Source organism: Oculatella sp. FACHB-28, from assembly GCF_014696015.1.
In the GTDB taxonomy this organism is placed as follows: Bacteria; Cyanobacteriota; Cyanobacteriia; order Elainellales; family Elainellaceae; genus JAAUTN01.
In genome coordinates this window covers 1-57,671 of the sequence record NZ_JACJPJ010000085.1, presented here as the reverse complement: position 1 = coordinate 57,671, position 57,671 = coordinate 1, and the positions used below count along the sequence as shown (strand labels likewise).

At 48.7% G+C, this 57,671-nt stretch carries 48 protein-coding genes and 1 pseudogene (1 of these 49 running past the window's edge); 24 read left to right on the top strand and 25 right to left on the bottom strand.

The annotated features are described in order from the left end of the window. The 5 genes from H6F88_RS20695 to H6F88_RS20675 all read right to left on the bottom strand — a co-directional run. On the bottom strand, positions 1-810 hold the 5' portion of the coding sequence (locus H6F88_RS20695; RefSeq protein WP_190644617.1) for a MinD/ParA family protein. 57 nt of this gene lie to the left of the window's left edge; only the first 810 of its 867 coding nucleotides appear in the window; the start codon lies at positions 808-810; its stop codon lies off the left edge, out of view. A gap of 147 nt (positions 811-957) precedes the next feature. Further along, a complete protein-coding gene (locus tag H6F88_RS20690) occupies positions 958-2,142 on the bottom strand; it encodes a M23 family metallopeptidase (protein WP_190644616.1) in 1,185 nt (394 codons plus the stop codon). A gap of 17 nt (positions 2,143-2,159) precedes the next feature. Further along, a complete protein-coding gene (locus H6F88_RS20685; RefSeq protein ID WP_190644615.1) occupies positions 2,160-2,774 on the bottom strand; it encodes a LysE family transporter in 615 nt (204 codons plus the stop codon). A gap of 149 nt (positions 2,775-2,923) precedes the next feature. Next, on the bottom strand, positions 2,924-3,406 hold the full coding sequence (locus tag H6F88_RS34595; RefSeq protein WP_347277719.1) for an Lrp/AsnC family transcriptional regulator: 483 nt from the start codon (positions 3,404-3,406) through the stop codon (positions 2,924-2,926). 183 nt (positions 3,407-3,589) lie between these two features. After that, positions 3,590-4,282 carry a hypothetical protein gene (locus H6F88_RS20675; protein WP_190644614.1) on the bottom strand — a complete coding sequence of 231 codons (693 nt, stop codon included), beginning with the start codon at positions 4,280-4,282 and terminating at the stop codon, positions 3,590-3,592. Between the two features lie 227 nt (positions 4,283-4,509). Between H6F88_RS20675 and H6F88_RS20670 the strand changes: the two genes are divergently transcribed. The 3 genes from H6F88_RS20670 (at position 4,510) to H6F88_RS20660 (ending at position 7,812) form a co-directional block, all read left to right on the top strand. After that, the gene (locus H6F88_RS20670) at positions 4,510-5,682 is read left to right on the top strand and encodes a BMP family ABC transporter substrate-binding protein (protein ID WP_190644613.1); all 1,173 of its coding nucleotides are present in this window, start codon (positions 4,510-4,512) and stop codon (positions 5,680-5,682) included. 48 nt (positions 5,683-5,730) lie between these two features. Continuing rightward, the gene (locus H6F88_RS20665; RefSeq protein WP_190644612.1) at positions 5,731-6,813 is read left to right on the top strand and encodes an ABC transporter permease; all 1,083 of its coding nucleotides are present in this window, start codon (positions 5,731-5,733) and stop codon (positions 6,811-6,813) included. 72 nt (positions 6,814-6,885) lie between these two features. After that, positions 6,886-7,812 (top strand): ABC transporter permease, encoded by a 927-nt coding sequence (locus H6F88_RS20660; protein ID WP_190644611.1) that lies wholly within the window; start codon positions 6,886-6,888, stop codon positions 7,810-7,812. 220 nt (positions 7,813-8,032) lie between these two features. On the opposite strand, the gene H6F88_RS20655 is transcribed toward H6F88_RS20660, so the two are convergent. Then, positions 8,033-8,362, bottom strand: a complete 330-nt coding sequence (locus tag H6F88_RS20655) for a hypothetical protein (RefSeq protein WP_190644610.1) — start codon at positions 8,360-8,362, stop codon at positions 8,033-8,035. An 84-nt stretch (positions 8,363-8,446) separates the two neighbouring features. Here H6F88_RS20655 and H6F88_RS20650 point away from each other — a divergent pair, with 84 nt between their 5' ends. The 5 genes from H6F88_RS20650 to H6F88_RS20630 all read left to right on the top strand — a co-directional run bounded on the left by H6F88_RS20650 (position 8,447) and on the right by H6F88_RS20630 (position 13,075). Beyond that, positions 8,447-9,466 (top strand): formamidase, encoded by a 1,020-nt coding sequence (locus H6F88_RS20650; protein WP_190644609.1) that lies wholly within the window; start codon positions 8,447-8,449, stop codon positions 9,464-9,466. A gap of 111 nt (positions 9,467-9,577) precedes the next feature. Continuing rightward, entirely contained in the window at positions 9,578-10,264 is a 687-nt protein-coding gene (locus H6F88_RS20645) for an isochorismatase family cysteine hydrolase (RefSeq protein WP_190644608.1), read from the top strand. Positions 10,265-10,393: 129 nt separating this feature from the next. Next, positions 10,394-11,941 (top strand): ABC transporter ATP-binding protein, encoded by a 1,548-nt coding sequence (locus tag H6F88_RS20640; RefSeq protein WP_190644607.1) that lies wholly within the window; start codon positions 10,394-10,396, stop codon positions 11,939-11,941. A gap of 9 nt (positions 11,942-11,950) precedes the next feature. After that, positions 11,951-12,670: an isochorismatase family cysteine hydrolase gene (locus H6F88_RS20635; protein WP_190644606.1), complete on the top strand. Its 720-nt coding sequence runs from the start codon at positions 11,951-11,953 to the stop codon at positions 12,668-12,670. Positions 12,671-12,676: 6 nt separating this feature from the next. Further along, on the top strand, positions 12,677-13,075 hold the full coding sequence (locus tag H6F88_RS20630) for a glutamyl-tRNA amidotransferase (protein WP_190644605.1): 399 nt from the start codon (positions 12,677-12,679) through the stop codon (positions 13,073-13,075). A 63-nt stretch (positions 13,076-13,138) separates the two neighbouring features. Here the strand turns inward: H6F88_RS20630 and H6F88_RS20625 are convergent, their stop codons facing one another. Next, on the bottom strand, positions 13,139-13,918 hold the full coding sequence (locus tag H6F88_RS20625; RefSeq protein WP_190644604.1) for an exosortase-dependent surface protein XDP2: 780 nt from the start codon (positions 13,916-13,918) through the stop codon (positions 13,139-13,141). Between the two features lie 487 nt (positions 13,919-14,405). Here H6F88_RS20625 and H6F88_RS20620 point away from each other — a divergent pair, with 487 nt between their 5' ends. Continuing rightward, the gene (locus tag H6F88_RS20620; protein ID WP_190644603.1) at positions 14,406-15,017 is read left to right on the top strand and encodes a glutathione S-transferase N-terminal domain-containing protein; all 612 of its coding nucleotides are present in this window, start codon (positions 14,406-14,408) and stop codon (positions 15,015-15,017) included. A gap of 9 nt (positions 15,018-15,026) precedes the next feature. Here H6F88_RS20620 and H6F88_RS20615 read toward each other — a convergent pair whose 3' ends face one another. From H6F88_RS20615 to H6F88_RS20600, 4 genes are all read right to left on the bottom strand, one after another. After that, positions 15,027-16,001 carry a J domain-containing protein gene (locus tag H6F88_RS20615; RefSeq protein ID WP_190644602.1) on the bottom strand — a complete coding sequence of 325 codons (975 nt, stop codon included), beginning with the start codon at positions 15,999-16,001 and terminating at the stop codon, positions 15,027-15,029. Between the two features lie 177 nt (positions 16,002-16,178). Next, entirely contained in the window at positions 16,179-18,332 is a 2,154-nt protein-coding gene (dnaK, locus tag H6F88_RS20610; RefSeq protein ID WP_190644601.1) for a molecular chaperone DnaK, read from the bottom strand. 138 nt (positions 18,333-18,470) lie between these two features. After that, on the bottom strand, positions 18,471-19,487 hold the full coding sequence (locus H6F88_RS20605; protein WP_190644600.1) for a homogentisate phytyltransferase: 1,017 nt from the start codon (positions 19,485-19,487) through the stop codon (positions 18,471-18,473). 68 nt (positions 19,488-19,555) lie between these two features. Further along, positions 19,556-20,398: a methyltransferase domain-containing protein gene (locus tag H6F88_RS20600; RefSeq protein ID WP_190644660.1), complete on the bottom strand. Its 843-nt coding sequence runs from the start codon at positions 20,396-20,398 to the stop codon at positions 19,556-19,558. An 87-nt stretch (positions 20,399-20,485) separates the two neighbouring features. Between H6F88_RS20600 and H6F88_RS20595 the strand changes: the two genes are divergently transcribed. From H6F88_RS20595 to H6F88_RS20580, 4 genes are all read left to right on the top strand, one after another. After that, positions 20,486-21,820, top strand: a complete 1,335-nt coding sequence (locus H6F88_RS20595) for a TrkH family potassium uptake protein (protein ID WP_190644599.1) — start codon at positions 20,486-20,488, stop codon at positions 21,818-21,820. Positions 21,821-21,916: 96 nt separating this feature from the next. Then, on the top strand, positions 21,917-22,612 hold the full coding sequence (locus tag H6F88_RS20590) for an NAD-binding protein (protein WP_190644598.1): 696 nt from the start codon (positions 21,917-21,919) through the stop codon (positions 22,610-22,612). Between the two features lie 78 nt (positions 22,613-22,690). Beyond that, the gene (locus tag H6F88_RS20585; RefSeq protein WP_190644597.1) at positions 22,691-23,851 is read left to right on the top strand and encodes an anhydro-N-acetylmuramic acid kinase; all 1,161 of its coding nucleotides are present in this window, start codon (positions 22,691-22,693) and stop codon (positions 23,849-23,851) included. 85 nt (positions 23,852-23,936) lie between these two features. Next, positions 23,937-24,386: a hypothetical protein gene (locus H6F88_RS20580; protein ID WP_190644596.1), complete on the top strand. Its 450-nt coding sequence runs from the start codon at positions 23,937-23,939 to the stop codon at positions 24,384-24,386. A gap of 13 nt (positions 24,387-24,399) precedes the next feature. Here H6F88_RS20580 and H6F88_RS20575 read toward each other — a convergent pair whose 3' ends face one another. After that, a complete protein-coding gene (locus tag H6F88_RS20575) occupies positions 24,400-25,149 on the bottom strand; it encodes a hypothetical protein (protein WP_190644595.1) in 750 nt (249 codons plus the stop codon). 111 nt (positions 25,150-25,260) lie between these two features. Between H6F88_RS20575 and H6F88_RS20570 the strand changes: the two genes are divergently transcribed. The 3 genes from H6F88_RS20570 to H6F88_RS20560 all read left to right on the top strand — a co-directional run bounded on the left by H6F88_RS20570 (position 25,261) and on the right by H6F88_RS20560 (position 27,619). Next, entirely contained in the window at positions 25,261-25,461 is a 201-nt protein-coding gene (locus tag H6F88_RS20570) for a DUF4089 domain-containing protein (protein WP_190644594.1), read from the top strand. Next, positions 25,458-26,861 (top strand): AtzE family amidohydrolase, encoded by a 1,404-nt coding sequence (locus H6F88_RS20565; protein WP_190644593.1) that lies wholly within the window; start codon positions 25,458-25,460, stop codon positions 26,859-26,861. Before H6F88_RS20570 ends, H6F88_RS20565 begins: the two co-directional genes overlap by 4 nt. Before the next feature lie 488 nt (positions 26,862-27,349). Then, positions 27,350-27,619, top strand: a complete 270-nt coding sequence (locus H6F88_RS20560) for a GlsB/YeaQ/YmgE family stress response membrane protein (RefSeq protein ID WP_190644592.1) — start codon at positions 27,350-27,352, stop codon at positions 27,617-27,619. 182 nt (positions 27,620-27,801) lie between these two features. On the opposite strand, the gene H6F88_RS20555 is transcribed toward H6F88_RS20560, so the two are convergent. After that, the gene (locus H6F88_RS20555; protein ID WP_190644591.1) at positions 27,802-28,044 is read right to left on the bottom strand and encodes a hypothetical protein; all 243 of its coding nucleotides are present in this window, start codon (positions 28,042-28,044) and stop codon (positions 27,802-27,804) included. A 172-nt stretch (positions 28,045-28,216) separates the two neighbouring features. Here H6F88_RS20555 and H6F88_RS20550 point away from each other — a divergent pair, with 172 nt between their 5' ends. Together H6F88_RS20550 and H6F88_RS20545 are read left to right on the top strand one after the other, a co-directional pair. Beyond that, on the top strand, positions 28,217-28,612 hold the full coding sequence (locus H6F88_RS20550) for a RidA family protein (protein ID WP_190644590.1): 396 nt from the start codon (positions 28,217-28,219) through the stop codon (positions 28,610-28,612). Between the two features lie 5 nt (positions 28,613-28,617). Next, entirely contained in the window at positions 28,618-29,787 is a 1,170-nt protein-coding gene (locus H6F88_RS20545) for an FAD-binding oxidoreductase (RefSeq protein WP_190644589.1), read from the top strand. On the opposite strand, the gene H6F88_RS20540 is transcribed toward H6F88_RS20545, so the two are convergent. After that, positions 29,784-30,974, bottom strand: a complete 1,191-nt coding sequence (locus H6F88_RS20540) for a glycosyltransferase family 4 protein (RefSeq protein WP_190644588.1) — start codon at positions 30,972-30,974, stop codon at positions 29,784-29,786. The genes H6F88_RS20545 and H6F88_RS20540 overlap by 4 nt on opposite strands. Before the next feature lie 348 nt (positions 30,975-31,322). Here H6F88_RS20540 and H6F88_RS20535 point away from each other — a divergent pair, with 348 nt between their 5' ends. After that, positions 31,323-32,516, top strand: coding sequence for a histidine kinase (locus tag H6F88_RS20535; RefSeq protein ID WP_190644659.1), 1,194 nt, complete (start codon positions 31,323-31,325; stop codon positions 32,514-32,516). Between the two features lie 162 nt (positions 32,517-32,678). Next, positions 32,679-34,223, top strand: coding sequence for a DEAD/DEAH box helicase family protein (locus tag H6F88_RS20530; RefSeq protein ID WP_190644587.1), 1,545 nt, complete (start codon positions 32,679-32,681; stop codon positions 34,221-34,223). On the opposite strand, the gene H6F88_RS20525 is transcribed toward H6F88_RS20530, so the two are convergent. The 5 genes from H6F88_RS20525 to ebsA form a co-directional block, all read right to left on the bottom strand. Next, complete coding sequence (locus H6F88_RS20525) at positions 34,182-34,682, bottom strand: CGLD27 family protein (RefSeq protein WP_190644658.1); 501 nt, start codon at positions 34,680-34,682, stop codon at positions 34,182-34,184. The genes H6F88_RS20530 and H6F88_RS20525 overlap by 42 nt on opposite strands. Positions 34,683-34,785: 103 nt before the next feature. Further along, a complete protein-coding gene (gene rsfS, locus H6F88_RS20520) occupies positions 34,786-35,241 on the bottom strand; it encodes a ribosome silencing factor (protein WP_190644586.1) in 456 nt (151 codons plus the stop codon). Between the two features lie 276 nt (positions 35,242-35,517). After that, a complete protein-coding gene (gene yqeK / locus H6F88_RS20515) occupies positions 35,518-36,165 on the bottom strand; it encodes a bis(5'-nucleosyl)-tetraphosphatase (symmetrical) YqeK (protein WP_190644657.1) in 648 nt (215 codons plus the stop codon). A 164-nt stretch (positions 36,166-36,329) separates the two neighbouring features. Then, on the bottom strand, positions 36,330-37,439 hold the full coding sequence (locus H6F88_RS20510) for a DRTGG domain-containing protein (protein ID WP_190644585.1): 1,110 nt from the start codon (positions 37,437-37,439) through the stop codon (positions 36,330-36,332). A 242-nt stretch (positions 37,440-37,681) separates the two neighbouring features. After that, positions 37,682-38,056, bottom strand: coding sequence for a type IV pilus biogenesis protein EbsA (ebsA, locus tag H6F88_RS20505; RefSeq protein ID WP_190644584.1), 375 nt, complete (start codon positions 38,054-38,056; stop codon positions 37,682-37,684). 314 nt (positions 38,057-38,370) lie between these two features. Here ebsA and mscL point away from each other — a divergent pair, with 314 nt between their 5' ends. The 4 genes from mscL to H6F88_RS20485 all read left to right on the top strand — a co-directional run bounded on the left by mscL (position 38,371) and on the right by H6F88_RS20485 (position 41,325). After that, complete coding sequence (gene mscL / locus H6F88_RS20500) at positions 38,371-38,832, top strand: large conductance mechanosensitive channel protein MscL (RefSeq protein ID WP_190644583.1); 462 nt, start codon at positions 38,371-38,373, stop codon at positions 38,830-38,832. Between the two features lie 31 nt (positions 38,833-38,863). After that, positions 38,864-40,093 carry an NAD(P)/FAD-dependent oxidoreductase gene (locus tag H6F88_RS20495; RefSeq protein ID WP_190644582.1) on the top strand — a complete coding sequence of 410 codons (1,230 nt, stop codon included), beginning with the start codon at positions 38,864-38,866 and terminating at the stop codon, positions 40,091-40,093. A gap of 107 nt (positions 40,094-40,200) precedes the next feature. After that, on the top strand, positions 40,201-40,419 hold the full coding sequence (locus tag H6F88_RS20490) for a hypothetical protein (protein ID WP_190644581.1): 219 nt from the start codon (positions 40,201-40,203) through the stop codon (positions 40,417-40,419). A gap of 105 nt (positions 40,420-40,524) precedes the next feature. Continuing rightward, complete coding sequence (locus H6F88_RS20485) at positions 40,525-41,325, top strand: RMD1 family protein (RefSeq protein WP_190644580.1); 801 nt, start codon at positions 40,525-40,527, stop codon at positions 41,323-41,325. A 12-nt stretch (positions 41,326-41,337) separates the two neighbouring features. Here H6F88_RS20485 and H6F88_RS20480 read toward each other — a convergent pair whose 3' ends face one another. From H6F88_RS20480 to H6F88_RS20455, 6 genes and pseudogenes are all read right to left on the bottom strand, one after another. Further along, complete coding sequence (locus H6F88_RS20480) at positions 41,338-41,796, bottom strand: MgtC/SapB family protein (RefSeq protein WP_190644579.1); 459 nt, start codon at positions 41,794-41,796, stop codon at positions 41,338-41,340. 73 nt (positions 41,797-41,869) lie between these two features. After that, on the bottom strand, positions 41,870-42,478 hold the full coding sequence (locus tag H6F88_RS20475; protein WP_190644578.1) for a hypothetical protein: 609 nt from the start codon (positions 42,476-42,478) through the stop codon (positions 41,870-41,872). Between the two features lie 72 nt (positions 42,479-42,550). Further along, positions 42,551-42,895, bottom strand: coding sequence for a DUF1815 family protein (locus H6F88_RS20470; protein WP_190644577.1), 345 nt, complete (start codon positions 42,893-42,895; stop codon positions 42,551-42,553). 496 nt (positions 42,896-43,391) lie between these two features. Further along, positions 43,392-45,923 carry a right-handed parallel beta-helix repeat-containing protein gene (locus H6F88_RS20465; RefSeq protein ID WP_190644576.1) on the bottom strand — a complete coding sequence of 844 codons (2,532 nt, stop codon included), beginning with the start codon at positions 45,921-45,923 and terminating at the stop codon, positions 43,392-43,394. Between the two features lie 340 nt (positions 45,924-46,263). Then, complete coding sequence (locus H6F88_RS20460; RefSeq protein ID WP_190644575.1) at positions 46,264-57,294, bottom strand: Ig-like domain-containing protein; 11,031 nt, start codon at positions 57,292-57,294, stop codon at positions 46,264-46,266. A gap of 272 nt (positions 57,295-57,566) precedes the next feature. Beyond that, positions 57,567-57,671, bottom strand: a pseudogene (locus H6F88_RS20455) (IS1 family transposase); the annotation flags it as partial.

Below are 57,671 nucleotides of genomic sequence, written 5' to 3'. Positions count from 1 at the left end.
CCAGGCTTTTAGGAGATGTGCACGTTTGGTTTCGCCAATGTTGGTAATTTGTTGGGCGATCGCTCTGACATCTTTACTCAAGGAATGTTCGGGGTAGCGCAGACAAAAGATGTCGCTGCTGGCTAAAGTCAGCAACTCTTGGGAGAAGGGTAAAACGGCTGCGACGGGATGACCGTAGGTTCTTTCAAGCTGTTGCCTAACGTCTTGCTGGAGATACTTAGATGAAACCTGATTGGCAACCAACAGAATTTTGGGAACTCCTAACTTCTTAGCGACATCCAGCGTGAGCGCAACGTCCTGAAAGTTCCGCTGGTCTAAACACAGCACTAGCACCAGAATGTCCGAAAGGGCGATCGCCAGCAGCGTGTCTTCGCTCGATTCAGGATTTGTATCAATCAACAAATAGTCGAGCTTGAGACGGTGACTCAGTTCAAATAGTCCCTGGCTCAATGTACTGGTGTCGTAACCCTCTTGTAGCAGTTGGGCCATCTCGTTAATCTTGATGTTAGAAGGAGTGAGGTAAATGCCTCCTCCCATCACTGCTATTTCTCCGTGGTTAATCTTGAGGAGTGGACTGAGTGACTGGGTCGCCTCCTGAATTCCTACGTTGCTCCAGAGGTAGTAGTTGAGGGCATGATCAGTTTGATCTTCGTCAAGCCCAAATAAAGTGTGAATTCCAGAAGCCTGCACATCGATGTCGATGATGCCAACTCGCTGTCCGTGCTCTGCAATGCTAACGGCTAGATTAGCAGCCAGGTTAGATTTGCCTGTGCCATGACGGAGGGAGTGAACAGAGACAATTTTGGGCATTGCAGACCTTGAAAACTAGGCAAGCCACGGAGTCTTAAGCAGGAGCAACACAGGTCTAGGCTGTAGCTAAATTATTCCCCAGTCTAACGTGACAAATCAACGTATTTTGTGCAGTGTACTGCTTTGGTGATTTTGCAGATGAAATTTTTAGAGAAACCCTAGGGGATTGACGGGTTCGCCGTTTTGCCGGACTTCAAAGTGCAAATGAGGTCCGGTCGAAAATCCAGTGGAGCCAATAGCGGCGATCGCCTGTCCTTGCTGCACGGTTTGTCCTTCGCTGACGTAAAGTTCACTGGCGTGCCCGTAAAGCGTGGTTAAGTCGCCCCCGTGACTGATAACGACAGCATTGCCGTAGCCGCCGTACCAGCCTGAAAAAATCACCACGCCTGCATCAGCAGCTTGAATTGTGCTGCCGTGACTTGCGCCAAAGTCAATTCCAGCGTGAAAGCGACGATAGCCTAGGATGGGATGAACGCGCCAGCCAAAGTTGCTAGTCACAATGCCGATCGAGGGATAGGTGAATTGCCCCGTACCTCGAACCACTGGACCCGGGATTGAAAGGCGCTGCCGAATCAAAACGGCGATTGTAGCGGAGTCTCTTTCTAGCTGGGCTTCTGCTTCTTCTAGGGCATTGCGGTCTTGGCGCAGGCGAGCAATCAGGTCTTGTTGAATTTTTGACTGGGCTTCAAGTTGAGATTTTTGGGCAAGAAGCTGTTGGGTCAATAAGGCAATATCATTCTTTTGGCGCTCAATGGTGCGTTTGCGCTGATTCAGGTTGTCAAATTGAGCTTTTAAGTTAGCCAAAATTTGGCGATCGGCTTGATAAACCAGTTTGAGTTGACGGCGGCGATCGAGAAATTCGTTGAGATTATTACTTTGCAGCAAGACAGCCCAGCCCTGACCACCCTGCTGCCGCTGCAAGAAACGGAGTCGAGCGACAGTGCCAAGCTGTTTATCTTGGAAGCCTTTTTCGGCGATCGCCAATTCTGCCTGTAGTTTCTTCAGGTTCTCTGTTGCGGCTTTAATCTGTGCCTCATTCTGCTGAATCTGTGCGGCGGTAGTGCGAATGTTGTTTTGCAAACCGCCCAACCTCTCTTGGGCAGACTGTTCCAGATTTTGCAGGCGATCGCGCTCTCGCTGTAGATCGTCCCGCTCTTGCTCAATCTGCTGTCGCTGCTGCTGCAAATTTTCCACTGACCCAGACTGCGCTAACGGCAGGGCTGGCAGCGCATGAGTTAAGGAGGTTGAGCCAAGTGCCAGAAACAGACATAGCCCAAGCACTATTTTTAGAATGATTTGACGCAACTTGAGTTGACTCAGCAGTTTAACCATGTCCTGAAACTGTTAGCTTACCCTCTCAAGCTGAGGGCGATCGCACCAAAGGCCAGCAAAATTGCACCCGAAATTCTGTTTAACCACTGCAACCCATTTGAGTTAAACCGTCGTCGAAACAAACTAACTCCTCCACTCAGCAGCAACCACCATAGCGCCGATCCTAAAAACACCCCTAAAACCAAAACTCCAGCCGCTGCGTAGCTGCCGCCAGCGCTAGCCAGACCCAAACCTGCAAACACTGCTGCAAACGAAAGAATAGTAGCAGGATTGGTCAGCGTCAATACAACTGTTGAAGCATAGGCTGTGAAAAGACTGCGTGATTTGCTAGAAACAGTTGATTCAGCAGGCTTAGACACAATTGTCTTCACTCCCAAATAGCAAAGAAACAAACCACCAATCAGCCGAACCCAAAGCGCTTGTCCAACTAGCAGATCGGCTACAAACGTCAGACCAAATCCAGCAACACACCCATACATTGCATCCGCCGTTGCAGCCCCCAAACCTGACAAGAAGCCAGAGGCAATTCCCTCGGTTAAGGTGCGGCGTATGCATAGTACACCAATTGGCCCCACGGGTGCAGCGATGGAAAATCCAAGGATCAGTCCTCGCCCTAAAAATCCAATGTCCATGCTTTAAAGTCTCCTCGATAGATGCAATGTGCGATTTCTTCTAAGTTTTTTGTGGGATGGGCTTGCCCGCTTACATTGAGCAGCCATCTCGTTGCTCCATAGGGAACCCAGGTTTCAAGGACTTTACCTGTCCCTCACGTCGTTGATACCTACCCTTGAACCGTTTCTAAATCGGCTGGGAATTGGAGCGGCAAAACAGGAGTTTCCTTAGTTGTTGAAAGCACGATGGTGGTTCGAGTGCGCAAAATTCCGGGTAACCCTTTTAAGTTTTCGCTGACTAGTTGCTCCAAGCCTCGCGTGTTGCGGCATCGTACTTTGAGCAAGTAATCATCGTCACCCGTGACATGATGGCATTCCTGAATCTCCGCTAATTCCTGTACTCGCTGTAAGAAAGTAGCTCGATGTGGATGCTCCAGTGTTACTGCGATGAACGCAGTTAGCTCACAGTCGACGGATTCAGGGTCGATTAGGGCGGTATACCCCTTAATAATTTTGCGTTCCTCTAAGCGACGAACCCGTTCAGCAGTTGCAGGAGCAGAGAGTTCTAAAATTCCAGCTAACTCTGACCAGGTGATGCGCCCCTGATCCATTAGACTTCGCACTACCTTGTAATCTGTCGAATCTAGACTCACAAAGTTGTTTTTATTAGGTCTGTTAGATATTTATAATTATTTTATAAGGCTGAGTCAAGCGTATTGGTCAACAAACGGAACTCAGACATCTCTGTGTAGATGCCTGAAGAAGGTTAGGGAGGTTTGCTAGAGAGGCGTAAGGATTTGCTCTGTTATAGGGAAAATTGGGTTTGGTAGCGTTGGTTATTTTTTGGGATTGAAGGGAAGAGCGTCTGACCACGGCACTTTCTTGATCAGAAAAGTGGCAGGCAAGACATAGGAGCGATCGCTCCTTCCCTCACCCGATAGGTCAATCATCTTCACCACCAGTCGTAGCGAAAAGGTAATGTCTGCTTTGCGCTCCATAAAGTCAGCGTAGAGTTTCTTCATCTTGTCTGACTTCTTGCCAGCTTTCTCAATTCCGAATAGATCAATGATTGGAGAGGCTGTTTCCAAGCTGCCATCGATGTTCATCTTGAGAATATCTTCAGCCGTAAACTCTTCCTTTAAGGTTTTGCCAGGGGGCACAACGCTAGGGACTTGCTGCTCAGAAAGGTTGAAGCGCTTGTCAGGGGTGAGGCGGATGACTCGGCGCGATCGCCCCTCGTGATCGGTTAGGGAACTGTGGTCCCAATTCACCTCAAAAGATTGGTCAGTGGATTTGTTCTCCAGGGACATCGATAGCTTTTTGGGCTGTTCCTCAAATTTGTAGCGATCGTCAAATCTGAAATTGAGATTAATCAAATCCCTTAGCTCTTTCTCCTCCAAAGTCTGATCGAGTGTAGTGCGATCAAAGTGAAAGGTCGTCTGGTCATCCAACGTATTGATCGCCTGATAGAGCACATACACAACCGAGATGATGTAGACCGTCAGAATGAGCAAATCTAGTTCAGTCATGGCTTGGCAAAAAGAGCAAGTTAGGCAAACGTTGGACGAACAAAAGTGACGACTGAAAAACGAGGTTTCTTCAGTATCAGGGATTTGAGTACGTTTAAGCGTCTTCCCGATTTCTTCCCGATTTTCTCCCTAATTCTTCACGTCAGTGATGTAGCTTAGCACCCATCACCGATACGCACGTTTAAGCCTGTCGCTAGCATAGCCGTCCCTTTTCCAGAGAGGAAACCGTGAGTAATAGAAAGCTTCTACACCTATCTCGCCGCCAAGTCATTCGAGGCTTGCTTGCCACGACGGCTTTTGGCATTACTGCTCGTTTTGGCACTGGGTGCAGCTCAGCCGAGGGGGGTGGGGGTGCTACAGACCAAGTTACGATGGGCTTTATTTACGTTGGACCCAAAGATGACTACGGTTACAACCAGGCACACGCAGAAGGCGCAGCTGGGGTTGTAGAGAGTTTTGATTGGGTCAAGATCGTTGAAGAAGCCAGCGTTCCAGAAACCACTGCGGTTGAGGAATCGATGCGAAGCATGATCGATATTGACGGTGCAACTGTCCTCTTCCCCACATCTTTTGGCTACTTTGACCCTCACATTCTCAAGCTGGCAGAAGAATATCCCGACGTACAGTTCTTTCACTGTGGTGGACTTTACCAGGAAGGAACGCATCCGGTTAATGTAGCTAGCTACTTTGGCTACATCGACGAGGCACAGTACATTGCTGGAATCGTTGCTGCTCACACGTCCAAAACTGGAAAATTAGGATTTATCGGTGCAAAGCCAATCCCTCAAGTTCTCAGAAACATTAACAGCTTCACGCTGGGTGCCCGCAGTGTCAAACCCGAAGTGACGACGCAGGCTATTTTTACCGGAGATTGGGCCCTGCCAGTCAAGGAAGCAGAAGCTGCAAACAGCATGGCTGACCAGGGAATTGATGTGCTCACCTGCCACGTGGATAGCCCCAAAGTGGTGATGGAAACAGCAGAAAAGCGGGGCATTTTTTCCTCTGGTTATCACGCTGACCAAACGGCTCTAGCACCCAAGGGCTATCTCACGGGTGCTGAATGGGATTGGACGAGCGTTTATTCCAAGATCGCTGAAGACATTCACGCTGGCAAAAACTTGATGGATGGCAGCATTCCTCATATCCTCCGGGGCGGTTTGGCTGAGGGCTTCTGGAAGCTTTCAGAGTACGGTCCAGCAGTGAGTGAGCAGGCAAAGCAGGATGCTGAAGCCGCCAAAGCTGCCTTTATGGACGGCAGTATGGTGATTTACAACGGTGAGATTAAGGACAACACGGGCGCAGTTGTGGTTGAAGCGAGTCAATCGCTGAAGCAGCAAGACCCTGTGCTGGAGCAGATGAATTATCTAGTCGAAGGGGTGATTGGTAGCGTTGCTAGCTAATCGCCCCTTATCCTTCATCCCTCATCCCCTATCTCTCATTCTTTCACCATGGTCACTCATCGTAAAACCCTGGAATCTATCTGCATTCCGGTTGGCGCTTTAGCCTTTTCACTCGTCCTGTTTGGCGCATTTTGCGCGGCTGCGGGGGCAAATCCTTTTGGCGTATATGCCTCGATTTGGAAGGCAGCATTCGGCAGTTGGAGCACGTTTCAAAATACGCTGATTCGAGCTTCACCGCTGATGTTAAGTGCCTTGTGTACGGCGCTTCCTGCTCGGCTAGGGTTGGTGATTATTGGCAACGAGGGCGCATTAGTCGTGGGTGGCTTGGGTGCAGTTGCGGCTGGATTGGCACTGTCTACTGCCCCACCTACGGTTGTACAGATCGGTATGGCACTGGCAGGAATGGCAGCGGGCGGTTTGTGGATTGGTGCGGTCGGTGCATTGCGGCACTACCGCGCTGTGAATGAGACGATCAGCAGTTTGCTGATGAACTATATTGCGATCGCCCTGCTCAACCACTTAGTCGGTGGTCCCATGCGCGACCCCAGTTCGCTCAACAAGCCTTCCACCTATCCGATCGCCGAAATTAATATGTTGGGTTCTATTCCTGGCACTCGAATTCACTATGGACTGATTTATGGACTGATTGCCTGTGCGATCGCCTACTTCCTGATTCAGCGCACCACCTTTGGCTTTGCCGCTCGAACTGCGGGAGGAAACATTCGCGCCGCCCGCATCGCCGGACTACCCGTCGGCAAACTAACGATGGCAATTTGCTTCCTGGCAGGCTCCTGTGCAGGTTTGGCGGGCATGGTTGAAGTTGCAGCCGTTCATGGTCGCGCCAACGAATCGCTAAATGCTAACTACGGGTATGGCGGCATTCTGGTTGCCTTCATTGCTCGACATAATCCGCTAGCGGCGGCACTCGTGTCTATCATGCTAGGCGGCATTCTTGCGAGTGGTGGCATTTTGCAGCGATCGCACAACCTCCCAGACGCAACCGTTCTCGTCTTTCAAGGGCTTGTCTTCCTGGTCGTTCTATTTAGCGAATCGCTCTACGGCAAGTTTGCCATCTTCAAAGAGCCAATTGTAAAGGCCCCACCGACACCCGCAGTTACGGCGGTGGGGTGAGGAATTTGGGGGTTGTAGAGACGCGATTAATCGCGTCTCTACAACCCCCACACCTATAAGGAGATTCTACTAATGGCAACAGAAGCACTCGGTTGGTGGGGCGTACCATTGGCGATCGCCACTGGTATGATGCGCGGGGGAACGCCCTTCCTATTTGTCAGCTTGGGTGAATGTCTGACCGAAAAGAGCGGCAAAATCAACCTGGGTTTAGAAGGAACGTTGCTGATGGGTGCGATGAGCGCCTACGCCATTTCCTATCTCACCGGGTCGCCCTGGTTAGGCGTGATTGCCGCTGGACTCGCGGGCGTGGTATTCGGTTTAATTCACGGTTGGCTTTCTCAGCAGCCCAGGGTGAATGACGTTGCGGTGGGCATTGCCATGATCATTTTTGGCAGCGGCATCGCCTTTTTCTTGGGAAAGCCATTCATTCAGCCGTCTGCTCCACAACTAGCAACGATTAATTTAGGAGCCTGGAGCAGTTTGCCGCCTGTGCAGTCGGCATTACAGATTAGCCCCTTGTTTTTGTTGGGTGTGGCAATCGCCCCCCTAATGCACTGGTTCTTTCAATCAACTCGCTGGGGTTTGTTTATCCGGGCAGTGGGCGACAGCCCTGAAGCTGCTAGAGCAATGGGCGTTTCCATCTTCAAGGTGCGAATGCTCAGCGTCGTAGCAGGCAGCTTTTTAGCCGGAATTGGCGGAGCTTCCTTATCGCTCTACTATCCCGGGCTCTGGAGCGAACGGGTTTCTAGCGGTCAAGGCTTGATGGCTGTCGCTCTCGTAATTTTTGCTCACTGGAACCCGATTCAATGTCTCTGGGCTTCTCTCTTGTTTGGGGGTGCTCAGGCACTGGGACCGGCACTTCAGTCGGTCGGCATTGAGCAGGGCTATTACTTGTTCAACGCTGCCCCTTATGTGTTGACCTTGCTGATTATGATCATCACCTGTTCACCAAAACGCACGCTGTCCGGTGCGCCAGGTGCCTTGGGCACAGATACTTAGGAGGGACAAGGGAACGCAATGTGTAACTTTTTCTAGCCTCTTGTGGGATGGGCATCTTGCCCGTCCAAATCAATCAGGCAAGATGCCTGCTCCACAGGAAACCAAGGTTTCCAGGAATCTAGTTGCACATCGTGTAGGGCGATCGCACCTTATAAATGGTCTACAAAGTTCCGCTGTTTAAGCTCAAGGTTGCAGCATTTCAGGTCAAAGTCTCACCGTTCTAGTTCAAACCCCTACCATTCCTGTTTAGAACAGCATCGTTCTTGTTCAAAACAGCATCGTTCTTACTTAGAACAGCATTGTTTTTGTTTAGAACAGCATTATTCTCACTCAGAACAGCATTGTTCTTGTTTGAAGCGACATCGTTCCTGTTTAAGACTGCATCATTCTTGTTTAGAACAGCATCGCTCCAGTTCAGGACTCCATTCTCCGGGTTCAAACCCTCATTTGCCGAACTCAAACCCTCATCTCTAATCAACCTCGTTCCAAGACTCTGCCTTGGAATGTAAAACCAGAGGCTCTGCCTCCAGAAAACAAGTGGCAGAGCCACTTCAAATGCACTCCCAGATAGAACCTGGGAACAAGTAATGAACAAGTTTTACCTTTCATCTCTCATCCTTTATTCCTCATCCCTATGAATGGTCTTGGCGGCTTAAACAAATCTCCTAACGGCGTAGTTCTCGGCATGGTGCAACTGCAACTGCCAACGGTAGTTACGCCCGATGACCTGGCAGCGCAAACCGATCGCGTTTGCGACATGGTTGGCAAAGCTCGGCGCAATATGCCCACGATGGACTTGGTGGTGTTCCCAGAATATGCTCTGCACGGGCTATCAATGGACACCAATCCAGAGATTATGTGTCGGTTGGATGGTCCAGAAGTTGAGGCGTTCCAGACTGCCTGTCGGGACAACCGCATCTGGGGTTGCTTTTCCATCATGGAATACAACCCACACGGCAACCCCTACAACAGCGGCATCATTCTGGACGACAAAGGTGAATTGCGGCTCTACTATCGCAAGCTGCATCCCTGGGTACCTGTAGAACCCTGGGAGCCGGGAAATATCGGCATTCCAGTCTGTGAAGGTCCAAATGGCAGTGCGATCGCCCTAATCATCTGTCACGACGGCATGTTCCCCGAAATGGCACGAGAGTGTGCCTACAAAGGAGCCGAAATCATGATTCGCACGGCGGGTTACACCGCTCCAATTCGGCATTCTTGGCGCATTACCAATCAAGCAAACGCCTTTTGCAACCTGATGTACACCGCCTCGGTTTGCATGTGCGGCACTGACGGCACCTTTGACTCGATGGGCGAAGGCATGTTCGTCAACTTTGACGGCACTCCGCTAGTAATGGGTAGCCACCGTCCTGATGAGATTATTACTGCCGAGCTGCGTCCCGACTTAGTGCGTGAAGCCCGCAAGCATTGGTCAGTTGAGAATAACATCTACCAGTTTGGGCATCGCGGCTACACCGCCGTCAAAGGCGGAGCGCAAGACTGCCCCTATACCTATATGCAGGATTTGGTGAACGGCAACTACCGCCTCCCTTGGGAAGAACAAGTCGTTCACACAGACGGTACTTCCTGCGGTTTCCCGGCCCCAACCCGCACTTACCAGGGCGAAGAAGTTCCAGCCGACGTGTTGGGTTAGTCAGCCCTGTAGGTTGGGTTGAAGCATGAAACCCAACAAGCTCAAACTTTTGCAAACGTTGGGTTTCGCTTTGCTCCACCCAACCTACCCGGCTTTAGGAGGTTATGAATCATGGGTCTTTACGTCAACTCAGAACCCTACCTCTATCCTTACAACGGTGAGCTACGTCCAGGCAACACCGTGCTGCTGATCATCGACATGCAGACCGACTTTTGTGGCATCGGCGGCTATGTAGACAAGATGGGCTATGACCTTTCCCTCACCCGTGCCCCAATTGAACCAATCAAACGGCTACTAAGCGTGATGCGTAAAAAGGGATTTCACATCATGCATACCCGCGAAGGACATCGCCCTGATTTGTCAGATTTGCCTGAGAACAAACAGTGGCGATCGCGCCAAATTGGTGCAGGCATCGGCGATCCCGGACCCTGCGGCAAAATTCTCGTGCGTGGCGAATCGGGCTGGGAAATCATTCCTGAACTGGCTCCCCTTCCTGGCGAGACGATTATCGACAAACCCGGCAAAGGTTCCTTTTACGCTACCGATCTAGACCTGTTGCTTCAGCGCAAAGGCATTCAAAACATCATTCTGGCAGGCGTAACAACCGATGTTTGCGTCCATACCACCATGCGCGATGCCAACGATCGCGGCTACGAATGCCTGCTGCTCTCCGACTGCACCGGAGCTAGCGACTACGGCAACCACCTTGCTGCCCTAAAGATGGTGACCATGCAAGGCGGCGTGTTTGGTGCGATCGCCCCCTCCACTGCCCTAATCGAAGCCCTCCAAACCCTGTAGGGGCTTAGCATTCGGTAGGCATCCTTGCAACCCCAATTTAAACTCTGCCCGAATGCTAAGCCCTAATTCCCGGCTCAGTTCCACCGTTCGTGAAGCAGGCAACCCCATGCTGTTGAGGAAAACAAACCCATGACAACCGCGACCGAAAAACTTTCCACCGTTGAGATCGAAAAGCCGCCAGAGCTAGAAGTCGTCAGCATGACCAAACGCTTTGGCAGCCTGGTTGCTCTAGATAACGTCTCCCTGCATCTCAAACCGGGAACCTTTCACGCGCTGTTGGGCGAAAACGGAGCCGGTAAAAGCACCCTGGTCAAGTGCGTCATGGGATTTTACACACCCACATCGGGTGAAGTATTGATCAATCAGCAGAGTCGGGCGATCGCCAGCCCCCGCGATGCCCACAAATACGGAATTGGCATGGTCTACCAGCATTTCACCTCCGTCCCCGCCATGACGGTAGCTGAGAACCTGGTGCTGTCTCGCTTTGATAGCACGAACTTGATCAACTGGAAAGCTGAATACGAGCAGCTTAATGCCTTCATGAAAACGGCACCCTTTCAAGTGCCACTGGATGTTCCCATTGCTCAGCTTGCCGCCGGACAAAAGCAAAAACTAGAAATCCTCAAACAGCTCTATTTCAAGAGCAAAATTCTCATCCTCGACGAACCGACCTCCGTCTTGACTCCCGGTGAGGCAGACGAGGTACTGGGCTTGCTGCGCGAACAGGTGACTGCTGGAAAGCTCAGCGTCCTGATGATTTCCCACAAATTCCGGGAAGTGATGGCCTTTGTTGATGAAGTCACAATCTTGCGAAAAGGCAAATTTGCAGGACACGGCATGGTGCGTGACCTGACCGTCTCCGACATGTCTGAAATGATGATGGGTGATCGCCGCGAACCCACCCCCGTCGAGAAAACAGACCATCCCGATCCGGTTCCCGTTTTAGAAATCAAAGATATCTGTGCCAATAAAGACAACGGCTTAGAAGCAGTCTTAGGTGTTAACCTGACCGTTTACAGTGGCGAGATCGTTGGCATTGCAGGAATCTCAGGCAACGGACAGCGAGAACTGGTAGAAGTGCTAGCTGGACAGCGCTCCGCCACCAGCGGCGAAGTTTGGGTAAACGGCGAACCCTACAACGCCACTCGGCGGGAGATGTATAAACACAAAGTCTTTGCTCTGCCAGAAGAACCACTCCATAACGCCTGCGTGCCTCACATGAGCGTGGCAGAAAATATGGCACTACGAACCTTTGACCGTCCACCCCAAGCAAAAGGCTTTTTGCTCATCTTGAAAGCCATGCGCCAAGCCGCTCAAGGTTTAATCCAGCAGTTTTCGGTCAAAACCCCCTCACCTGAAACGCCCGTCGGCAATCTTTCAGGGGGAAATGTGCAGCGGACCGTTTTGGCAAGGGAATTGTCTGCTGATCACATCAAACTACTGATGGCTGCCAACCCCTGTTTTGGCTTAGATTTTGCCGCTGTCGAATTCATTCACGGTCAAATTGTTGCAGCCCGCAATCGAGGAGTCGCCGTCCTTCTGGTCAGCGAAGACCTGGACGAGTTGCTGAAGCTATCTGATCGCATTCTCGTAATCAGCGGCGGCAAGTTTGTCTATGAAAGTGCGATCGCCCAAGCTGACTTCGCCACCATCGGACGCAGTATGGCAGGACATTAGAGGAAACCTATGATCACCATTCCCGCTAAACCCTACGGTTACGAACTGCCTCTGACTGGCGTAGCACTGATCATCATTGACATGCAGCGAGATTTCCTGGAACCAGGCGGTTTCGGAGATGCTTTAGGAAATGATGTCAACCGATTGCAGGCGATCGTACCAACGCTAAAACAGTTACTTGAGGCATTTCGGCAGTATCGCTTACCCATCTTTCACACAATTGAGTGTCACCAGCATGACCTAGCAGACTGTCCGCCCGCCAAACTCAATCGGGGTAAAGCTGCGCTCAAAATTGGTGACCCCGGACCGATGGGACGAATCCTGATCAAAGGCGAACCTGGAAACGGCATCATTTCAGAACTGGCACCCGTCTTGGGAGAAACCATCATTTACAAGCCAGGAAAGGGCGCTTTCTACAACACCAACCTGGCTACCCATTTGCAAGAACGAGGCATCACTCATCTGTTGATTACCGGCGTAACTACCGAAGTCTGCGTTCAGACCACGATGCGAGAAGCCAACGATCGCGGCTATGAGTGCCTGCTAATAGAAGACTGCACCGAGAGCTACTTCCCTGAGTTCAAGCAAGCCACGCTAGAAATGGTTTGCGCTCAGGGCGGCATTGTTGGCTGGACTGCTCCCGCCGCTGCGGTCTTACAAGGACTAGCAGAAACGGGCTGGGATACTCCCAAGGCTGCTCTGGATTTAGTCAATACTCCGGTTGGTTAGGTGCAGATGAAGAAAATTTACCTGGCAGTCAACGGCACCCTGATGCGCGGACTGGAATTAAACCAAAACTTGCAAAAAGCGGACGCTGAATTTGTGCGAGAAACCATTACAGAACCCGCTTATCGGCTCTGGTCAATTGGCGATCGCCATCCCGCCATGATGAAAGTTGCTGAAGGAGGAGCAGCGATCGCTGTCGAAATCTGGGCAGTTCCTCCCGCAGGCGTTTGCCAGATTTTGCTACAAGAACCCCCCGGGCTTTGCATTGGCAAGGTTCGTTTGAACAATGGCGAAGTGGTTCTAGGTGTTCTTGGAGAAGCCTTTCTCTGCAAAGACCAACTTGAAATTACTCAATGGGGCGGCTGGCGTGCCTACACCACAAGCTGTAAGCCAAAACTCTTGAGATAGATAAAAAGGGGTGGGACAAAGTCCCACCCCCTTCTCAGGCACTTAACTTCTAGAAGAACCGAGTTAAGCAGGATTGCCTGCTTTGCGGCGGCGAGAGGTGGCGATCGCACCTGCCACCAAGCCCAAACCTGCTAAAGTAGCGGGTTCAGGAACAGAAGTAGCTGAACCTGCTACTTTCCAATCCGGACCGTTGTATGCAGCACCTCGGCTAGCTACACGGACTCCAAAGATTGGGCTGGCTACTCCCAGGTCTGCCAAACTGATGCCCAAAGAGCCAACTCGCTGAGTGCCGCTAATTTCCTTCGTATCGATGCCGTACCCAGCGTATTGCCATTGTCCCGAATAGGAAGTTAGCAGATTGCCAATCACCCTTCCGCTGGCATCAAGCGCCTGAATGTCTAGCTTACTGTTCATGCCTCTCTCCCAGAAGAACAAGTTGTCTACTGCGGAGGAGAAGAAAACATCAATGACCGAGCGTCCTGAATCTTCAGTATCGATAATGCTGTTCAGGTTCAGGTTGCCCAGAGCCGCGACTGCACTGTTGTTGTCAAGCCGCTCTTGCTGAGTGCCAATCGTTGCTTGATCTCCCATATCAGCGCTGGCAGCGCCAGTATTTCCGCCTGTCCATAGATCGTTGCTGATGATGTTAGCTCGATTAACCAGGGCAAAATCGTCAATCACGCTTCCATCGGTGAGTTTAACTGAGTTTAGAAGAATGTTGCCTTTGGGATTGTTGCCCGAAAAATTGTTCGTGAACGAAAAAGCTTGAGCTGGAGCATTAGAGAAGGCTAGAACGCTGCTCGCTATCAGCCCAGCACAAGTTGCAATGTATTTTAGTTTCATCGTTTTGCTTGTTTAGTACTTACGCAGTTAAAGCTTGAATTGCTTTAGATCCATCAATTTGGACTTGTAAATCTAAAGAAGGTCTAGCCAATTGATAGGGAATAACAACACAGAAAATGTTGCATGATTCAAGGTTATTGATGAAACATTGAAGCGGCAATGAGTAAAACACTAATTTCACTCAAATTTCTTAAAAGCTTTTCTGTCAGATGATTCCACGTAGAAGAGAAGGTATTCTGCGCGTAAAACGTGAGTACAATTCTGCAATAGAGAATAACTAATACCGTCAAATTACTAGCTTTTTCTTTTCTCTATTCCTATCTGAGGCAAATGTTTATGCCAAGAAGTTAGGCGACTCGTGTTATCACCTAATATTCCCCTGAAGTTTTCTCCTGATAGTTTTACTGACGTGAGGGTAAAACTTCTACAATGCAGCCTTAATCTATTCGCATTACAGTGGATTTATTGTTTCGTTAAACCTGACTTTATGATTGATTTGTACACATTCACTACTCCAAATGGACGCAAGGCTTCTGTAATGCTGGAAGAGGTTGGTTTACCTTACAGCGTTCATGTCATTGACATTCGTAAGAATGATCAATTCACGCCAGAGTACGTGACCATCAACCCGAATAGCAAGATTCCGGCAATCGTCGATCAAGATACGGGTATGAAGATCTTTGAGTCAGGTGCGATTTTGATTTACCTGGCAGAAAAGACGGGGAAGCTGATGCCGACTGAGCCAAAGAGCCGCTACGAGGTGCTGCAATGGCTGATGTTTCAAATGGGGGGTGTGGGTCCGATGTTCGGGCAACTCAACCACTTTCGTAAGTTTGCGCCAGAGCAAATTCCCTATGCGATCGCCCGCTACGAAAAAGAAACGCTGCGGATCTATGGTGTACTGGACAAGCAGCTTCAAGATCGCGAGTTCATCTGTGGTGACTATTCCATTGCCGATGTTGCAACCTATCCTTGGGTTGCAATCTACGAGTTTCAAGGCTTAACCCTTGATGATCACCCTAATCTAAAGCGATGGGTTGAGACGGTAGGTCAAAGACCCGCTGTGCAGCGCGGTATGGCAGTTCCGACGTTGACTTGAGCGCAATTGCTACAGAGATAGCCCGACGCGAGGGTTAAAGGTTTCAAGCTGGCGCAGCTTTTCGTAGAGATCTCGTTCCTGGGGGCTGACTTCCTTGGGAACGATGATCTGGATCTCAACGATTTGATCGCCGCGCCGTCCGTCAAGCGGATAGCCTTTGCCACTCAGCCGCAGTTTTTGCCCTGACCGCACGCCCGAGGGAATCATCATCTTCACTAAACCGTCTAGCGTGGGCACCTCGATCGCCCCACCTAAGACAGCTTCAACTGGGGTGACGGGAAGCTGGCAGAAGATGTCTGAGCCTTCTACCTTAAAGAAAGAGTGAGGCGCTACGTCAATTTTGAGATACAGGTCACCTCCAGATACACCCTGACCTTTGAGCCGGATGCGTTGCCCTGTGACCATTCCAGGCGGCATATTGACCTCTAGCGATCGCCCATCTTCCAAGCGAATTCGCTCTCTGCCGCCCTGATAGGCTTTGTCTAACGGTACGCTCAGGCGTGCTTCAGCATCTCGGCGACCAGGACGAGATGAGGTGACAGTATAAGCGGTTTTAGTGTTTCCTGGACGATAGGGATCGCGAGCCGTGGTGCTGCGGGTCGTTCCACCAGAAGCATCTGCACGGCGGTTGAGAAGCTGGTCTACGAAGCTATTAAAGTCAGGAAAATCGCTGAAATCGACTTCTTGGGTGGCAGTGCGATCGCCCCCCCGGTTGTTCCAGCTTTTTGAGCGGGGTGTATTGCCCTGAAAGCCTCCCTGCTTCCAGAAACGGCTGAACTGATCGTATTGCGCCCGTTTGCTGGTATCAGACAGGACTTCATAGGCTTCCCCTACGTCCTTAAACTTTTCCTCAGCAGCCTTATCCCCTGGATTTAAGTCTGGGTGATACTGCCGTGCGAGTCGGCGGTATACCTTTTTAATTTCTTCAACCGTTGCATCTCTGGGAACGCCCAGAATCTCATAGTAGTTCCGAAAGTTTTGCATAGGTGAATTGGCGATCGCTATGACGTTCCATAAAGGTTGAAAGAAGGGAGGGGGTAGATGGCAAACAGAAAACCTGCTGCAACGGTTTAATCGATTCAGCTTAGAGAATCAGGCTATATGAATTAGATAGGGTCACTAATCATACATCTTCTCTCAACTCCTGGCTGATCGCCACATCTACCAGCCATCATCATCATCCCAATCATCATCAACGGGGGCATTGTAACGACCACCGCCAGTGCCATACCCACTGTTGTCATAGGAGGGACGATTGTTGTCGGAGGGGCGACGGGGCGAGCGAGATGGCGCATCCCAATCGTCTTGATCCCAACTATCTCGGTTATAGGAATTATTGTCCCTACTATAAGAGTCACGAGCGTAGGGGTCACGAGCGTAAGGATCACGCGCATAGGGGTCGCGGGCGTAAGGATCACGGTCGTAGGGATCGCGATCCCGTTCGCCGGTAAAGGTGCGCTTGATGGAGCCGAAAAAGTCATCCTCCTCATCCAGCTCTTTGGCGTACTGATAAACTTCTCGCCGCAGTTCATACAGAGCGTCTTGCAGCTCAGCTTGAGCAATGTCGATACCCCGATCATCTTCTTGCGCTAGGCTTTCTCGCAATTCCTGGATCAGGTTTTCGATGCGACGGCGATGGTTGCTGGCGTACTGCATGCCAAAATCCAGGGCAACTTCGCGAAGCTGACGTTCTGCCTGAAAGGTGAGTGCTTCTGCTTTGGTCCGTTTTTCCACCCGCTCTCGTCTTTCTCGGTCGGAGGCAGAAAACCGCTCTGCTTCCTGAATCATCCGGTTGACTTCAGATTCACTCAGCGTGGAAGCGCCTTGAACGGTGATGCCTTGCTCTCGTCCAGTGGTTCTATCCAGGGCGGTCACTTGAAGGATGCCGTTTGCATCAATGTCGAAAGAGACTGAAATTTGCGGTACGCCTCGGGGAGCCGGAGGAATGCCCATCAGCTTAAAGCGTCCCAGGGATTTGTTGTCAGATGCCATTTCGCGCTCACCCTGGAGAACGTGAACTTCTACCAGGGTTTGATTGTTCTCAGCAGTGGAGAAAACATCCGAGCGACGAACCGGGATCGTGGTGTTGCGCGGAATCAGTTTTTTCATCACGCCGCCAATCGTTTCTAAACCCAACGACAGCGGAGTAACGTCTAGCAGCAGAATATCTCTCACTTCCTGGGTGAGAATACCTGCCTGGATTGCCGCACCAACAGCGACCACTTCGTCAGGATTGACGTTTTGGTTGGGTTCTTTATCGACGAGCGATCGCACCAACTGTTGCACCAGCGGAATGCGCGTAGATCCGCCCACCAATACCACTTCATCAATCTGTACTGGACTTAGCCCTGCATCAGTTAGAGCTTGCTTGACGGGCAGCCGCAAGCGGCTAATCAGATCACCACACAGCCCTTCAAACTGAGAGCGAGTCAAGCGGGTTTCTAAATGCTTTGGCCCATCTTCGGTAGCAGCGATAAAAGGCAAGTTAATGTCAGTGACACTGACCCCAGAAAGCTCAATTTTAGCTTTTTCGGCTGCTTCCATGAGCCGTTGCAGGGATTGGCGTTCCCGCCGCAGGTCAATTCCCTCAGTTTCTAAGAACTGTTCTGCTAACCAATCCACAATCTTTTTGTCGAAGTCATTGCCGCCTAGCTGAGTGTCGCCGCTAGTTGCCTTTACTTCAAATACGCCATCCCCAACTTCAAGGATGGAAACATCGAAGGTGCCACCGCCCAAATCGAATACCAGGATGGTTTGGCTCTCTTGGTTGTCCAAGCCGTAGGCCAGGGAGGCAGCAGTCGGCTCATTCAGGATGCGTTTTACATCGAGTCCGGCAATTCGCCCTGCATCTCGCGTTGCCTGTCGCTGAGAGTCATTGAAATAAGCTGGGACGGTGATTACTGCACCCGTGACCGGTTCACCTAGATAACGGCTGGCTTCTTCTGCCAGTTTTCGCAGCACCATTGCCGAAATTTCTTCGGGAGCAAATTCTTTTTGAAGGCGAGGGCACTTGATTTTGACGTTGCCATACTCGTCTTTGCGAATGGTGTAGGGAACTCGCCGGGATTCTGGAGTCAGTTCGGTGTACTTGCGTCCGATATAGCGCTTTACGCCATAGAAGGTGTTTTGTGGATTTAGCACGGTCTGCCTGCGGGCCATCTGACCGACTAGCCGTTCGCCCTCTTTGCTAAAGCCAACCACAGAGGGGGTAGTTCGCATTCCTTCTGCATTGGCTATGACAATAGGCTTGCCGCCCTCCATAACGGCTACAACTGAATTGGTTGTGCCTAAGTCAATGCCGACTACTTTACCCATGCGTTGGGACTCTCCTCTCGTGATCTACGTGATCTAGTTGTTGAAGCTGTTGAACTAGCGTGATGAAATTTTATACTTTGACACTAATATTTGCTTGTCAAATCCACTTCGATTCTATCTTGCTGGGATGGCTACCTTTCAAACTAGCAGGCAAGCGATCGGAAAGATGAAGTATTCCAGAAAAAACAGTTTCCAGATGAACTGGTAAAAAGCGGTGTAGGAGAGTGTGCCTGCTACATTTTTGCCCTGCTTGTCGTTCAAATCTACCTTGAAGCTTTGCCACCAGAGGGCAAACAACGTTAGGAGGTGTGTACCAATCAGGAATACAGCATTTGTGGAAGGCAGAAATGCACCTACCAGGATGATGGCTATATAAGAGACGGTTAGTACCCAGCGGGCCAGGTTGAACACGGTTTGCTGTCCTAGCCGCAGGGTGAAGGTCGAAATGTTGTAGAGGCGATCGCCTTCCAGATCAGGAATATCTTTGAAAATGGCGATCGCAAACGTAAACACCAGAATAAATAGCGTCAGTGCCCAAACCGACAGTGGAATTCCGTCAATTCCTTCAAACTGCTGGCTAAAGTGCAGAAACAGCCCTAGATTGACGATCGCCCCCCGTACTGTGAAGATGCACAGCGAAGCCCAGAACGGAAACCGCTTCAAACGAATGGGTGGGAGAGAATAAGCAGTTCCAATCGCCAGGCTTGACCATACCATTGCTGCTAGAAACCGACCTTGCCAGACTGACAACGCCAGCGCTGCCACTCCCGTAACTATCACAATCGCCCAGGCTTCCCGCCGAGAAAATTCCCCTGATGCCAACGGCAGGTGAGGTTTATTCACTCGATCAATCGCCACATCTTCAAGCTGGTTTAGCCCCACGATATAGATGTTGCCGCAGAGACAGGCGATCCAGGCAAACAGCAGGGGCAGGAGGCGATCGCCAATCGATGCACTTTCCGTTTGCCATTCCCCATTTCCAATTGCCCAACTGATGGCGTATAGCCCCAAAACACTGAGGCTAGTGCCAATAACTGTATGCGGACGGGAAAATTTCCAGAAGGCATAGAGCCAGGGGGCATGTTTTTGAACCAGGTTTGATTTTGCAGCACGATGGGAAGAAATGGAGGATTCTTGCGGAGAAATCTGGCTCATGGATGCCCAAGTGATATTCAGGCTTTATCTTAAGCAATTCGGGGATCGTTTCAAAGACCGAACCTAGCCTAGCGAGTGCCACAGAGCAAGCCAAACTTGATTAAGCCCTGCTGGTAGCCTCGCTGCATCAGTCCCAGTGAGAGCGCTGCCTGAATCGTTGTCCAACCTGAGAAAAGCAAGCCCAATAGGGCAGCAGGCGTAAGAGCAGAATCGATCACGATATCCCAAAATGGAGCTACAGCGGCAGACCAGTCTGCTGTACGGACGTTTTGAAAGTTGAGCTGGTGGGCGATCGCCTCATATTCTGGCAGCGAAATCACATGAGGCAGGCAATACACGCGGTAGATTTCTGCTAGATGCTTTTGCTCATCCTGGCTGAGTGGTGAATGAGGCGGCTGAGCCGGACGGTGGCACCAAGTCGCCATTAAAAATAGTCCGCCTGGCTTCAGTACTCGATAGCATTCCTGCAAAAACTTGGTCTTGTCGGGCATGTGTTCGCCGCTTTCCAGTGACCAGACTAGATCAAATGACTCGTCAGCAAAAGGCATATTCAGCGCATCGGCAACCTGAAAGCTGGCGTTGATGCCAGCAGCGGTGGCGCGTTCGGTGGCGCGATTTGCCTGGACGGGACTGAGCGTGATGCCAGTGGCGATCGCCCCAAACTTTTCAGCCAGGTACAGCGAACTGCCGCCAATGCCGCATCCCACATCTAGAATTTGCTCTGCCTCGCGAACTTCCCCCCATTTCAGCAATTCCTCAATCAGGTCAATTTGCGCTTGCCGTCGCTCTTTGCGTTCATTACCTGCCGCGCCATAATAGCCGTGATGCATGTGCTCACCCCAGATCTGCTCCCACAGACCCGAAGAAGCGTCATAAAATTGCTGGATTTGCTGTTGCAGAGTTGAAGTCATCAGTTGAGAGTAATCTTTATACAAGGGCATTCAACTATCTTGAATGAATTTGAACGAATTTAGCCTTTGTTAGTCATAAACTAGCCCATGACAGTTTCTAGAACGATTTGCCTGGGATTTATTACGGTCATCGCCATTGGCACCTTACTGCTGCTCATGCCCTTCTCTACGAGTGAAGGAACCTGGAATGACCCAGTTGTTGCTCTATTTACCAGCACTTCAGCCGTTTGTGTCACCGGGCACATCGTTGTTGATACTGCAACCTATTTCTCTCCCATTGGACAATTCTTTATTCTTGCCCTGATTCAAATTGGTGGGTTGGGATACATGACTGCAACCACTTTCCTGCTTTTACTAGTGGGGCGCAGGTTTGCACTACGAGACAAGATTGCAATTCAGCAAGCTTTAGACCGACCTGGCATTCAAGGTAGCACTCAAGTTATCCAGTCGGTTATTGCACTTACAGTAATCTTTGAGATTACTGGGATGCTGCTTCTTTTAATCGTCTTCTCGCGAGATTATGATTTTGGTCGTGCTTTATGGCTGTCTATTTTTCATAGCATTAGTGCCTGGAATAACGCTGGTTTTAGCTTGTTTAGCGATAATCTAATCGGCTATCAATCATCAGTGATAGTAAATCTGGTAATTCCAGGATTAATTATTTTTGGTGGTATTGGCTACGAGGCAATTTTTGAGATGTATCTCTGGCTACGTGACCATCTATTTAGACGACCTGAGAAAATTATCATTTCTCTCAACTTCAAAGTTGCTGTTAGTACGACCATCATTCTTCTGCTCGTTGGAACGGTCGCAATTTTCCTTGCTGAGTTAAATAATCCTGAGACCCTTGGTTCTATGGATTTTGCCACCAAAATTATGGCTGCTTGGTTTCAGGCAGTAGTTCCCAGAACAGCCGGATTTAACTCAATTAATATTGGTGAAATGACGACTGCCGCGCTGTTCATCACGATCGCCTTAATGTTCATAGGAGGCAGTCCTGGCGGGACTGCTGGCGGCATAAAAACAACGACTTTACGTATTCTTACTAGCTCTACAAAAGCAATTTTGCAGGGAAAGGAAGAGGTTGTTTTGTATGACCGTCAAGTGCCAGTCAATCTAATTCTAAAGGCAATTGGAGTGTTGGTCGGCTCGGCTACCACTGTGATCTTAATGACAGCTTTAATTACATTTACTGATCCAGATGTAGATTTTATTCTAGTTTTGTATGAAGTCGTATCAGGCTTTGCAACAGTTGGACTTTCAACTGGAATTACGGCTGGTCTTTCGATTTTTGCTAAGCTGGTTTTAGTGGCCACAATGTACATCGGACGAGTTGGAGTTTTGCTCTTGATGTCAGCGATTCTGGGAGATCCAAACCCCACTGCGATTCGGTATCCCGAGGAAAACTTGTTGGTTGGTTAGTGTTGGCACATTTGAATCTTGATACCCTAGAAGGGTATATCTCTCGCTTGTATTAATAAAGATGGGGCTTAGGATAAGTAACCCTGGAGTCAATCTGTGAATTTATCTTCTCTGAGTTTCTTTCGCAGCCTGCGTACTACAAATAAGCAGTTTGCAGTAGTTGGATTAGGGCGGTTTGGACGGGCGGTTTGTTCTTCATTGCATCGCTTGGGCTACGAGGTTTTGGGGGTTGACTCTGACGAAAAGCGAGTTTCTCAAGTTTTGACCGATCAGTGGGCTGCTCATGCCATACAGTTAGATTCGACATCTCCCTCTGCCCTCAAAGAAGCTGGAATTTTTGAGTTTGATACGGTGATTGTAGCGATTGGCAACTATGTCGAGGAAAGCGTGATCACGACAATGAATTTGAAGGAGAATGGCGTATCCCATGTGGTAGCCAAGGCTTCTTCAGAAATTCATGAGAAGCTGCTGCGAAAGGTTGGAGCTGATCATGTCATTTTTCCAGAGCATGAGATGGGTTGTGCTTTAGCGCGATCGCTCACCAAACCCAGCATTCTGGATCGGTTTGAGCTTGACCCAGACCATAGCATCGTCGAGGTGGTCGTTCCCGCAGAGTTTGATGGCAGAACGATCACCGAGTTAGAACTGCGATCGCGCTACGGGCTAAACCTGCTAGCTGTCAGTCAGGGCGAGAAATTTGAAATTAATCCCAGTCCGGTAATGCGTTTGTACAAAGGTTCAGTCATGGTCGTGATTGGCTCTAATCGCTGTATTGATCGCTTGCCTGTTTAGAGCAACGCTTCACTGACTAATAACTGAGGACTGTGCGGGTATGCTAGCGCTCATACCCAAACTTTTGATCTGTCTCCTATGACACGAGTAATTGGACTAATCAGCGGCACTTCGGTTGATGGTATTGATGCAGCACTAGTAGACATCTCTGGTACAGATCTCGATTTGCAGGCAACACTAATTGCCGGAGCAACGTACCCCTACCCTGATGAGTTGCGATCGCAGATTCTCTCCGTCTGTAGCGGCAAGGCTATCTCGATGGCAGAGCTAGCAGAATTGGATGATGCGATCGCCGCTCAATTTGCCCAAGCTGCTCTCTCAATTCAGGTGAACCAACCCCAAGCAGAACTGATTGGTTCACACGGTCAGACGGTGTACCATCGCCCTGTTGATTTGGGGGTAAAAAACTCCATCTCCCTGGGCTACAGTCTGCAGCTGGGGAGAGGATGCGTAATTGCCCACCTCACGGGTATCCCTACCGTGAGTAATCTTCGGGCTGCTGATATTGCGGCAGGTGGGGAAGGCGCGCCTCTAGTTTCTCGAATTGATGCCTGTTTGTTGAGCCATCCCACTGATAGTCGGTGTGTTCAAAACATCGGCGGCATTGGCAACCTGACGTACCTTCCTGCTACCCAGAAGCAAGCCGTTCTATTTGAAGGCATTCAGGGGTGGGATACAGGCCCCGGTAACACACTGTTAGATTTAGCAGTGCAGCACCTTTCAGACGGGCAGCAAACCTATGATGAGGACGGGGCATGGGCGGCAATGGGTAAACCTTGCGAGGCGCTAGTCAACCAATGGCTAGAACATCCCTATTTCCAGCAGTCACCCCCCAAATCAACAGGACGAGAACTGTTTGGTTGGGACTATTTCAACCAATGCCTCCTGGATGCGGAACCCTACGGGCTCAGCCCTGCCGATCTGCTGGCGACTCTGACGGAATTGACCGTAGCAACGATCGCCCACAGCTACCAGACTTTTTTACCAGAAATGCCCGACCAAGTGCTGCTCTGTGGTGGCGGCAGCCGCAATCTGTATTTGAAGCAACGGCTGCAAGCTCTACTAGGCAAAATTCCGGTCTTGACTACGGATGAAGCAGGGCTAAATGCAGATTTCAAGGAAGCGATCGCCTTTGCAGTGCTAGCATACTGGCATAATCTTGGCATTCCTGGCAATCTACCCGGTGTAACAGGTGCAAGACATGCAACACCTTTAGGAGAACTTCACCTTGTGGCTTAAGGTTTGCGTGATAACATAAAATGCCGTTAGAGTGCCATGTAAGCGGCATTTATGCTGCACAAGGTAGGAGATAGGAATTAGATCTGTGGCTCATACCTTTTTAATGGAGGCAGGACGCTGGACCTTACAGGGAAACTGGCTCGACCGAGATGGGTTGCCCGTTTCTGTCAAAGGAAAGATTCTAGTTGCTTGGAGCCGTGACAACTGGTACACGATGGTGACCAAGCTGATGTTTCCAGGGACCGAGCGCGAAGAAATTGCCTTTCAGTATCGCGGGCGGCTGAATGTAGGTGAGCGTCAGTACACATTTGTACTTCAGCACAGCCTTTTAGGACGAGTAGAAGGGGAAGGCTGGATTGCACCAGAGTCAATTGTGCAACGCTATTGGGTACTAGGCGATCGGCAGCGCCGTACTGGATTTGAAGCGCTTCATCAGCTTGATGACAACAAATACCGCCTCTCTAGCAGCGTCATGGCAGGTCATTACCTTACCAGCACGATGGAGGCTTCTGTCGAACGGCAGCTAGATGAGTAACTTAACGAGAACCTCAAACATCATGAACTTCCTGATGGCTTAGCATCTCGTCAGAGTAGAGAACCGTAAGCCGATAGGAGAGAGAGTGATTCCACAGATCGATAAAGTCACTCACGTAATAGGGCAGTGATTTGTCAGTAATCGAAAAGTTTGCATCATCTAAATCATAGAAGTGGAATCTTTCGATCGGTTCAAATCCTTGTGGTTCTAAAATATTGGCTCTGTAATTGCCTTTCTCATCCAAATCAGAAAAGCAATAGACCTGATAGTAATTGCCGCCTAAAATCTCACGGTATTGAACCATTACGTAGATATCGACTGGACGCAGGGGCAAACCCAGGGCGATCGCCAGTCTTTTTTGAAAGGGCAGCATGGGGCAGCGAATACTACTGCGAATCCCGTAATAGCCGACTTTGTCAGCCTGAAGCGGATACTTTCGGTAACGCGGCTGCACATAGTTTCTCAAAAAAGTAGCAATGTCAACCCCTTCTTCTGTATAAGCTCCAATGGCGCTGATATGCAGGTCATAAGCAGGAACATTGCCAACATTATAAATTTCTAGCTTCACGCCATTCTCATGAATATCACACTGCATATCGCAGTAAAGATGAGGAAAAGCAGAAATTTTTAGTTGCTTCTCAATTGCGTTTTTATAAAAGTTATTTTCCTGTCGAAGTTCACGCAGAATTCTATAAGTAAACCAGGCGTAAAAACCCGTTATGACTAACAGTATTGCAATACCCGTTAAAACAAAAGGCTCCATTATTAGGTACTAGTTAAACTCCAGGAGTGTAATAAAAACGTCAGGCGTAGTCCAATCTTAAGATATATGCTTAAAGGCTAAGTGTGTGAATTTTACATCAGAACAGAAGCAATGCTCGATTCGGCAGAATTTGACCCAGCAGCCTATGTTGACCAGATGGCGCTCGCCCTAGAATTGCCAATCGCTCCCGAACATCGCCCCGGAGTTATTGATAATTTCAGCAGAATTGCCACGATCGCCCAACTTGTTTTGGAATTTCCCTTGCCTGAAGACACCGTTGCCGCACCCACATTCCAGCCTTTTCAACCATGACATTAGATTTTGAAACGTTGGATCTCGAACAGGCGGATGCGATCGCCATTTCAACTGCGGTGCGATCGGGTGAAATAACCGCCAAAGCAGTGGTTTCCGCAGCGCTAGAGCGAATTGCAGCTAAAGATCCACTCAATTGCTTCACGACCGTAATGGCAGATCAGGCGATCGCCAGTGCAATTCAGGTAGATGAGGCGATCGCGGCTGGTCAAGATCCGGGAGTGCTGGCAGGAGTTCCCTTTGCGGTCAAAGACCTATTTGATATTGAGGGACTGACGACCCTAGCAGGTTCAAAGATTAACCGAGAAAATTCACCTGCGACCCAAGATGCGACTCTTGTTGCCAGACTGAAGCAAGCCGGGGCAATCTTGGTCGGCGCGCTCAACATGGATGAGTATGCTTATGGTTTTGTCACCGAAAACAGCCATTACGGGGCAACTCACAACCCTCATGATTTGAACCGGATTGCCGGTGGGTCATCAGGAGGGTCAGCCGCCGCAGTTGCAGGTGGATTGATGCCGATTAGCCTTGGTTCTGACACCAACGGGTCGATTCGTGTGCCTGCTTCACTGTGCGGCATTTTGGGGTTAAAACCAACCTACGGTCGGTTATCACGAGCTGGAGCGTTTCTGTTTTGCAACAGTTTTGATCATGTCGGCCCTTTTGCCCGGTCGGTGCGCGATATTGCAGCTGTGTTTGACCTGCTTCAAGGTGCAGATGCCCGTGACCCGGTTTGCACTACCCGCCCACCAGAATCTTGTTTGCCTCAAATCAACAAAGGTATTGACGGATTGCGAATTGCCATTGCAGATGGGTACTTTGCCAAAGGTGCTGAGCCAGAAACTTTAGCCGCAGTTGAACAGGTCGCTCAGGCGCTTGGGTCCAGCCAGCGAGTCACCATTCCTGAAGCACATCGGGCCAGAGCTGCCGCTTACGTAATCACAGCTTGTGAGGGCAGCAATCTGCATTTTGCTAACCTCAAATCTCGTCCTCAAGATTTTGATCCGGCAACTCGCGATCGCTTTCTGGCAGGCACAATGATTCCTGGCAGTTGGTACGTACAGGCACAGCGATTTCGCAAGTGGTATAGCGATCGCCTTCAGGAGATCTTTCAAACCGTAGATCTAATTGTGGCTCCAACAACGCCCTGTGTTGCGCCTTTAATCGGTCAAGAGAAAATGGTTATAGATGGGGCGGAAGTTTTAACTCGTCCTAATCTAGGGTTATATACTCAGCCACTATCTTTCGTCGGTTTACCAGTCTTGTCTGTGCCCATTCAGCAAGCTAACGGCTTGCCATTAGGTGTGCAAATCATTGCTGCCCCTTACCAGGAAGCTTCAATCTTACGTGCCGCTGCCTTATTAGAAGCACAAGGAACTATAGCTGCTGTTGTTAAATAGTTGCTCAAGTATGCAGAATACACCTGAGAGTGCTTAGCTTTATATCACAACAGTGGTAATCAAATGAAGTATGAATTTGAATAGAGAAATTTACATCTCTTTGCTCCAAATCAATATTTCGAATTTGTAATATAGCAATATAGCTTTGGTTGCTTAAGCTCAGGCAAAAAATGGAAGCAGTCTTTAGGACTGCCTCCATTTTTTGCTCTAACCTGCATTGCTACAGCGATATCTCTGTTTCTACTTGCATTTCTGAGGAGTTTTGTTTACTCCCAAAAGGTCAAAAGTTTCCGTTTCACCTAGCTATCTTTATGAGATACCGACCTCTCTCAACCTATATGAATACGCAGCATAAAAGTAGCCTGGAAATTTTATATCTACTTAATTATTTCCTGCGGTAGAAGCAGGAACTTTTAGTTTACCGATAGGATAGGCACGTTAGGTCAAGAAAAGCTTATCAACACAAAGGTTATTAAGGAGAGAATCACATGGGAATCTTAGCTTGGGTTGTTTTAGGTCTGATTGCTGGAGCGTTAGCTAAATTAATTTATCCTGGACATCAGGGTGGCGGCATTTTCGCAACCATTGGTCTAGGAATCTTGGGTGCTATATTAGGCGGCTGGCTCGGTCACGCACTGTTAGGAACGGGCGGAGGCGCAGCAGCCGGGGCCTTGTCTATCCCCAGCATCGCTTTCGCGGTTGTTGGAGCAATCATCTTGATCTTCCTGTGGGGCTTGCTCACTCGCAGAACTGCATAGTTCAGCGTACCGGAAGCTCTAAACCGCAAAGCTCAAAATATCAGTTCCAATTTGAAACCATTCATTTAAAACTGAATAGTCTGTGAATTACAACACGCTGCGAGGGTCAAGAATCCTCGCAGCTTTGTTTTTAAGGCCATCTCACAGATGTCCATGCAGCTCAGCTAGTTTACCGCTACAGTTTAAGTATCCTTGCGCCACTGTTGCCAAGTCGCACCAACGGCTGCTCCTGCTCCTGCAACTAACCCTACACCCATGCCTTCAATCGTCTCAGTGATAGGATCTTGGGTTAGGCAACTGTTAGTAGGCACTTCAGCGGTCAGACACTGGTTGAGTTCTGCTCGGCTAGCAGTTCCTCCCAAAATGACTCCCAGGATGCCACAAAGTGCAATTACTAGATAAGCGCGATTGATTTTTATACCCATAGATGGATGCGTAGAGCGAGTGGTTGGACATTACTTGCTAATCTTGCCCATTCTAACTGTGAATTCAGCAAAGTCATCCTCAAATTCAGATAGTTTTGGCCAAGACTTGATTCAACTTTGTAGATCAGTCATGCTGCTAGTACCCTACTTGATGGCTGAAGGCGGCTAGCAGATGACGCGCAGACACATATCGACAGGAACACCTTGGGAAGCGATCGCAGGCTATTCTCGTGCTGTCCAAGTTGGTTCTCTCATCTACGTTTCGGGCACAACTGCTGCTGATACAACAGGGCAAATTCTTCACGTCGACGACGCCTATGAGCAGATGGTGTACGTCCTCAAAAAGATTGAGGCTGCCCTGAAGCAGTTAGATAGCAGCCTCCAGGATGTCGTTCGTACAAGAGTTTACGTTACTAACATGGACGACATTGAGCAGGTGACCAAAGCCCATTGCGAATTTTTTGGAAAGATTCGTCCTGCCAACACCCTGGTTGAGGTAAGCCGTCTAGCTACACCCGAAATGTTAGTTGAGGTCGAAGTAGACGCGGTTGTTCAAGAGCAAGGCTGAATTTGATGAAAACCTATGATTGGGTTGTGGTTGGGGGTGGACTCGTTGGAGCAGCGCTTAGCTATGAGCTAGCTAGCAAAAAATTCTCGGTGTTGCTGCTAGAACAGCATAGTACCCCAGAGAACGCAACTCGCTATAGCTATGGCGGTATCGCTTACTGGTCAGGTACGACACCGCTAACTCGTCAACTGTGCCAGGAGGGCATTGAAATTCACCGAAATTTATCTGCTGAGTTGGACAGTGAAACTCAGTTCAGAGAATTGGATTTGCTCTTGCTGATCGCCCAAGGAAGTGATCCCCAGAAGGTGACCGCATCGTATCGTGGTTTTGCGATTCCACCTAGCTTACTGGATGCGGAAGCGGCTTGTGACTTAGAGCCGTTGCTCAATCGGGAGGCGATCGCCGCTGCGCTTACAGTTCGGCATGGCAATGTTGCGCCTGATTTGCTAGTCAAGGCCTACACCCAAGCATTTACTAGAGCCGGAGGAACGCTGCAAATTGCTCAAGTGACTGCTCTAAAGGAGTCTCAGGGGCAAGTTACTGTAACTACCACTGCGGAAAACTATGCAGCCGCTAATGTGGCTGTTTGTACAGGTGGAATGAGTCGGAACCTGCTCAAAACTGCCCATGTTACCGTACCCTGCTATTTCACCCATGCGGAACTGATTGAGACCCCATCTGTTGATGTCAAGTTACAGGCACTGGTCATGCCTGCCGAAACCCAACGGTTTCAGATGGAGGCTGAGGCTGGCAAGTTAGAAAAGGCTCCGCTGTGGGAGCAACAAACCCAGGAGGTTGCTCCCCCGATTCTTGATCCCGGTGCGATTCAGTTTGTGGATGGCAGAATTAGGATCGGGCAAATCAGCCGCACGTTAACGAATCCTCAGGCGCAGGTTGATGCAGCTCAAAGTGAAGCGGATATTCGGGCTGCAGTTGGTCAATTTTTGCCAGCGTTAAAAGATTTACCAGGTAACTGGCACCGCTGTTTGGTTGCCTTTAGTGGCGATCGCCTGCCACTGATTGGTCCCGTTCCTGAACACAATCATTTGCATATCTTTGCTGGCTTCAGCAATCCTTTCGCAATTCTGCCACCTCTGGCAAAGCGGTTTGCTAACTGTATGACCGGGAAGCAAGATGAACTCATTGCTCAGCTTTCTCCAGGTCGATTTGCTTAAGCCCAAGTGACTTGCGATCGCTCATGTAAGACCCTGCCATAAACAGCTTCAGTTTGTTTTGCCAACTTGGCCCAGTTAAACCGCTGTGCTAAATCTTTGTAAGCATTATCAACTAGCCACTGAGCATAATCTGGATTTTTCAGGACTGTTAGAATGCCCCAAGCCAGAGAAGCAGGATTGTTTGTCCAGGTGACGATTCCCGTTCTGGTGTGGCGAACGACTTCTGGCAGCCCACCTGTATCAGAGACGACTACCGGAACACGAGCAGCAAAACTCTCTAACGCGACAATTCCAAATGGCTCGTAGAGGCTAGGAAAAACTGCGCAGTCAGCAACTGTTTGAAACTTGTTCAGGTCATCCTCTGACATGAAGCCCGTGAAGTAGCATTTGTTTGAGATGCCCAGGTTCCAGGCTTGCTGCTTGAGGCTGTCTGTATTGCCGCCGCCAACAATCACGATTTTGACGCCACCTCCCATTGCGTGAATGACTTCAGGAGCAGCATTAAGTAGCACACTGATGCCCTTTTCATAGGTCATACGACCCACATAATAGACAATTTTTTCGTCATCTCGGGCAAAGCGGCGGCGAAACTGCCAAAAATTAAAATCGGGATGTCGATGCTTTTTCTCTGGATAAATGCCGTTGTAGACAACATCGATTTTGTCCCAAGGGGTTTCTAATGCCCGTTCGACCTCACGCCGCATGTAGTCCGTGCAAACAATGACTCGCCAAGCGTTGTAGGCAAGTAGCTTTTCCTTGGTGCTAATGTAGCGCTGGATATCGTTGTGGATGCCATTGTGACGACCAAACTCTGTTGCGTGAATTGTGGCAACCAAAGGAACTTTGAAGCAGTGTTTGAGGGCGATCGCTGCATCTCCCACCAACCAGTCGTGGGCATGAATAATCTCAAACTTTCCTTCTTCTAAAAGCAATTTTCCACCCTGTTGCCCCATGCTCTGATTCATGTTGGCAACCCAATGAAAAAAGTCGTTGCTTTGGGCTACCGGAACGCGATGTACTTTAATTCCATCGACTACTTCATAATGGGGAGCCTGACCAAACTCTACAGTCAGTAAATGAATATCATGTCCTAGCTTGACCAGTTCGGGATATAGTTCAGCAACGTGGCGAGCAATGCCTCCAACGATTCGGGGCGGAAATTCCCACGCCAAAACCAAGATTCTCATTGCCCTTGCCCCCTCAGAGCCGTTACATAAGTTCTAATAGTTTTACTTACCTTATTCTCGGCGTCAGTACGGAAGACCCAGTACGGAAGACCTGGTTGAACTCTGCTAGATTCAGGAGGGGCTATCTAAGGCGGTTCAAAGTCCCTATTTGCCTGCACATTTACTGCAATACAGCCCGATCGCCTAAATCCTTTGTCTTGAGCAGCGCTGAGAAAGAGATAATCTGTAAATATAGTAAAGATAGCTACTTTGGAGAAGTACAGGGTAGAAATACACCTGGTTTCTACCGATTTGGCATTTTTGGCCCCGACTGACTGTTCTATTGTCCTGACTGTTGAGCAAGACTGCATGGAGGCATTGCCAAAACAGCCTATTAGCCCTGAAACGTCTTTGCAGCTTTTGCTGTTTGTAGACAAACGTCCTAGCTCTCATCAGAAGATCCGCCAGATTCGCCACTATCTCAAGGATTTACGAGCTAACTACGCGTTTGATTTGCAAATCATAGACGTTGGAGAGCAACCCCACATGGCTGAGCATTTCAAGCTCGTTGCGACCCCAGCGCTAATCAAGATTCATCCTGAACCCCGCCAAACTTTAGCGGGAACAAATCTTGTAGCCCAGTTAGAGCATTGGTGGATGCGATGGCAACGATCGGTAGAAGAAGCTGCAGATTTCCAATCAATTCCTGAGCAGAGCGAATCAGATGATCTAAATCCAACCAATGCATCCGAAACTTTGGACTCGGTGGCTTACTCAGCAGAGTTTATTCAGCTTTCGGATGAGATTTTTCGACTAAAGCAAGAAAAAGAAGAACTGCGGGATCAACTTCAGTTCAAAGATCGACTCATTGCGATGTTGGCCCACGATCTGCGAAATCCGCTAACCGCCGCTTCGATTGCCCTGGAAACGCTGGAGCTAGGTAATGAAGCGAAGGAGAATGGTCATGCTTCACCCCGACTAACCCCTGCCCTTACGGCTCAACTCATCAGACACGCCCGGACTCAAACGAAGGCGATCGATCGGATGATTACAGATGTGCTTCAGGCAGCAAAAGGGACGGGTGGCGAGTTTCAGATTCAGCCTCAGCAGCTAGATCTAGGGGCGCTTTGCCTGGAGGTCTTGAATTATTTGAAGGGACAGTTTCAAGCTAAATCTCAGCAGCTTACGACGGATATTCCGAGTGATTTGCCTAAAGTTTATGCTGATCGCGATCGCATTCAACAGGTATTAATCAATCTGCTAGACAATGCCAGCAAATATACGCCAACTGGCGGCTCAATCGAGCTTTCGATCTTGCATCGAACTACCCAAAAAATTCAAGTCAGCGTGTGTGATACGGGTTTAGGCATTCCGAATGAAAACTGCGAACGCATTTTTGAAGACCGGTTTCGCCTAGAGCGGGACGAGGCAAAGGATGGATATGGTATTGGTCTATCGCTTTGTCAACGAGTGATTCGAGCCCACTACGGGCAAATTTGGGTAGACTCTGTACCCAATCAGGGCAGCTGTTTTCACTTCACGCTGCCCGTTTACCGCTTTTGATTTTGTTATGTCTTCAAGACTGCACATTTTGAAGTGTGTCCCGCGTACGCGGGACACACTTCAAAATGTGCAGCTTATATAGAAACGGTATAACCCTGGTGGCGGCAGTTATACCGTAGCAACGGCTATACAATAGCGAGGAATGGTGCAGACAGAGGTGCAATGGCTCGTACCCCTACGCTTAAGTTTGACCGGGGAACGCTGATTTTACATCCCCCACCCAGGGGCAAAGCCTGGGTAGATTTCGCAACGTGGGATGACCGGATTGAGCGGTTTCGCCTCCCGGCAATTCAATATCGTGATTTGATAGAAACTTTACAGGCAGAGGGTACGCCGTTTACTGACCAGGCAAAGGAGTTTGCGGCGATCGCCCTCACCCCCAGCCTGGAAATGGAGCCCTATCCCCACCAGCAAGAAGCTTTAGATGCCTGGGTTGCCGCAGGACGGCGGGGTGTTGTAGTTTTGCCCACGGCGGCTGGAAAGACCTACCTGGCTCAAATGGTGATGCAGGCAACGCCTCGCACAACCTTGATCACGGTGCCAACGTTAGATTTAATGCACCAGTGGTATGCTCACCTGGTTGCAGCGTTTCCAGATGCCGAGGTCGGGCTGTTAGGGGGTGGTTCTCGCGATCGCACTCCCATTCTTGTTGCCACTTATGACAGTGCCGCTATCCATGCCGAAAGCCTGGGCAATCGCTATGCCTTGCTGATTTGTGATGAATGTCATCACCTGCCAAGCGACTTTAATCGGGTGATTGCTGAATATGCGATCGCCCCCTATCGCCTGGGTTTAACGGCGACCCCCGACCGCGCCGATGGCAGACACGCTGACCTGGATACACTGCTGGGATCAGTCATTTACTATCGCACTGCCGAAGATCTGGCAGGGAAAGCACTGGCGGATCACGAAATTATTCAGGTTAAGGTGAAACTGTCGCAGCAAGAGCGCGATCGATATGAGCATTTAATTCAAACCCGCAACACCTTTTTGCAGGACTCGAATATTTGGCTGGGCAGCGTTCAGGGTTGGCAGCGGTTTGTTCGGGCAAGCGCCCAATCGCAGGCAGGACGAAGGGCGATGCTGGCACATCGAGAAGCAAAGGCGATCGCTCTGGGTACGGAAGGCAAGCTGCGAATTCTGACAGACCTGCTGGCAGAACACCATCCCGCCCAAACGCTAATTTTTACTAACGACAACGCTACAGTTTATCGGATCTCCCAGGAGTTTCTAATTCCGGCGCTGACCCACCAAACACCCGTGAAGGAGCGCCACGAGATTTTGCAGCAGTTTCGCGAAGGCAAATATAAGACCCTAGTCGCATCTCATGTCCTAAACGAAGGAGTAGACGTGCCAGAGGCTAGCGTCGCCATTTTGCTATCGGGTACTGGATCAGCCCGCGAATACATTCAGCGCTTAGGACGAGTGCTGCGAAAGGGAAAATCGCAAAAATTTGCAAGACTTTATGAAGTGGTGGCAGAGGAAACCAGCGAAGAAAATGTTTCGCGCCGCCGTCGCTCTCAGCGTCGCCCTCCATCTCACCAATTAGAATTAGTTCCTGATGAATCTCGTCCCGTTTACGAAATCAGTACTCGTCCCGTACCACGAGCAGCCGAAACGGCCTCAGGTTGGGGAAACTTCGCAGAGGAAGAGGATGTAATTGATTTACAGGAAGTTCCAAACGAAACTGCCGCTGAGGAAGACTAGCGCCAATAAACCAAAGGTACGCTTGAGCCGTTGCAGAATAGGTTGGATCTGGTAGGTCACAATCAGGCGATCGCGCTTTAGCACTTCTTCTGGTTTTGTCCAGGTTTGCCCGTCGTACCAGCCCGATTCCTCATAAAAGATCGTTTCTTTTAAAAGGCGATCGCGCACATAAATCCAGCCTAAGTAAAGGCGCAGCAAAGCTAGTGCTGGAAGAACGCTAGCCCCTGCTGCACCGCTCAGCCCAAACTGGAGCGGATACTTTGCCAGCGGAAAGCTGACTGCTGCAACGGGAGCCGAGAACAGCCAGCTCAAACCCCACAAAATGGCGATCGGAAGGAGATAGCTCCGCAGGTCGAGTGTTGCCCACCGAAAGAACCAGGACTCTTTGAGATCCTGGTACTCGTTAATCGGCTGCTGTTCAAAAGGAACCGGACAGACTGGAGCAGAAGACTTCATGATGATGGGCAGTCAAAACTGAAAAGCAGTTGTGCTTTTAATCTACCTGAGTCAGTGGACAGACGCACGAATGAATTAAGTTTTGCTGAAAAGTTTTAACTCGTGCTCAGCCCTCTACTTGATCGGTCATCACTCCATTCGGTGCAAAATCGATTCGCTCTGCATGTCCCCAAAACGCCTCCAGGTTATAAAATTCGCGCTCGTCAGGCATGAAGATATGAGCAATAACGTCACCGTAGTCCAACAACACCCAGGAACCTTCTGTCTGTCCCTCTGTTTGGGTGGGGTAGCGGTGCCACTTTTCTGAGACTTCATCCTCAATCGAACGAGCGATCGCCCTTACTTGTGCGCTAGAAAAACCTGTAGCCACTACAAAATAATCTGCCAGATAAGAAACCTCTGAAACCTTTAGCAGTACGATATCGCCTCCTTTGCGATCATCGGCAGCTTGAGCGATTGTCAGGGCTAGCTCTCGGCTAGAATCGTCAGTGACAGGTTGGTAGACGGCACCGGGATTTGCTACAGCGGGCGAAACTGGACGGGCGTTAGAGTAATTTGTCATTAAAAATTAGGTTCCTCAACTCGTTAAAACGTGAGTGGTGTTACATCAAAGGAAGTCAATAAACCGTTGCGTTTGGCTCCATAGCACTTCATCTCTGTTGACTGATTCACTGGATCGACTCCGTAAAAATGGTTGAACAGGTAAATTGTTTAAGGTTCGTCTCTATTGGTCAAATCATAGTGAAACGAACAGAGGGATAAATCGGGAATTTTGAGGTCATTCAATCAGCACTATTGCATCTATTTTGACTAAGCTTCCATCTAAAAGTACAAGGGTTCATTCACTTAAAACCTGTGGAATAGGCTCTGTGCTTGAGCTCTGTTGCTTAGACTGAGTTGGCTTAACGTTGTATAAAAACCAGTTGCGAGTCAGCACTGTACGGGGATGAATTAGGCGATGTTTAGCAACCAAGTCTTGGATAGAAGCATCACAGGTCATCCAAACCGCTTGAGGCAGGTCTTGCTGGCTGATTTGCCTCAAGGCGTTGAGTTCTGATGTGTTTCCTCGCCCAGGTTCTAGACTGTCTGCCAGAAAAACAATGCAGCTCAACGGACTCATTCCTGGTTTGCCGAGCGTGTGGTTGGCGATCGCCTGCAACACTTCCTCATCCTGAATGCCAAATTGATCCCGCGCTACGATCGCCCCCACGTCTGCATGCAGTAAGTGAGGATTTGCCCGATCCACTGGATCTAACGATAAGCCTTCAGTTTGCGCCATCTGTAGCAGCTTTTGTGGCTTGAAATATTTCGCTAGGTCGTGCATCAATCCTGCCTGGGCTGCTTTATTGACATCCAATCCATGCTGTTGGGCCAGAGCGATCGCCGTTTGCTCTACTGCCAAAACGTGAATCAGTCGAGATTCAGGAACGTGGTCTGCCAGCCAATTTAGAACCTGCTGGCGTAACGCTCCAGAAAACTCTCCCATGCCAATACCTCTAGAATCTGCTGCTGAGTCCGTCAAAACCCAAAACCACAGACAACAAGACAAGACAAAACAAGAAAAACTGCCTGGGGATCAAGTCTAGACCGAATATCTCTATTCTAGATCAGGCAAATTGAGTCCTGTTTTTCCTTAACGTTAAGCAAGTTTCAAGAGCTGGGAGCTAAGGGTTGTATGCTTGTAGCCGTTTTCAGCCCTAGCTTTGCAATCAGGCGATCGACATCAAAATGCTCTTCCATCAGGTGCCGAATGCATTGCACTTTGATCGGTTCTTGCAATCTCACCTGTCCAAAAGCGCGATCAATGATTTCTACAGTCGTCAAAGTGTCGAGATCTACAGAGAGAATTGGAATTTCCAGGTCGTCAGCCCGACTAAGAATGGTTGCAGAAGGAGGTAAATGTCCGGTCAAAATTAGGCATTGTGTGGAGGTTTCCAGGGCTGCAAGTTGAATATCTGTGCGATCGCCTCCTGTCACCACCGCCATGTTTCGGGCTTTACGGAAATACTTGAGTGCCGAATTAACATTCATTGCCCCGATCGTCAGGCTCTCCACCATCAAGTCCATTCGGTCAGGACGACACAGCACTTCTGCTTTCAGTTGATGCACCAATTCCCCTACGCTGACGCTCTTTAGCAGAGTGTTACGAGGTAGCACCCCTAGAACTGCAATTCCTTGATCTTCTAAAAATGGTTGAATCTCAGTCTGTACAATTTCTAGCTGGTCAGCAGCAACGTCGTTAATCAGGGTACCAATGAGGCGATCGCCCAACCGATCTTTGGCTGCAATCAAAGCATCTACCGCCAGCATCGAGTTAAACCGAACCACCAAAACAACAGCCGCATCTATTGCTTGAGCAATTTGAGGTAAGGACAGATCAAATAGCCTGCCTTCTTCGAGAGTTCCTGGTCCCTCCAGCAACACCAAATCTTCTTCCTGAGACTGAGAATACCGTTGCAATATTGACTGGTAGTCGGTCGTGTCTTCTGCACAAACTCTTTTGGTAATTGTGACTTCGTCTAGCGTAAGCAGAGTTGAGCGGAGGCGATTTTCCGGCAAATTCAGCGTTTGGCTGATGAACCGGACATCCTCGTCCATTGAATCGGTTTGAGATTCACTTAAGCAGGTTCCTAGCGGTTTACCGTAGGCGACATCCAGTCCTTTGCTTTGCAGTCCATAAGCCATTCCTAAAATTGTGGCTGACTTGCCGCTATAAGCCTCTGTTGAACCAACTAGTAAAAATTTTGTGGACTTTGGCACGCCCTCGCTCCTCTAAAAACCTATTCAAATTCAGACTTTTGTGATTCCATTCTAAGTGGCAGTTTTGCTTGCCCCACTCTACCTGCTCTCAACCAACTGCCTATAGAAGGGACTTCAAGCTATTACATCACAAGAAGTCAGTGCTTATTTCACAAGTCTCACAATTTTTGAGGGTGAGAGGCACGACATCATCGAACTTCTCACCCTCAAAATCAAGGGTTTGCTGAATTTGCGATCGCTAGCTAATCGTCTAAGCGCAACAGCTTACGGTAGAACGACTGCGAAAAGTCTGCTAAGCGAGAACGTTTGAAATTAATGATGACATCAATTAAGAAATCGACAAACTCAAAGTTTGCTAAGGTCAACTCGTAGCTCAACTCTGCATTACCGTCAAACTGCATTCGACAACGTGTTAAATCAGCAGGCAAGGACGAGACATTCCAACTGACTACAAACGGAATACTTTCACCGCCTTCTATTTTGCGTGATCCCTCTAAGCTCCCTCTTTGATAGAGGCTGATCGCTAGAGGCAACGCACCTCGCTTGTTGCCCTGATAGTAGGGCATATACACATTGACATCACGGGGATTAGCAGGCTGAAGTTGCTCGATAGACATGCTCAAATCTTCCTGAGTTTTCGTTGATTGGGAAGCTCAATCGCTTGGGAAGTTTAACCGTCGCTCTAGCGCGAGAGCTGAGAGAGTGATTAGAATACAGCATTTTGGACACCATATCCTCACCAGGATTCCCTCAAACATGGGCTTCCTTTCGCCTCAAGGGAAATTTATCAAGAATTGAGGAAATTTTGTTTCTGGCTGAGATGAGGCTGGTAGCATGTCCTGTTGTACAGGATCTTCAATTTACTCGTCCAGAGAAGATTGTACGTAGAAGCACGAGAATTTACAAATTTTTAAGTAAATGTAGCAAAGCTATGGCAATTAGAAGAGGCAGAGGTGCTGCTGGGGGATTCCTGAGAGATTTTCGGGAATTTGCTTTGAAAGGGAATGTGATGGATTTAGCGATCGCTGTAATTATCGGTGGCGCGTTCGGAAAGATTGTCACATCCTTTGTACAAGATTTAATCATGCCGATCATCAGTCTCGTTATTCCAGGAGGAGACTGGAGAACCTCTAGAATTGTTTTAGTACCTGGCACCCTTGGAGTCGAGGGGTCTGAGAAGGCGATTCTGATTGGAAGTTTTTTAGGCTCAATCGTTGACTTCATCATTATTGCCTTGGTGATTTATCTAGCAATTCGTGCTTTGGCAAAATTCAAGCGGCAAGAGGAAGTTGCCGAAGCAGAAGCAACTCCTACTGATCCCGTAGTGGTATCTCAAGAAAGACTAACGACCGCACTAGACCGGCTCACGCAAACGTTAGAATCGCGGGGTTAGGTTTGAAAGTCAGGTAAACGGGTAACTCGGTTTGGCATCCTCTCTCAAAATTGCGGTGATTGGCGGTGGCGCAGCAGGTTTTTTTGGAGCGATCGCTGCCGCTGAAGCCCACCCCCATGCTCACGTAACGCTGCTAGAAGCCAGTCGTAAAACGCTCACCAAAGTTCGCATTTCTGGAGGTGGGCGGTGTAACGTTACCCATGCCTGCTTTGATCCCGCATTACTAGTGCAGTATTATCCCAGGGGCGGTAAAGCCCTACGGGGCGCGTTTAGCCGCTTTCAGCCACGCCATACCGTAGATTGGTTCGCCAAACGGGGGGTCAAGCTTAAAACTGAATCAGATGGGCGAATGTTTCCAGTAACAGACGATTCTGCTACGGTCGTAGACTGCTTAATGCAAGCAGCTCGCCAGTCTGGCGTAGAAATCTATACAGGCGTCTCTACTGTTGCTGTTACACGATCTGAGGCAGGGTTTGAACTGGAACTCAGATCAGGTGAAAGATTACACAGCGATCGCCTCCTCCTGACAACAGGCAGCACTCCCCAAGGCTATCAGCTTGCAAAGGCTTTAGGGCATAAAATCGAATCTCCAGTCCCTTCTCTCTTTACCTTCAACATTCCTGATCCCCACCTGCGAGAACTGGCAGGCGTATCGGTCGAGCCTGTCCAGACAAAGCTACTGATTCCAGACAGCAAACCCCTAGAGCAAAGCGGAGCGCTCTTAATCACCCACTGGGGATTGAGCGGTCCCGCCGTACTAAAACTTTCTGCCTGGGGAGCAAGAGCTTTGTACGAACATCAATATCAGGCAACCCTTCAGGTCAACTGGCTACCGCAACACAATCCTGATCAGTTGCGCCAAGAATTATTGAAAGCTAAGGCAGAGCAACCTCGACGGGCGATCGCCTCCAACTGTCCTCTCCCTCTTCCCCGGCGGCTATGGCAGTATCTCACTGCAACTGTAGACATTGCGCCTGATGCTCGATGGACAGACCTGTCAAAGAAATCGCTCAACCAGCTTATTCAAGAACTAACTCAAAATCGCTACCCAATTCGGGGAAAGGGCGTCTTTAAAGAAGAATTTGTCACTTGTGGAGGAATTCGCCTCAAGGACGTAGACTTCAAGACGATGGAAAGCCGCTGCTGCCCGGGGCTTTACTTTGCTGGAGAAATACTAGATGTTGACGGCGTCACCGGGGGGTTCAATTTTCAAAGCGCCTGGACAACCGCCTGGATTGCAGGTCAGGCGATCGGAGATTAATAATCGGACATTAACAAATAGATCCCTGAAGCTTGGATTGATTGAAAAGCTGTTGTAAGGTATACAAAACCGTTTAATGTCTCTGAAGTTGACCTAATTCAGCAGCCATGTCTGAAAAAACAGCTCAAGTTTGCCCTGTCTGCGGAGTGAAAATAGTGCCAGCCGTTGGCGGAGACAGAGTGCTATTTTCTTCAGGTTCACCGGGTAGTAGAGCAACTTTATGGGCTAGAGTCTGTCAGTATGCCCGTAAACCTGGCTGTATCAACAAAAATCAGGATACGATCGGGGAAATTAAGCCTGGAGACTACTACCAATCTGAACCTTGATCTGAGGCGAAACGCAGAACAAATGGGCGATCGCTTCTGATTCCCCTTCCTTAAAGTGAGTAGTGGCTTGCATTTTTCTATGAACAGCAGGCTTACTATAACTATATGCAAAAAGTACTCTTTACTGATAGAGAATCCGTTCAAGGTCGCGCCATATTTGTAGGCGAACGTTTAGAGCTAAAAGCTTTAGAGAACACCGACTCTCTCGCAACCGTCCCTCTAGTCGTAACTGCCGGGGATCACGGCTGTGCAGCTTTGTTCCGCTATGGAGCGGTTGTGTTATTTGGGCTTGACCCTCTCGAAGAAGCTTTCTTCCTCACGCAGCTTCAACCCTTTATCATTGAGCCCTTCTCCTCTCCCGAAACCGAAGAAGCTACCCTTCACCTAGAGCAGGTTGGAGCCGAACGGGTAGAAAATGGAATGATTTGGCTACAAGAGTTTGGGATCGAACGTCTGCAAATTGTCGCTGACATCTTGGCTAAAAGCGTTGTGTTAGCTCAGTATGAAGTCGGCACTGCTAGCGTCTTTGACCAGATTGAACCTTTTGCTGAAAGCCTACAACGTACAACCCGAAACGAACGCTGGGGCAAAGAACTACTCAGGCAACTGGGTAGAACTCTCTCTATTCAGCACAAAATTGTTGGTCGCGTCGAAATTATTGATAAGCCAGAACTGCTTTGGGATGCACCAGAGTTAGAGCGCCTCTATCTACGTTTAGAGAATGAATACGAGATTCGAGAACGCCATTTAGCCCTAGAGCGAAAGCTAGAGCTAATTTCTCGAACCGCAGAAACCGTACTAGATTTACTCCAACACAACACTGGACTTCGGGTGGAATGGTATGTCGTAGTCCTGATCGTCGTAGAAATTCTGCTGTCGCTCTATGATTTGTTCTTTCAGATTTAATGGCGTCGCAAATCAGCGCTCAAATTTCTTCACACCCCAAAGAATTAAAAAGGTCATTCCTGCCCCTAATAGCCCAAGCTGCCACAACCCACAGCCCATTACCACTCCTAAAGAAGCTGAAACCCAAATGGCAGCAGCAGAAGTCAACCCTTTAACCCTAATTTGATCTGAGTCAGAGCGAGTCGTTGAGAAAATTTCTCCGGCCCCCAAGAATCCTATTCCAGCAATCACCCCTTGCATTACTCGACTAAGAACGTCAGCACTTTGCTCAACGGCTCCTGTCTGAATGCTTGTCAGCACAAACATAGCAGAGCCAAAGCTCACTAGCATATGAGTCCTTAAACCAGCAGGTTTTTCGGCGGCTTCTCGTTCCCACCCAATTAGAGCACCCGCAAATATAGCTAGACTCAGCCTGAGCACAATCCCTGCTCCATCGGCTGGAAGTAATAGGCTAGTTTCTGAAAGTCCCACAATTTTGTATCAAAATTATCAATGTTCAGTAGATAAATTGTAAGTGAAGCATTAAGCTTCGGTTAAGGGATCACTAACGAATATTGAATAGCCACTTAGGATAAGCATAAGAGTGGTGCAAGTCTAGAGTTGGTGCAAGCGGATTGTTAATCTGCTCAGCAACAGCCTGAAGCTGGTTGAATTGCTGGCTGGGATCGCCAAATGCCTCAAATGCCAGACTCCACCAAGTTGCGTCTTGTGCTTTCAATTCCGTTAATTCAACCCTACAGCCTTGCTCAGACTGCTGCTCAAAGGAAATTGCTTTGAGTGACTGAGTCGGAAAGGTTTGATATTGCTGTTGCGATCGCACCTTCTCGACGCTAATCCAGGTCGCCTCTGCTTCTACATTGGCTAAATCTAGGGGTTCAGAAGAATCTTGCAAGCTCCACTTCTGCCAAACCTCGACCTGACCAACCCAGCGATCCCCAACCTGTAAAGTTCTAAGTTGCTTGAGTCGAAGTTTTAGCTCCAGGCTCCCATGCCGCAACTTTAAGTTGAGGTATTCACACTTGGGCAGTTGCAAGTATCGATCTTCACGAACCTCAATTGGCGCTATAGCCTGATCCCAGGTGGCTTGAAACCAGTTTCCGACCGTTGTGGGTAAGGAACCAGGGTAGAACCAACGCAACTCTGTTGTTATCATCTACCCGCCATCATCTAAAACGAGGCGAACTCGCGGCTAGACTAAACCTATCGTAGGCAGGGAAAAGCTCAGTTAAGAAGGTTGGGCGATCGCCGGACGGTACTCAGATGGGGCAATCTGATACTTAACAAGGTTAGCTAGCTCTTGAAGTTGGCTAATCGCTTCAGCACCTTCTAGCTTCATGAGCTCCCGGTCATCCCGCATCTCAGTCCAAGTGATCCCATAGTCAGATACTAGGAATCGAATCAAATGATCGTTGCCTAAGCTAACCATGAAAGAAGCACTATTCATTTGCCCACCACAAGTGTAGCAGGAAGCCAAATAACCCCGTCGCTCAAGCACAATCGCAAGAGCTTGAAGATTCATGACCAAATCCTTGACAAATTGTCGATGCTGCTCCGCAAGTCTTAGAAACACGTTGAACCTCCTGTCACCTACACCACACTTAATTTTAAGGCTTTTTAAGATTTTTTTAAGATTTCGATCCTACGGACTCAGAGCTAATGATGAATTCCGTACAAGAATTAAAAGAACCGGGATAAACAGATATTGAAAGAATCAGCCTACTCTTACATCTGTGCTATCTTAGCCTACCTAACCCTTTGAACTCATAAAGTATCGGGTAGAACAACGAACCCAACATCTATACAAAGACTTAGGTCGTTTACCCTGATAGCCCTCTTATACACTAGCTTTCATTTCGTGCTCTGCCTACCCCCTTAACTAGGGCTTCAACTTTGAGCACCATTTGAGTCGGTTATCCCTCGTAACAGAAAAGTAAATCTATAATAACGAGCCGGTGTAATAGGTACGGTGTGAGGGACAACTATTCCTATAAATAGAAACATGGCAATTTTGTTTCAGCTAAAGCGGGGTAGGTACTACTAGTTCTGATTGGCTTAATTTTGAGGCGCTAGTTTCTGAAGCAAGATGGAGCCCCAGCCTTATTGGTAAAGACTGATGAATTAGGTTCCACAAACACTTCTCCAATATTTCTGGATGAAACAGTAGGCAAATCGCCAACCTCAAAAAGTCCAGGAGCACCCAAGCTATTGTTGTCTAAGCGGATGCCAGTTGTACTGGTATTGTTGTTGAGGACAACACATATGTCTGTGGTACTTAAGCTAGCAGTAACTTCCACTTCTGGATTGCCGCCAGTTGTGTTGTCTGACACAGTGTTCTCTTGAATATCAGTAATTAATGTTGCAGAGTCATTAGCGGTTAGGATAATTCCTTGGTCTCCGTTACCTGATATGACGTTGTTGCTGATCCCCAAAGAACTATTGGCAGCATCAGTAACGTATTCCTGAAAGCTGAGATTGTTGGCTACTCCACGAATTCCAGCGCCTCCGTTACCCTGAATCACGTTGGCATCAATTGCTAGTTCTTGAGCAGCAACTTCGTTACTTTCAATGGAAATACCGTCTCCACCATTGTTGATAATTTGATTTCCACGAATAAATACTTCTTGAGCTGCTGTAGAAAATTCATTAGGTGTACCCGACTGTGTGCGAATCCCATCTCCTCCACTGCCTCTGACGGTGCTATTTTCTAGGATGAGCTCTTGAGAGCCTATGTTAGTTGCCTGAATCAGCAGCCCCTCTGCACCGCTGTTCAAGATATTGCCATCTCTAAATGAAATTTGCTGATTCCCCGAATTGCTAGCTGTCGCAAGCAGTGCTTGTTCTCCGCTATTACGCAAATCCGTGTCCGTAATGTTAACGATTTGCTGTGGATCAAATCCTTGAGTTAAATTTCCCAGTGCTGAAATTTCAATAGCAACCCGATTATCTACAATTTGATGGCTTTGGATGGTGGCTTCCACATCACCATCAGTTGAGTTCCGAATCAGAATTCCTTGTCCTGAACCAGCGCCTCCCCGTGATCCGGTAATGCTGTTATTAAACAAGACAACACTTCCTGTCACCTCATTTAGGAAAATGCCTCGCTCTCCTGCGTTCGTTATTGCATTGTCCCGAATTTCAATATTCTCGGCTTGGTTGCTGATAACAGCATTGCCTCTGGCGTTCGCAATTCTAAAACCTGATAGTACGGTGCGATCGCTCATCGCAACTAAATCGGTCGCTCCAGCATCTTGAATTCGTGGAAAGTTACCATCTCCTGAAAATGGCAGACGCACTAAAATGCCATCCTCATAATTCACGACGGGAGAAAAAGGCAACCGGGCAGGAGCTTCTGGGAAACCCGGAAAGGGTAGGCCAGCCAATAACTGAACTGGACCTTGAGAAAGTACCCGAACCCGATCTGGAATCGTAAACGCCGGAATATCTGGATTGTTCCCTCCCTCGATGTATACAATGTTGTTTCCATCCGAGAGAGTATCCTCTAATGCTTCCTCAACCGTGCCAAATGGATTCTCAAAAGTCCCATCTCCTTGAGCTTGCCGCCCTAATGTCACATGCACAAATCGATAGGGTTGTTCCTCTTCAGGATTCATCAATGGCTCGGTGAACTCATCAACGATTGTTTCTGATTCTTGTTGAGCATCAATGGGAATGGTAGGAAGGCGAACGATCGTTTCACCCAGCCGTGCTGGGACATCTTCCACTTCAGTGATTGGACCCCTGGGGCGAACCCTGGGCCAGGTCAAGCCGGTAGAGAGAACAATATTGGTACCAAAAATATCATCATTCTGCAGTGCAAGACCCAGCGTGAGATTTTGAGTGGGTCTTGCTTCCAAGCGCAAACGCCATCCTAATGTGCTGTCTGTACCTATAACGTCATAGAAATATACTCCCCCAAAGGCGCGCAGGTCACCGTTGCCCTCGTCCCACTCTGCCAATTTCACCCCTGCCTCAGCATCCAGCCCAAACAGTGCTGCTTCATACAGACGGTTAATTTGTTGTTCACGGCGGCTTGATAATACGAGAAGATTTTCCTCAAACCCGCTTGAAATATCAAATCCTGTGTCGAAGCGCCGTTCATCCGCCAACTGACGAGAGTTTCCCAGCGGAAGATAACCGTTGATATGAAAATCCCAAGTTTCACCTAAACTCTCTAACCCTAATCCCAGTTGATGAAAGGTGTTGTTATGAGTTTCACGACTATCGAATGCTACATAGCCACCAAAGATGCGATCGCGGGATTGTGAGTAAAACCGATGCCCTAGCAATAAACTACCGCCGATATTGCCGTCATTATCCAGCAGAAGCTGAGGAACAAAAAAGGTGATATTTTGCCCCGGATCTTGTCTGAGCGGAATGAATCCCTCAAATTGAGTCACTCCGTCAAAACCTCCACCCGATGTCGAATGTTCAACCCCTAATCGAGATGGGATAATCAAATCCACAGCAGAGCCTGTTTCACTCAGAGGGGCACTTTCGGGTTCAGAGATATCTGTTTCTGGAGTCTGGGCGATCGCTGGAAATGAAACAGCAACGGAGGCTAGAAGTCCTGTGAGAAACAGATAGTCTGTGAGTGTCATGACTGTGTATTTGCAGTAGATGGAGTTCGCTTAGGAGGTAGGGGATGAGTAATAACGAATATCACTCATTTCCTGAGTGTTCCCAGCGCAATTAGACCTATACCAGAACGAATGCAGTTCGACGAACATGGATAAATTTGTCACTTGCGCTATAAACTCGCCTTAAACCTAGACAGAAAGGGAAGGAGGACTTTAGTTCTCCCTTCCTTTCTATCTAATTTGTATGGTCTACACTTGTATGGTGCTACACATACTTGGAACTCGTTCTTGTATGAAGTTTTCGCGATACAGGAACTTTCACATAAACGCCTTGCCAAGGCGTGTAGCGCTAGAAAACGGTTTAGAAGATGAAATGTCTTTGAGAGAGTGTACTTGCGTTGACATCCTCAAGCACTGCAACAGTTTTAAGGCTGCCGTTGATGTTGGCTTTCAGTAAAGTATCGTCACCTTTCTGAGTAAACCGAAGATCACGCATGGATTGAATGCCTTGGATTGGTCGGAAGTTAATCCGATCTTTGACAATTTCAAAATCGGTGATGACATCACCAAAATCACCGACGGAGGTATAGATAAACTGATCACGACCTTGGCCACCTGTCAGGGTATCTTTACCCACTCCACCTGTCAGCAGATCATCACCACGACCACCTCTCAAGGTATCATTACCAAGTCCACCATGGAGGCGATCGCGCCCATCTCCACCATCTAAGGTATCTTGACCCGCTTCTCCATAGATGCGATCGTTGCCGAGCCCACCGTTGAGGATATCATTCTCTGTTCCACCGAGCATCAAGTCCTGACCGCTACCACCATTGAGAATATCCTTTCCTGTACCTGCTCTCATATCATCATTGCCACTACCGCCATTGAGGATGTCATTGCCATCATCTCCACGCATGACATCCCTGCTACTACCACCATTAATAATGTCGTTACCACCAAGTCCTCGAAGAATGTCAATATCGCTAAAGCCGTTGAGAATGTCGTCTCCATTAGTCCCAATAACGATATCTGGACCAGATGAACCGTTGTTGGGAATAGGTCCTGGAGGTGGGGAAACTTGAATGCTGATGGTTGCAGTTTCGTTTACTCCTCCCGAGCTCACAGTGTAGGTAAAACGATCCGTGCCTACGAAACTTGCATTAGGAGTGTAGGTGACAGTGCCATCTGGGTTAATGCTAACAGTTCCATTTCTTCCTTGGGTGATGCTTTGGATTAGTGCATTACTGTTTTCGAAACTATCGTTTCCTGAAGCATTGATAACGACAGGCTTTCCTTTTTGAGTAACTCCACTATCGCCAACTGCGTCAGCAACGGGCTTGACCAGGATGGTGGCGATCGCCGTTGCTGTATCTCCATTCGCATCTGTTACCTGATATGTGAAGGTAGTAGTGCCATTGAAGTCAGAGTTCGGTGTGTACATGAAAGTGCCGTCAGAATTAAAACTGAGAATTCCGTTGCTAGGCATACTCGTTACGGTATAGGTAGCTGGTTCATCTCCCATATCTACATCGGCGACACTGCCACTCACTAAGACATCTTCACTGGTTGTGAATGCATCATTAGCGGGATCAGGAACTGCATCCACTGCAATATTAACGGTGGCAGTTTCAGTGATACCGCCGGAGGTAACGGTGTAGGTAAAGCTATCACTGCCGTTAAAATTCGGCTTGGGGGTATAGGCAACAGTACCATCAGGGTTGATGACCACGTTACCATTACTACCGTTGGTGACACTTGTGACTGTGGCTCCTGATGCAAAGCTGTCGTTAGTAAGGACAGGGATAACAACTGGAGTATCCTCGTCGGTGCTGCTGTTGTCGCTGATGATATTTGCAACAGGATTGACTATGACATTAACAGTTGCAGTTTCAGTGTCACCTGTCACGGTTGTGGCGGTGTAGGTAAAGCTGTCATTGCCGCTGAAGTCAGGTTTAGGCGTATAGGTGACAGTGCCATCAGAGTTAATTACAACTGTGCCGTTGCTGCCGTTGGTGGCTGCGGTTACCGTTGCCCCTGATGCAAAGGTATCATTGCCCAGTACGGGAATGGTGACTGGAGTATCTTCGTTAGTGCTGCTGCTGTCGTTGATGCTGTCTACAGCAGGATTGACTGTGACATTGACAGTTGCAGTTTCAGTATTACCTGCTACGGTTGTGACGCTGTAAGTGAAGCTATCGTTGCCATTGAAGTCAAGTTTAGGAGTATAGGTGACAGTACCATCAGGATTGATGACCACACTGCCGTTGCTACCGTTGGTGACGCTCGTGACCGTGGCTCCTGATGCAAAGCTATCGTTGCTCAGTACGGGAATGATGACGGAAGTGCCTTCGTTAGCAGTGCTGCTGTCGTTGAGGACATCTACAGCAGGGTTGATTGTGACGTTAACAGTTGCAGTTTCTGTCACGCCACTCGAGGAAACGGTATAGGTGAAGCTGTCGTTGCCGTTGAAGTCAGGCTTAGGCGTATAGGTGACAGTGCCATCAGAGTTAATTACAACTGTGCCGTTGCTGCCGTTGGTGACTGCGGTTACCGTTGCTCTTGATGCAAAGCTGTCGTTATCAAGAACAGGAATTGTGACGGAAGTGTCTTCGTTAGTAATGCTGCTGTCGTTGAGGATATCTACAGCAGGATTGATTGTGACGTTAACAGTTGCAGTTTCTGTCACGCCACCCGAGGAAACGGTGTAGGTAAAGCTATCGCTGCCGTTGAAGTCAGGTTTAGGAGTATAGGTGACAGTGCCATCAGAGTTAATTACAACCGTGCCGTTGCTGCCGTTGGTGACACTTGTGACTGTTGCTCCTGATGCAAAGCTATCGTTGCCTAGCAACGAAATCTTAATCGGAGTATCCTCGTCGGTGCTGCTGCTGTCGTTGAGGACATCTACAGCAGGATTGATTGTGACGTTAACAGTTGCAGTTTCTGTCACGCCACCCGAGGAAACGGTGTAGGTAAAGCTATCGTTGCCGTTGGAGTCAGGTTTAGGAGTATAGGTGACAGTGCCATCTGGGTTGATGACTACACTGCCGTTGCTGCCGTTGGTGACTGCAGTTACCGTTGCTCCTGATGCAAAGCTGTCATTGCCTACTACCGGAATGGTAACTGGAGTGTCTTCGTTCGTAGTGCTGCTGTCATTGAGGATATCTGTGGCAGGATTGACCGTGACGTTAACAGTTGCAGTTTCTGTCACACCATCCGAGGAAACGGTGTAGGTGAAGCTATCGTTGCCGTTGAAGTCAGGTTTAGGAGTATAGGTGACAGTGCCATTCGGATTGATGACTACACTGCCGTTGTTGCCGTTAGTGACTGCGGTTACTGTGGCTCCTGATGCAAAGCTGTCGTTATCAAGAACAGAAATTGTGACTGGAGTATCTTCGTTAGTAGCGCTGCTGTCGTTGAGGATGTCTGCAACAGGATTGACTATGACATTAACAGTTGCAGTCTCAGTGTTACCTGCTACGGTCGTGACGGTGTAGGTAAAGCTATCGTTGCCGTTGAAGTCAGGTTTAGGAGTGTAAGTGACAGTGCCATCGGGATTGATGACCACACTGCCGTTGCTGCCGTTAGTGACTGCGGTTACCGTTGCTCCTGATGCAAAGCTGTCGTTATCAGGAACAGAAATTGTGACGGAAGTGTCTTCGTTAATGCTGTTGCTGTCGTTGAGGATGTCTGCAACAGGATTGACTATGACATTAACAGTTGCAGTTTCAGTCACACCACCCGAGGAAACGGTGTAGGTAAAGTTATCGTTGCCATTGAAGTCAGGTTTAGGAGTATAGGTGACAGTACCATCAGGGTTGATGACTACACTACCATTACTGCCGTTGGTGGCACTTGTGACTGTGGCTCCTGATGCAAAGTTGTCATTGCCCAGTACCGGAATCTTAACTGGAGTATCTTCGTTAGTAGTGCTGCTGTCATTGAGGATGTCTGTGACAGGATCAACCGTGATAGTGGCGATCGCTGTTCCGACATCCCCATTTGCATCCGTTACCTGATAAGTGAAGGTATCGGTACCATTGAAATCCGGATTCGGTGTGTAGGTAAAGCTGCCGTCTAGATTGAAGTTAAGAGCCCCGTGATTAGGTGCGCCTGTTATCACATAGGTGGCTGGTCCATCACCTGCATCAGGATCAGCGACGCTACCACTCAAAAGAGTATCTTCACTGGTGCTAAACGTATCGTTAACGGGGTCAGGAACTGCATCCACGGTAACATTGACAGTTGTAGTTTCGGTCATACCTCCGGAGATAACGGTGTACGTGAAGCCGTCAGCCCCAAAGAAATTGGACTTAGGTGTATAGGTGACAGTGCCATTAGAGTTAATTGCTACATTGCCATTGCTACCGTTGGTGGCACTTGTAACGGTTGCTCCTGATGCAAAGGTGTCATTGTCCAGCACGGAAATTGTGACTGGAGTATCCTCGTTGGTAGTGCTGTTGTCATTGGTAATGTCTGCTACTGGATTAACCGTGATGGTGGCGATCGCCGTTCCGATATCTCCATTTGCATCCGTTACCCGATAAGTAAAGCTATCGGAACCGTTGTAATCGGGGCTGGGTGTGTACGTGAAGCTGCCGTTCGGGTTAAAGTTGAGGACACCGTGGCTAGGAGCGCTGCTTACTGCATAGGTAGCTGGGCCATCCCCGATATCTGCATCAGCAACGCTAGCGCTTAGTAGTGTATCTTCATTGGTACTGAACGTGTCGTTGACTGGATCAGGCAAAGCATTGATGGTAATTGTGCTAGTGACAGGTGTACTAGTTGCAGCGCCAGCACCATCGGAATTAGCATCTGTAACTTGCCAACTGACAGTACGAGTGTTTGTTGTTTGAGTCGGAGTTTCACTGGTGTTGAGATAGGTCACTGAACGCATAACCTGCTGGTAACGCGCCAATGTATCTGTACCAGAGAGCGTTAAGACACCTGTGTTGCTGTTGTAACCTGCTGTGATGTTAGTGCCACCAGTAACGGCAGCCAACACATCTCCTGTAGTGAAGCCATTGCTGATGGTGACGGTTACTGACCTGATTTGGGTGTCATCTACGTCAGCCACGGTCACAGTATTGTCAACTACTCGGGCTGTTTGGTTTTCGGTGTAAGCTAGCGTTGCCCCAGCACTAATTACTGGAGCATCACTAAGGGGAGTGATGTTGACTATCACTGTTCCGGTGGCAGTCAATGCTCCACCACTGCCTTGGGCACCTGTGTTGTTGTCATTGAGGGTATAGGCGATCGCCACCGAAGAGGATGGACCTTCACTTATATTGCGGTAGGTAACTTGCTGAAGGGCGCTATTGACTAGGACAGTAGTCGCATTGGCATTAAAAGTTAGAACAAGAGTGCCACCGCTGTTTGCCGTAACTGTACCAATGGTGACTCCGTTTACCACGAAGCTAGACCCTTGAGCCAACGTGCCGAGCGTACCACTATTACCAAATGCATCCTGACTGTTGACCCCGCCTTGACGATGCAAGGTTAGGCTAGCACCGTTCCAATTATCTAGTCCTCCAAGTTCTATATCATTGGCGATCGCATCTGCATCTAAAATCACCGCCGTGCCGTTTTCGGTGAACGAAACAGAACCACCGAGATTATTAAACGTGGGTGCATCATTAACCGGGTTGATGATGCTGGTTAATGGCACAGTGCTGGCGCTATAGCGGGTTGTACCTCCAATTGCGCCACCTCCGCTTAGGTTAACGATCGTTCCAGTTGTCACAGTTCCAGTGGAACTGTCAATTAAATGCACGTTGAGTGCAGGAACTGCACCATTATAGTTAGTCGCCGGAACGAATCGAAGTTTATCTGAAGCTGATACTATCAAAGCATTTGTTGCACTGGGATTACCTACAGCCTGCCAAGTTGTGCCATTAAAGTATTGCCAAATACCTTCAGTTGTTGCTGTGTTACCGACGATCGCTATCCCTACCAGAGTATTGGCAGTAGAGCCGTTCGTAACTTGGTCGGTACTGTCACTAAATTTGGTAGTAAACAGGTTGGTGATAGTATCTCCGGCTGGAGATGCCGCATCTTCATTAACAGCCGCTAAGGTAGACGACCCAGTGGCGATCGGAGCATCATTCACTGCTGTGACACTGGTGGTCAAGCTGATTGCATTATTGCTGTTGCTATAGGGAGTTGTACCGCCACCAGATCCAACATTGACTATATTCCCTGATGCAACAGATCCTTGAGAATCATCAATTAAGCGAACAGATAGATTTCCAACGGCTCCGTTGTAGTTTGCCTTAGGAAGGAATCGCAAATAGGAGTTTGCCGCTACCACAAGAGCCTCAGTTGTAGATACTCCAGTGCCAACGTTGTTCCAAGTGGTGCCATCTGTTGACCATTGCCATCTACCTTGAGTGCCTGATGTAGCCAAATTATTAGTGATTGCAATTCCAGCAAAGTTGTTTGCGGAAGATCCCCCTGTGACCTGATCAACGTTGTCAACAAACTTGCTGCCAAATAGGGATGAGACTAAAGTACCAGTCAGTGCTGCATCTTCAGGGACAGTACCAAAGGGAACGGAACCGCCGATGGTTCGAGTGGGAGCATCGTTGATTGGATTAATTGTGATGTTGACCGTTTCGCTGTCAGCTTTCGCTCCTCCTGCACCAGTATTGCCCAGGTCATTCACCAGGATACTCAATGCATCAGAACCATTGACATTAACAGTGCTTTGATAGGTCAGTGTAGATAAAGCCGTGTTGAGTGCAGCTTTGGTGCCGGTCACGGTCACGCTCGCACTGCCGTTGGTGCCATTAGTGAAGGTTAGTCCCGTAATTGTGCCGAATGCCAGAGTTCCCTTACCGACTGTCAGAGTCATACTTAGGGTTTTGCCAAAATCATCCGGGTCACTCAAGGAAATGAGATTTGTCCCTGTAAAGCTAAATGATTGATCTTCGGTAGCGGTTATGGTATTCGGGTTGGTGATGACAGGTGGGTCATTAAAATCGCTAACCTGAATCGTGATGTTCTTGGTGTCGGTTAATGCACCGGGTCCACCGTTCGCCGTATCATTGACGACAACTGCCAGAGTGACCGTTGCCTCTGAGTTATAGTTGGTAGGAGCGTAGCCCAATCCATTTAACGTTGCATTTACCTGAGCTTTTGTTCCTGTGATAGTGACACTGGCTGTGCCATCTCCACTCACGGTTGCCCCGGAACCAGTAGCAGCTGTGAGGATGCCATAGGCTGAACTGGTTGTGCTGTCGATCGCATTTAGAGTAACTGTGAAGTTATCTAAACCGTAAGGTGGCAGATCAGCAATGTCATCAATGGTGATAGCGTTGCCGTTGGCAGTACTAAAGATTTTTGGGCTGGTATCAGAAATTGTCTGGACTGCGGTAGGTGCTGCCAGAGTAGGCTGATCATTGACTGGGGCAAGAGTTATGTTGACCGTTTGAGTCGTTGATTTTGGATCGGTTGCGCCACCATTTAGTCCCGTGTTGCCCTGGTCGTTGGCAACGATTGTTAGCGTATCGCTACCGTTAACATTGCTATTTCCCTTATACGATAAACCTATCAGTGCCGAGTTGATTGCGCTTAAGCTTCCAGTTAAGGTAATCGTGCTACTGTTGTTTGCGCCAGATGTAATCAAACTGGAATTTGTAAGGGTAAGAGTACCCTTCGTCACGTTTAACGTGACCGTGTTGACTGTGGAAGTAAAGGCATCTACATCGGCGATCGCAATAACATTTCCACCCGTAAAGCCAAACGCTACATCTTCAGTTGCTATAACGCTTGCAGGAGAGGCAATAGTTGGAGCATCGTTATCATTACTGGTAAAGAGAGCAATGGTCTTTGTGACGGTCGTGCTATATCCAGATGGAGATGGAGATGGATTAGGCCCGCCATTATTTAAGTCATCAACAGTCACCACCAGTGATAATACTCGGTCTTCATCCGTTGGCACCTGTACTTGTAAGCCGTCTAGAGCTGCCTGAATACTTGCCTTTGTTCCTTCAAATGTTACAGTGCCACCTAAAGTACCATTGCTGCCCGTAACCGTTAAGCCAGAGATGGAACCCAAGGTCAAAGTGCTGGCAGTGTAAGTTGTTCCACCCGCTTGCAAGTCAACAGTGACTTTTAGAACATCGGTTTCGCCAGGACTGAGCGTATCCAAATCTACGTCGATGGCGGTAATACGATTGCCATTAGCATTGCTAAACGTCAGTGGGGTATCGGTATTGAAAATCTGAGCAGTGGGGACAGCCAGTTGAGGTGCATCGTTGGTTGGCGTAATAGCGATCGTGTAGTTGCCAGGAACTGCTGCACCACCACCATCACTCACCGTAAATTTAAATGCATCAGTGTAGTTTTCTGACCCATTGTGAGTATAGGTGATACGGTTATTGTCTAAATCAGCTTGGGTAAAGACACTCCCTACTGATAGCGCTTGTCCGTTGCGGAACAAAGTACCATTATCAGTCGCGTCAGTGATGCGATACTGCCGCTGAACTGTGGTATTGTCAGGGTCAGTGTAAAGCAGGTGAGGCTCATTATCTGCCACCCTATTTGAGCCTTTAATTATACCGCTTCCCGCTTCTGCAACTGTTAATGAAGTGGAGGAGGCGAAGGCAGGATTATCATTAAAGGAGGCAATGGTGAGATTGACTGTTTGAATTGTGCTGAGTTTGTTGGGTGTGCCTGTGTTGTCGTCTGCTTGGACAGCGAAACTATCTGTAAAATTCTCAGTTCCATTATGGATGTAGAGCAGCTTTCCACCGTCTAACTGCGCTTTGGTGATGATTGTGCTGGATGTGACTGTCACGAAACCGCTGCCCTGATCAACTTGCAGCGACCCATACGTCGGCAGCGTAACAACCCGAAACGTGAGCGAGTTTGGTGTAGCAAAGTCTATTCCTGATTTTTCACCTGTACCATCAACATCACTGAGTGAAAGATAGGAATTATTGATGACTAGCGTGCCTGCTTCAACTAGAAAAGGTGAGCCGTTGGTCGCAACCGTAGGCGCATCGTTTACTGGTGTGATATCGATCGTGAAGGTTTGCTCAAAGGTAACATTGGTGCCATCGCTAACGGTGAAGCGAAAGTTATCATCAAAGTCTTCGTTGCCTGCATGATTAAAGGTAACTCGATTCTTGTTGATATCATCCTGGGTGAATGAGCCATATAAACCAAGTGACGTTCCATTTAGTTGAATTAAACCGCTGCTGGGTAGACCGGTGATACGGTAAACAATTGCACTGGGGATGTTATCTGTATCTGTTGCGCGTAAAAGGGCACTTGTGATAAGTGTCGAGGTACCTTCACTTAAACTGGCAAGACCCTTATTTAGCTCAATCACTGGAGGGGTATTACCCACAACAATTGGGTTTTGAGTCCCACCAGTGCTGCCGCTTCCAGTAGCTGGAACATCAATATTAATGTTGAAGGTGAGGGTTTGTAGAGTAGAACCATCTGATCTCCAAATGCCGCCTTCTCGTGTCGAGGGGTATTCACGAATTTCGCCATCGCGAACCTGGAAGCTAAAGCTATCGGCAAAACCCTCATTACCTGAAGACGATTTGTGGAATGCGTAGCGAACTCGACTGTTGTTCAAATCATCCTGCGTAAAACTGGCACCAACACCAATTCTTACCCAACTGGTGCCGTTAAACCGTTCTAGTCCCCCGATCGCCGCGTCAGGTGCGGCAGTGAGAGTGTAGGTGAGTTGGGTAGTTGGTGAGTCCGGATCGGTGACACTTAGATCAGCAGGAGTAATAACTTTAATCAAACCTTCTGAAAGTGTGTTCAGACGTAGTCCCGTGTTTCTAACAAGAACGGGGTCATCGTTGTTGGGCTGAATATTGAGGCTAACGGTGGATGTGGTAGAACCTGGAGTGCCAGTGCCACCGCCGTCGTCTATCACTCGGATAGTAAAGCCATCGGGAGGAGGGTTACCAAAGTTATCGTCGTTGCTATCGTGGCTGTAAGTGAGATTTGCTAGATCCGCAGAACTTAGCGTTTGCCCAGCAATGACGGGATTGCTCCCCAGTTTCAAAACGCCATCAACAGGCAGAGTGAGAATTTCAACTGTATAGTTGCTAGCCGTCTGGTCTGAGTCGCTAATGGAAATTGCGATCGGGTGATTAGTTTCTCCTTCAAATAGGGTATTTGTACCGCTGACTGTGGGCAGTTGGTTAACTGGAGTAATCGTGACAGGAATGGTCGTTACACCAATAGTTCCGCCTGCACCATCGTCAACCGTTATTGTAAAAGCGTCACTCGTTCCACCTGGTACTGTTGTCTGGATACTACTATGCACGTATCGTAACTGAGCGACCTGATCATAGGAAAAGGTAGAACCAACTACGAGAAAGTTACCGTTGAATGTTAAATAGCCTTTGCTAGGCAAGCTATCGAGTTTGACAATAATTTGTACATTTTCATTGTCAACGTCGGCAATACCAAAGTTGCTAGCGTTGAAGGAATTATTACCTCCCTCTGCAACACTGATGCCGGATGGAGCAATGGTTGGGGTGTCGTTAACTGGAGTGACAGCGATTGCCACATTACGTAGAACTGATTGAGTTCCGTCGTTGACTGTAATGGCTAATGTATCATTACCGCTGTAGTTTAGCCCCGACTTGTATAACATCCCAGCTAATGCTGCATTAACAGCAGACAGCGTACCTGAGAAGCTAATGCTGCCTGTGCCGTCACCTGTAATTCCCCTTAGTCCACTGGTTGAAGCGAGGTTCAAGAGTCCTTGGGCAACAGAGAGGGTGACGGTCTGGATATCTGCTGCATCCGCATCACTAACCGAAATTCCTGTAATAGATAGAGTTTTATCTTCATCAACAGCGCGAGTGATTGTGATACTGTCACTAATCACAGGTGCTGCTAATACTCCTTTATAAGTAGCCAAGGTGGAGGGGGCGATCGGGAGGGTTGCTTGAACTTGTCCTAGTTTGTGGTCAAGCTGCCAATTGCCACCCAGCGAAGCATGACCAACGGGAGACGTAGAAGCTGCAATCTGCGCGCCAGTGAACTGGTGCAACTTCTCAATGAACTCAGCTCCAGCATCTCCAACCGCAACGTTACAACCATATAGCAGGAGTGAGGGAGGGGAAGGGAGAAGAGGGAAGGAGGTAAACCAGGTCTTTAGATCCCAAGCATAGCGATCGAGAGTATCCAGGGTGAGTTGTGTCTGCCCAAGATAAAGGCAACCTGGAGAACCGTGGGAGACGATGTGGACGTTGCTGTACCCAGGATTCTTTGCAAACAAATCAGTGATTTGTCGAACCCCATCTTCTTCAGAATTTAGGACAAAGACCTGTGTTGATGGTTCAATACCAAAGAGAAGATTTTGGTAGTTTTTAACCGTAGCATCAATGAAGAGGATGGATGAATTGAGCATTGTAGCTTCCTGAAGGTTAGTCTGGATGGCTGATTGGGTTGACTGGAATCCGGTCTCTTTTCGGCAGCGGACACATTACTTTGTGAAGCAAGTAGAGTACTCTGCTTGCTCCGTAAGATTTATTGAAATAAATGTTAAAAAAGATGTTGAAGCTTGTTTCTAAGGTAATTGCTGTTGAGATATTTGAAGTAGTTTGAATAGATTTAGATGCTCAAATATCTTTTTAAGCAAGCAATGAAGTTGGAAAATCGGCGTTGCTGAAACCGTAATGGTTAAGTAGGTAGAGGAATAGCTCGATACTTCAAATAGTGAAGCAGCAAACGGAGTGAACATTTCAACATCTCAAGGGATTTGGAGTAGCACAAGGTTTTACGGTG

Coding starts and splice junctions, on each gene's coding strand:
- H6F88_RS20570 (WP_190644594.1), top strand. CDS start 25,261: ATGCTCGATTCGGCAGAATTTGACCCAGCAGCCTATGTTGACCAGATG.
- H6F88_RS20545 (WP_190644589.1), top strand. CDS start 28,618: ATGAAAACCTATGATTGGGTTGTGGTTGGGGGTGGACTCGTTGGAGCA.
- H6F88_RS20665 (WP_190644612.1), top strand. CDS start 5,731: ATGGTCACTCATCGTAAAACCCTGGAATCTATCTGCATTCCGGTTGGC.
- H6F88_RS20560 (WP_190644592.1), top strand. CDS start 27,350: ATGGGAATCTTAGCTTGGGTTGTTTTAGGTCTGATTGCTGGAGCGTTA.
- H6F88_RS20630 (WP_190644605.1), top strand. CDS start 12,677: ATGAAGAAAATTTACCTGGCAGTCAACGGCACCCTGATGCGCGGACTG.
- H6F88_RS20625 (WP_190644604.1), bottom strand. CDS start 13,918: ATGAAACTAAAATACATTGCAACTTGTGCTGGGCTGATAGCGAGCAGC.
- H6F88_RS20465 (WP_190644576.1), bottom strand. CDS start 45,923: ATGACACTCACAGACTATCTGTTTCTCACAGGACTTCTAGCCTCCGTT.
- H6F88_RS20645 (WP_190644608.1), top strand. CDS start 9,578: ATGGGTCTTTACGTCAACTCAGAACCCTACCTCTATCCTTACAACGGT.
- H6F88_RS20640 (WP_190644607.1), top strand. CDS start 10,394: ATGACAACCGCGACCGAAAAACTTTCCACCGTTGAGATCGAAAAGCCG.
- H6F88_RS20490 (WP_190644581.1), top strand. CDS start 40,201: ATGTCTGAAAAAACAGCTCAAGTTTGCCCTGTCTGCGGAGTGAAAATA.
- yqeK (WP_190644657.1), bottom strand. CDS start 36,165: ATGGGAGAGTTTTCTGGAGCGTTACGCCAGCAGGTTCTAAATTGGCTG.
- H6F88_RS20550 (WP_190644590.1), top strand. CDS start 28,217: ATGACGCGCAGACACATATCGACAGGAACACCTTGGGAAGCGATCGCA.
- H6F88_RS20565 (WP_190644593.1), top strand. CDS start 25,458: ATGACATTAGATTTTGAAACGTTGGATCTCGAACAGGCGGATGCGATC.
- H6F88_RS20485 (WP_190644580.1), top strand. CDS start 40,525: ATGCAAAAAGTACTCTTTACTGATAGAGAATCCGTTCAAGGTCGCGCC.
- H6F88_RS20540 (WP_190644588.1), bottom strand. CDS start 30,974: ATGAGAATCTTGGTTTTGGCGTGGGAATTTCCGCCCCGAATCGTTGGA.
- H6F88_RS20605 (WP_190644600.1), bottom strand. CDS start 19,487: ATGAGCCAGATTTCTCCGCAAGAATCCTCCATTTCTTCCCATCGTGCT.
- H6F88_RS20460 (WP_190644575.1), bottom strand. CDS start 57,294: ATGCTCAATTCATCCATCCTCTTCATTGATGCTACGGTTAAAAACTAC.
- dnaK (WP_190644601.1), bottom strand. CDS start 18,332: ATGGGTAAAGTAGTCGGCATTGACTTAGGCACAACCAATTCAGTTGTA.
- H6F88_RS20690 (WP_190644616.1), bottom strand. CDS start 2,142: ATGGTTAAACTGCTGAGTCAACTCAAGTTGCGTCAAATCATTCTAAAA.
- H6F88_RS20530 (WP_190644587.1), top strand. CDS start 32,679: ATGGCTCGTACCCCTACGCTTAAGTTTGACCGGGGAACGCTGATTTTA.
- H6F88_RS20575 (WP_190644595.1), bottom strand. CDS start 25,149: ATGGAGCCTTTTGTTTTAACGGGTATTGCAATACTGTTAGTCATAACG.
- H6F88_RS20475 (WP_190644578.1), bottom strand. CDS start 42,478: ATGATAACAACAGAGTTGCGTTGGTTCTACCCTGGTTCCTTACCCACA.
- H6F88_RS20600 (WP_190644660.1), bottom strand. CDS start 20,398: ATGACTTCAACTCTGCAACAGCAAATCCAGCAATTTTATGACGCTTCT.
- H6F88_RS20585 (WP_190644597.1), top strand. CDS start 22,691: ATGACACGAGTAATTGGACTAATCAGCGGCACTTCGGTTGATGGTATT.
- H6F88_RS20685 (WP_190644615.1), bottom strand. CDS start 2,774: ATGGACATTGGATTTTTAGGGCGAGGACTGATCCTTGGATTTTCCATC.
- H6F88_RS20615 (WP_190644602.1), bottom strand. CDS start 16,001: ATGCAAAACTTTCGGAACTACTATGAGATTCTGGGCGTTCCCAGAGAT.
- rsfS (WP_190644586.1), bottom strand. CDS start 35,241: ATGACAAATTACTCTAACGCCCGTCCAGTTTCGCCCGCTGTAGCAAAT.
- ebsA (WP_190644584.1), bottom strand. CDS start 38,056: ATGTCTATCGAGCAACTTCAGCCTGCTAATCCCCGTGATGTCAATGTG.
- H6F88_RS20660 (WP_190644611.1), top strand. CDS start 6,886: ATGGCAACAGAAGCACTCGGTTGGTGGGGCGTACCATTGGCGATCGCC.
- H6F88_RS20650 (WP_190644609.1), top strand. CDS start 8,447: ATGAATGGTCTTGGCGGCTTAAACAAATCTCCTAACGGCGTAGTTCTC.
- H6F88_RS20595 (WP_190644599.1), top strand. CDS start 20,486: ATGACAGTTTCTAGAACGATTTGCCTGGGATTTATTACGGTCATCGCC.
- H6F88_RS20555 (WP_190644591.1), bottom strand. CDS start 28,044: ATGGGTATAAAAATCAATCGCGCTTATCTAGTAATTGCACTTTGTGGC.
- H6F88_RS20675 (WP_190644614.1), bottom strand. CDS start 4,282: ATGACTGAACTAGATTTGCTCATTCTGACGGTCTACATCATCTCGGTT.
- H6F88_RS20620 (WP_190644603.1), top strand. CDS start 14,406: ATGATTGATTTGTACACATTCACTACTCCAAATGGACGCAAGGCTTCT.
- H6F88_RS20535 (WP_190644659.1), top strand. CDS start 31,323: ATGGAGGCATTGCCAAAACAGCCTATTAGCCCTGAAACGTCTTTGCAG.
- mscL (WP_190644583.1), top strand. CDS start 38,371: ATGGCAATTAGAAGAGGCAGAGGTGCTGCTGGGGGATTCCTGAGAGAT.
- H6F88_RS20635 (WP_190644606.1), top strand. CDS start 11,951: ATGATCACCATTCCCGCTAAACCCTACGGTTACGAACTGCCTCTGACT.